Below are 48,248 nucleotides of genomic sequence, written 5' to 3'. Positions count from 1 at the left end.
GGGCGGGGGGGCCCCCGGCGCCCTCACCGCACCGCCCGCCCGTGCGGGTGCGGTGCGGTGAGGTGCGGTGAGGTGCGGTGCGGTGCGGTGAGGTGCGGTGCGGTGCGGTGCGGTGCGGTGCGCAACCCTTCGTGGCCCGCCGGTGTTCCGATCAATGCACAGGTACCGACGATCCGGCAGTACGGGGGACGAGCGGTGAGGACATCGGACATGCGCGAGGAATTGGGCGGCGAGTCCCGCTGGTGGGGCTCCGAACTCCTGGCCCGGCACCCCGGCGACGCCGTGTGGGCGCAGGCCGGCTATGAGGTGACCTACCAGCGGCTGCGCGCTCAGGTCGTCTCCGCGAGGCGTCTTTTCCAGGCGCACGGCATACGATCCGGCGCCACGACGGCGCTTCAGGGCGCGCAAAGCTTCACCCATCTGTGGTCGGTCTTCGCCCTGTGGTCGCTCGGCGCCCAAGTCATGCTCATGGGGCCGGAGATACGGGGCCGCGAGCTCGAACTGCTGCTGGACCGCTGTCGTCCGCAGTTCTACATCTCCTTCAGCGGCACCGGGCACGGCCGGCGCGCCTTCCACGACGAGTGCGAGACGTACGTTCGCCGGCTGAGAGACGGACGCGCTGCGGTGACCGATCACTGCCTCGTCCATTTCACTTCCGGATCCACCGGGTTCGCGAAGGCGGTCGCCCGCACCTCGCAGTCGCTGCTGCACGAACTCGACGCCTTCCGGAGGATAGGCGGCATGCCGGGGCCGGGCTCCCGGGTCCTGCTGCTGGGCCCGGTGTCCCACTCCTTCAACCTGGTGGGCGGACTGCTCCACCACATGGACGTGGGGGCCGTCACGGTCTTCCCGCCACTGGCCTCCCGGTCGAGCATGCTGCGGTCGGCGATACGTTCGGGGGCCGACACGCTCATGGGCGCTCCGGTGCACTTCGCCGCCCTTGCGCTCGGCGAGCGCTCGGTGCGGCTGCCCCGGCTGCGCCGTGCCGTCTCGGGCGGCGACCGGTTGGACGGGATGGCCCATGCCCGGTTCGCCGAGCGCTACGGGGTCCGTATAGGCCAGGCCTACGGGACGACGGAGACGGGCATCATCGCCGCCGATCCCACGGGGTGGTTCGGGCCGGACTCGGTGGGGATGGTGGCTCTGGGCGTACGGACCCGGATCGTCGACGGGGAACTTCAGGTCCGGATGGAGGCATCCCCGTATCTGGCCGAGGAGACGTCCCCGTTGCGCTTCCTCGCCGACGGAGCGGCGGACGGTGCGGGGTGGCTGTGCACACGCGACAGGGCGGAATTCGATCCGTCCAGCGGTGCCCTGCGCATCCTGGGCCGCTTCGACCCGCCGGCCGACCGACACCAGTTGACACGCGGCACGGACCACGTCCTGCTCTCCGCGCGGACCGCCTCACGCTCACTCACCCGCAATGGAGCGCCCTTGCCCTGACGCGGTGAATGCCCGGATCGTGCAACCACCCTCGTGTGAAGAGTGTTCACCTATCAGGCGAGTTCCTTCCACTTCTCACAAGGAGACGCGGCGTTGAGCCTCACCCTGGCGGGAAAGACCGCAGTTGTCACCGGCGCTGGCAGCGGCATCGGGCGGGCGACCGCCCAGGCGTTCGCCGACCGCGGCGCCAACGTCCTGGCGGTCGGCCGGTGCCGGGAGAAGCTCAGCGCCACGGCTCAGGGCCGCCCCGCCATCATCCCCTTGGCTGCCGACGTCACAGACAAGGCATCACCCGACAAGGTCATCGATACTGCTTTGGAAACCTTCGGGGGCATCAACGCCCTGGTACACGGTGCCGGGATGCTGCGGCGTACGCCGCTGGGCACCATCTCCGCAGACGAATTCGACCGCTTTATGGCAGTCAATCTGCGAGCCCCCCTGCTGCTGACGCAGGCCGCGTTGCAGCCCCTGGCCCGATCGGGCGGCACCATCATCAACATCAGCGCATCGTTCGGGCAGCGCGGCTGGCCCGAGCTGTCCTTGTACGGAGCGACCAAGGCCGGTCTCGATTTCTTCACCCGTGCCTGGGCTGGTGAACTCGCCGACTACGGCATCCGGGTCGTATCGGTGGCCCCGGGCCCCATTGAGACACCGATCCTGGAGAACAACGCGCTCGACGATTACGCCGTGGCGGCGATACACCGGCTCCAGGAACTTCTCCCGCTCTCCCGGGTAGGAACGGCCGAGGAGGTCGCCTGGTGGATCGTCAATTTCGCCGAGTCCTTCGCCGCATACACGACGGGCGTCGTCCTTCCCGTGGACGGCGGCTACAGCGCCGTCTAACTCAGGCACGACGAATTGAGAATGCTGGACTGGAGCTCCTGCATTACATCACTCGGCTCAATCCCGAGCTCGGAGACGAGACTCACGCGCAGCTTACTGAATACGTCGAGCGCGTGCGCCCGGTCGCCCGCCATGCTGAGTGCCCGCATGTACTGATAGTGAAGCCCTTCATGAAGGGGGTGCTCACATACGGAAACAGTGAGATCGGCGACGGCTTCGTAATACCGCCCCATTTCGATCTTCGCACTGGAAAGAGCCTCGATCACTCCGAGCTTCGACTCCTCCAACTGACGCCGATGAGCCTCGAGCGTTACGCCTGTGACCACGTCCACGAACGCGGGTCCGCGCCACGACGCGAGCGCACGGTCAAGAAGTAAGATTCCTTTTCCATAGTCGCCCTTCCGGATGGTGTCCCGCCCGTCGGCGACCATCTTCCGATAGCTCTCGTGATCGAATTTCGCGGATTTGTCGCTGAACAGATACCCGCCGGGCCTGGTCATCAGCAGTTCGCGCGCCACGGAACGCACCGACACACCGGTTATCCGCGACAACACCTTGCGCGCCTGGAATATGTACGTCTGAATGTTTCTCAGCGCACTGACCGGAGGGTCGTCACCCCACACCTCGCGAACGAGCGACGAAACGGGCACGACACCGCCGGCGTTGACCAGGAGAACTACGAGCACGGTCCGGGGCTTGGGGGCAAGCTCGACATGGACCGGCATGCCTTCGAGAGAGATCTGAAGAGGCCCCAGCACTCCTATGTGCATTACGACTCCACATATCTTGGGAAGACCGAACAAGCTACGCACTCGTGGCCGGAATCGTAGGAGCACAGGACGACACGGACGCCTGCCCCCGTCAACAGGCACTCAAGAAACCATACATCGCGGGTGCCCTCAGTCAAGATTCTGACCGAAAATCGCCCATACCGCACACGCCGGAGATCGACAACACTCTCCCATGCAACCGGATCGCGGACGGCGGTGTTTCTTGACTCCATGAAGGTCGTACCCACTAGAAGCCGTTGCCCAAAGTTCCGGCAACCGGCAGCGCGGCTTTACCCGGAGATAAAAGCGGAACCGCCAGCACTTTAATACCGTCGGCGCCCGCCCCCGCAGAGCGACCAACCGGGGTCAGGCGAGAATGCGCCATTCCGGCCGAGCACGGCCCAATGGCTCATGAACGCTACCCGTCCGAACTCACCGCGTGGCCGGACAGTCACACACAGTCCACTAACGCGAAAAGACGGGGCGACCGCACCTTTGCCGGCGGCCTTGGTCATGATGGGTGCATGAGAGCAATCACCTCATGATCCGCACGTTTCTGGCGGTCGTCGTCGCCTGGTATGTCCTCAAGGCGGCCGGGCGGCACGTCCCGTGTGCGCGGCGGCTCGTCGTGCGGTGCTCGCCATGGACCGTGAGGCTGCACACATGGGTGCTGTCGGCCCCGGCGACGTTCTGCTACATCGCCGTGTTCACCTGCTTCACCCTGGTGCAGAAGACGGCCCCACCCCGCCTCGTCGACATCATGACGGCAGTGGACAGCACCAACCTCGACCGGCTGCAGAAGAACGCGCCGAGCGTGCTGGCCACCAGCGCCTTCTGGGTCGCCAACCACGGCGAGGGGCTCGCCCTGTACGTCATCGGCTTCGCCACGGTGGTGGCCTGGGCCGAGCACCGTTACGGCACGCCCCGCATCGTCGTCATCGCGGTGTCGGGGCACATCTTCGGCTCCCTGATCACCGAGGAGCTGCTGCGGCACGCGATCCTCGTGGGTCGCGCTCCGGCCAAGCTGGCCTTCGCCACGGATGTGGGCGTCAGCTACATGCTCGTGGCCGGTCTCGCCGCCGCCGTACTGATCATGAGCGGCCGCACCCGCATCGTCGCCACGGTACTGCTGCTCGGCGTGCTGCTCACGCCTATGGTCGTCAGCCACAGCATCTGGGACCTCGGCCACGTCATCGCCGCGCTCTGCGGGCTGGTGACGGCCGTGCTGTGCCGACTGTCGGGGCCGCTGCGCAGACCGCCGCAGGAGCTGAGCGCGTGACGCAGCCTTGAGCCCGCGGGCTCGTGGGGGTTAGCTGGAGGTACCGGACGGTCACCGTTCCTGAAGATCCTCACCGGAGGTGGTGGAGATGAAGGCGGTCGTCTATGAAAAGCCCTTCGCCGTATCGGTGAAGGAGGTGGAAGATCCTCGCATCCAGCACCCCAACGATGTGCTGGTGCGCATCACGTCATCCGCGATCTGCGGCTCCGACCTGCACATGTACGAAGGCCGTACGGCGGCCCAGTCAGGCATCGTGTTCGGGCACGAGAACCTCGGTGTCATTGAGGAGGTCGGCTCCGGTGTGTCCTCGCTCAAGAAGGGCGACCGGGTCGTCATGCCGTTCAACGTGGCGTGCGGCTTCTGCAAGAACTGTCTCGCCGAGTACACCGCCTTCTGCCTGACCGTGAACCCGGGCTTCGCGGGCGGCGCCTACGGTTACGTCGCGATGGGCCCGTACCCCGGTGGCCAGGCAGAGCTGCTGCGCGTGCCGTACGCCGACTTCAACTGCCTGAAGCTGCCCCCGGGCGAGGAGTTCGAGACCGATTTCGTGCTGCTTGCCGACATCTTCCCGACCGGCTATCACGGTTGCGAGCTGGCGCAGGTGTCCCCAGGTGAGAGCGTCGCCGTCTACGGCGCAGGACCGGTGGGGCTGATGGCCGCCTACTCGGCGCTGCTGCGCGGTGCGTCCAAGGTGTTCTGCGTCGACCGGGTGCCCGAGCGGCTGGCCAAGGCGGAGCAGATCGGGGCCATTCCGATCGACTTCACCAAGGCCGACCCCGCGGAGCAGATTCGTGAGCAGACCGGCGGCGAAGGCACCGACAAGGGTGTCGATGCGGTCGGCTATCAGGCGCAGGCCCATGACGCCACCCACGAGGAGCCGGCAGTGGTCCTCAATACGCTGGTCGAGACGGTCCGGCCGACAGGCATGCTCGGTGTGCCCGGGCTCTACGTGCCCTCCGATCCCGGCGGCCCGGACGAGCACGCCAAGCACGGACAGCTGCTCGTCTCCATCGGCAAGATGTTCGAAAAGGGCCAGCGGATGGGCACCGGACAGTGCAACGTCAAGCGGTACAACCGCCAGCTGCGCGACCTGATCATCGCCGGGCGGGCCAAGCCGAGCTTCGTGGTCTCGCATGAACTCCCGCTCGATCAGGCACCCATGGCCTACCAGAAGTTCGACCAGCGGATCGAAGGCTTCACCAAGGTGGTGCTGCACCCCGTGCTCGCCGCCTGACGCCCCGCATCCGCGCGCCGTCCGGACCCGGCTCGTCCGGACGGCGTACTCCGGCGCACTGGGGCCGCTCACGTGTGGTTCCGTGCCTATCAGGAGCCCAGAACCCCAAGTATCACAACATATCCGGTGCGCCGTAGGCACCGGGCACACCACTGGTCACTCTCAGTCGTTAATCGTTAATCGTTAATCGTTACTGTCACACCATCGGCGAAAGCAGGGACCCATGGCTGATCGAAGGCGCGGCTCGGGACTGATCGGCGAGCTGTCGGCCGAGTTCGCCGGAACGATGGTGCTCATCCTCTTCGGCTGTGGCGTGGTGGCGCAGGTGATCGCGGGCGGCGCCCTGACCACCCCCAAAGGGGGGCTCGGGGCGCACGACTCCATTGCCTGGGCCTGGGGGCTCGGCGTCACCATGGGCGTCTACGTCGCGGGCCGGCTGAGCGGCGCCCATCTCAACCCGGCGGTGACCGTCACCCTGGCGGTCTTCAAGGGCTTCCCCTGGCGGAAGGCGGCTCCTTACGTGGTGGCCCAAACCGCCGGGGCCTTTGTCGCCGCGCTGCTGGTGCGCTGGGACTACACCGAGGTGCTGGCGAGGGCCGACCCCGGCCACACGTTCCGCACCCAGTTCGTCTTCTCCACCCTGCCGGGCAACGGCTCGCTCGTCGCGGGTGTGCACGAGTGGGGTGCCTTCCGCGACCAGGTCATCGGCACGGCGCTGCTGCTGTTGCTGATCTTCGCCGTCACCGACCCGCTCAACAACCTTCCTGGCGCCAATCTCGCCCCGTTCATCATCGGCCTGATCGTGGTGGCGATCGGCATGGCCTTCGGCGCCGACGCCGGCTACGCCATCAACCCCGCCCGCGACTTCGGGCCGCGGCTCGCCAGTTACCTCACCGGTTACGGGTCGGCCTGGCGGGATCAGTGGGGGAACTTCTACTTCTGGGTGCCGATCGCGGGGCCGCTGGTCGGCGGCCTGATCGGCGGCGGCTTCTACGAGTACTTCGTTCACCGCTTCCTTCCGGAGGCCGAGCCGACACCCGTCGGCCGGGTTCCGACGGGGGAATGAACTGGCGCATCACCCACGTACCACCCCCCGTATCGCCCAGGCGCATCAGCCACGTTCACCCACGTTCACCCATGAGAGGCAACGACCCATGGCGGACTTCGTCGGCGCGGTGGACCAGGGGACCACCAGCAGCCGCTTCATGATCTTCGACCACGACGGCAACGAGGTGGCCAAGCACCAGCTGGAGCACACCCAGTACCTGCCGCGTCCCGGCTGGGTCGAGCACGACCCGGTCGAGATCTGGGAACGGACCAACGTCGCAATCCAGAACGCCGTACGGGCTGCGGCAATCTCGGCCTCCGACCTCGCCGCCATCGGGATCACCAACCAGCGGGAGACCACTGTCGTGTGGGACCCGCGCTCGGGCCAGCCGTACTGCAACGCCATCGTCTGGCAGGACACCCGTACCGACGCGATCGCCGCCGCCCTCGAACGGGAGGGGCACGGCGACCTGATCCGCCGCCGCGCGGGCCTGCCGCCGGCCACGTACTTCTCCGGCGGCAAGATCAAGTGGATCCTGGAGAACGTTGCGGGGGTGCGCGAGGCCGCCGAGCAGGGCAATGCGCTCTTCGGCACCACCGACTCCTGGGTGCTGTGGAATCTCACCGGCGGCCCCAACGGCGGCATCCACGCCACCGATGTCACCAACGCAAGCCGCACCATGCTGATGGACTTGGAGACCCTGGACTGGGACGAGGAACTGTTGGGGATCTTCGGCATCCCGCGTGCGATGCTCCCGCGGATCCACTCCTCCGCCCACCCCGAGGCGTTCGGCACCTCCCGTACCACCCGCCCGCTGCGCACACCGGTCCCCATCACGGGGGTGCTCGGCGACCAGCAGGCTGCCACCGTCGGGCAGGTCTGCTTCACGCCAGGCGAGGCGAAGAACACCTACGGCACGGGCAACTTCCTGCTGCTCAACACCGGTACGCAGGCGGTGCGCTCCGAGCACGGCCTGATCACCACCGTCGCCTACAAGTTCGGCGACGCCCCGGCGGTCTACGCCCTGGAGGGTTCGATCGCCGTCACCGGCTCCGCGGTGCAGTGGCTGCGCGACCAGATGCACACCATCAGCGACGCCGCGGAGAGCGAGCGGCTCGCCGCGACCGTGGACAGCAGCGACGGCATCTATTTTGTGCCCGCCTTCTCGGGGCTGTTCGCGCCGTACTGGCGCTCCGACGCACGCGGCGCGATCGTCGGCCTGGCGCGCTATCACACCAACGGGCATCTTGCGCGGGCGACCCTGGAAGCCATCTGCTACCAGAGCCGTGACGTGGTCGAGGCGATGGAACAGGACTCCGGCGTCCATCTGGACGTGCTGAAGGTGGACGGCGGCATCACGGCCAACAACCTGTGCATGCAGACGCAGGCGGACGTCCTCGGCGTCCCCGTCAGCCGGCCGGTCGTCGCCGAGACGACGGCGCTGGGGGCCGCATACGCGGCAGGGCTCGCGACGGGCTTCTGGCGGGACACCGATGAACTGCGCACGCACTGGCACGAGTCCCGCCGCTGGGAGCCCCAGTGGAGCGACAAGCAGCGCGAAGCGGGCTACGAGGGCTGGAAGAAGGCCGTGCAGCGCACGCTGGACTGGGTCAAGGTCGACTGAGCACCACCTCGCTTCAGCAATGAGTCGAGGTCGCAGAGAAGTGCCGTGTCCCGCCGGTGCGGGGCACGGCAGCTGCTCGAGGGGTGCTCAGGCTCGGTGGGGATGGAAGTCCGGATGCTGGTGAGGGTGAGGGTGAGGGTGGGGGTGGGGCGGCCCGCCGTGCGGCTGCTCGATGACGAGGGACGTGATGTACGTCTTGAATGGCGGAAAGTGTTCGGAGGCCTCGATCAGGTAGACCCCATTGACGCAGCCTCGGGCGACCGCCGGGGTGTTGAAACGGCCGTTCCAGTCGCTGACCACCATTCGGCCCTCAAGGGTGTTCCCGTGGCGGCAGCCGGCGTCGAGGCTGGGGCTGTGCAGCGTGAAGTGCTGCAGCCGGGGAAGCTGATTGCCGGTGACGACGAACGAGATCTGGCCACCGAAGCTGGACTCGACTACATGGCGGGGAATGGCATAGATCCAGCCCGGGACGTCGCGCCATTGAGGGTCGACGCTCTGCAGTCCCGGAACGGCGTGATGGTCGGTCCGTCCCTGGTCCGGCACCGTGGCGGAGGCGGCGGGGACGACGGCGGCGAGCGTAGCTGTCGCGGAGAGTGCGGCGACCAGCGCGCCTTTTCGACGATTCATGTGTCTTCCTTGTCCGACGGAACGTTCGACTAGCTCACCGCCTGACGCGGTGCACAAGGGACGGCGGGACGCCGCCCCCGCATCCAGTCGTACGACCCCAGGGCCGCAGGCGCCTCTTGGGCGTCGCTTCCGGGTGATCACCTCCAAGGGGCACAGCTGGGCCATTCGGCCGACGCACCGTCATGACCGATCCTGCGACCGGTATCACCTGGTTGCGGCCTATATCTGGTAGCTCGTCAGAATTACTCCATATCGTCATATCTGACGGGACGTAGCCTGACGTCAGTCCGCAGGTGCGAGTGCCTGCCGCTGCGCCCGGGACGAGGAGATCGCACTGTGCACCGCACGCGCTTCGCGGCTGCCGCCCTGGTGGCAGCGGCATCCGCCATGAGCACCTCTGGCCAGGCGGCCCTGGCCGATCCGCCACCGGTCGACCCGACGCCGACCATCGACCAGCAGGTGGTCAGACCGGGCTCGACGGCCGATCTGACGGTGTTCTGCAGCCCGATGGGACAGCACTCCACCATGATTGCCAAATCGCCGGCGTTCGCGGGCGGTGCGGCAAAACTGCACCGTACGTACATCGTCGGAATGGCCTGGAAGTTCGAAGGCCGGGTCCGCATTGCCTTCGCCGACGACGAGTTCGCAGACCGAGGTCCGGGCGACCAGGGCTACGGCTACCCCGGCTACGACGGCCAGGGCCACGGCGGCCACGGCCCTCAGCACCACGGTCGCTTCGTCCGACAGCCGGTCATGGGCCACTGCCCGGGCGGCGGGGACTGGCGGACGATCATCACCGTCGACCGCCAGCGGCTCATTCCGCGGGACACCGGACGCGGGGCGAGGGCAAAGGTGCGACCGAGAGTCACTCACCCGGGCGGGCGTGTCACGGTGTGGGTCCACTGCCCCGGCTACGTCTTTCCCGGTCAGCGCGTCATCACGGCCGGGTCCCGGGCCTTCAGCCAGGGCAACGCCAGACTCTTCCACCTGCGCCGCAGTCCGGACTTCCGCGGCCAGGCCCGCATCGCCCGGCGCGGCATCGTGCGCCACCGGTGGGGCGTGTTCGGTGTCTGCCCCGACGGGGCAAAGTGGCACGCCACCTTCAGCGTCGTCCGCGGCCCGCGCCCCCGCCACCACCACGGTCACCGCCACGACCGTCCCGACGGCGGCGAGTACCCCGGAATGGGCCCGCAACTCGGCGCCGGCGGCACGAGCGGCCCCGCCAACTCCCCCGAGATCGCCGCGGGCGGCCTGCTCGCCGGCGCGGTGATCGGAGCGGGCTGGATGGTCATGCGCCGCTACCGGACGAGCCGCGCCCCCGGATACTGACCCCACGCCCCGGACTGCCCGCCGCGGCCCGGGGCCTGGTACAGACCAATTCCGGTCAATCTCCGTAGAAGCTGGTCACGGTCCGCCATCGAGAGGTAGCTTTTGGTTGCTGCCGCCACACCAGGAGCACAAGGCTCCCAGGGACATGCGGCACAAGGGGTGAAACTACCTTGCGCATCCGCCAGTTCACGGTGGCTGACGCCTGCACAGCGAATCCCAGGGAAGGTCTCGGAGAGCTCCGTGAGATCACGGGCCTGGAGATGTCCCAAGAGCCTGACCAGCTCGAGGAGTTCGAGTTCTTTCCTTTTACCAATAGTTGCCAGCTCATCTGGGAGGAACATGACCACCTCCTCATCGGAGTGAGTCCAGGGAACAGCTACTTCTCCGCCCAGCGACTCGGCGCACTCGCCCGCTGGGCGGCCCAGAGATTCACCCAAGTCGACTTCGTCCACGCCGACGTGCACCTCGACGAGATATACGAGGCGTTCGGCTACACCCCCGAGCACGCGCAGCGGCGAGCCGCCAAGGAGATAAGAACGGTTCGCCGGCGGATCACCGAAGGACTCGCATCGGCCGGGCTGCTCGGCCGCGGCATTCGCATGAGCGCCCTGTCGGAGTTCGCCGACAACCCCGTCTACACCGGACTGCGCCGACGGCTCGACCATCTGGTCGACGAGGACGAGGAGTTGCGGGAGGCGTGCGAGGCGATGGTGCAGCAGTTCCTCGCCCCGCGCCTGCAGGACAGCGGGCCCGCGACGGCCGAGCAACTCCGCTCCTGCCGCGCCTACATCGCGGCCGAGCTCCCCTTCTTCGTGGACACCCCGAGCATCCTCGGCGTGCCGTCATCGGTCTCCGCGTATCCCGTCGTCATGCCGCTCACCGAGGTGCTCTACCGCCGTGGCGGCGGACTTCGCGCGATGCGGAACCAGGCCTACGCCGTGCTCCGTTCGGAAAGGACGGTGAAGGATGACCACCGCCGAGCGGCATGACATCCGTCGGCCGTCGGAACGTCTTCCCGTCATGTGGTGATGTGCGATGACGCTACGGGGGCCGTGCAGTACATAGCGCCCCGGACGCCCGACCGGTGTCCGGGGCGCCTTCGCGTCGTGCCGCGTCGTGCCGAGTCGTCCCGCGTCACTCCTCGTCGTCCCGCTCTGTGCCGCGTCTCAGCGGTCGACGACGCGCAGTTCGAACCAGGTGGTCTTGCCGCGTGGGAGCAGATCGACACCCCAGCGGTCCGACAGCTTGTCGATGAGGAAGAGACCGCGGCCGCTGATGTCGAGCTCACGGACCGGTAGCAGACATGGCAGGCCGCGCGACGGGTCGCGCACCTCGACCCGGATCCAGCCGCGACGGCGCAGCATCCGCAGCCCGAAGGTGCGGGCCCCAGTGTGCCTGACAGCGTTGCCGACGAGCTCCGAGACCAGCAGTTCGCAGGTTTCGCCGAGGTGGGGAAGCTGCCACAGCCGCAGCACGGCGAGGGTGAGCCGGCGCGCGGTGGACGCGGACTCCGGCCGTGAGGTGAGCCGTATCTCGTCGACCGACGGATTGCCCAGCAGGTCCAGCGTGTTGGCATCCCGTTGGTCCTGCGGCGTGGGAATCCACGCCGCCGCGGTGGTGCCGAACCGCTGCGACTGTTCAAAGCCTCCCCGACCCGCCATGGATTCATCATGGCTGCCCAGACCCGTCTTCGGGCCCGAACCACGGGAATTGGCTGAGCGGAATGGGTAGTTCCAAGGAGGCGCCCATGCATATGCCTCGGGCAGTGCTGCCCCCATTACCCCCTTCCCGACCTGCGTGATCGCCCTCCGACAGGCCGTGACGAAGGGATCGGAACAAGACCGCCTTAACCCGCATTTAAGCTTGGCTTAAGGCGGCCTCGAGCCCTCGATGATCACTCAACCGTGTTGATGTGCATGGGGGTTGGTCAGACGAACTTGGCCTTGCCGGGGCCTTCCTCGACGAAGCTGCGCATGCCCGTCTCGCGGTCCTCAGTCGCGAAGAGCCCAGCGAACAGGGTGCGTTCGATCGTCAGTCCCGTCTCCAGATCGGTCTCCAGACCGCCGTCCACGGCCTCCTTGGCGGCGCGCAGCGCATAGGCGGGGCCCTGGGCGAGCTGGGCGGCCCAGGCGTGCGCCTGCTCGTAGACTTCGGCGTCCGGGACGACGCGGTCGACGAGACCGATCGACAGCGCCTCGTCCGCGCGCACCTGACGGCCCGTGAAGATCAGGTCCTTCGCCTTGGCGGGGCCCACGAGACGGGAGAGCCGCTGTGTGCCGCCCGCGCCGGGGATCAGGCCGAGCAGGATCTCCGGCTGGCCCAGCTTGGCGCGCTCGCCCGCAATGCGCACGTCGGCGCAGAGCGCCAGCTCGCAGCCCCCGCCGAGGGCGTAGCCGTTCACCGCGGCGACGACGGGCTTGGGGATGCGGGCGACGGCGGTGAAGGAGTCCTGCAGGGCGCGGGAGCGGTCGACCATGTCCTGGTATCCCATGGCCTGCATCTCCTTGATGTCCGCACCCGCCGCGAACACCTTCTCACCGCCCCATACGACGACGGCCCGTACGTCGTCGCGGCGGGCGGCCTCTTCCGCGACCTCACGCAGCCGGTCCTGGGTGGCGATGTCGAGCGCGTTCATCGGGGGACGGTCGAGCCGGATGGTGCCGACGCCATCGGCGGCCTCAAGGTGAACAGTCATGGCCGGACTCTACCGGCGGGGGTCGTCACTGCATGGCGCAGCCATTCTGTTGAGGGTGGTGGTGGGAGACGGGAGGCCGGTACGGCCCGACAGGTGGCGGGCCGTACCGGCGTTGGCGCAAGGGCGGGTCAGTCGCCCGCCACCCATTGCGACCAGGGCATGTTCCAGCCGTTGAAGCCGTTGTCGGGCTGCACCGTCCTGTCGGGCGAGTTGGAGACCACGACGACGTCGCCGATGAGCGAGTGGTCGAAGAACCACGCGGCCGGGGTGCCGGGGTCGCCGGCGCCCCGCACGTCCTGCATGCTCACGCAGCCGTGGCTGGTGTTGGCGGAGCCGAAGACGGACGGGTCGGCCCAGTAGTTGCCGTGGATGAAGGTGCCGGACTGCGTGAGGCGCATCGCGTGCGGCACGTCCTTGATGTCGTATTCGCCCCCGTACCCCACCGTGGTGCCGTTCATCTCCGTCACCACGTCCTTCTCGCTGATGACCATGGCCCCGTTGTAGGTGGTCTTTCCTGGCTGGCCGGCGGTTATCGGGATGGTCTTGATCGTCCTGCCGTCCTGGGTGACGCGCATCATGTGCGTGTTCGCGTCGACGTAACTGACCTGGTTGCGGCCGATGGAGAACGAGACGTCCTTGGACTGTATCCCGTAGACGCCGGGCGAGCCCTCGACGCCGTCCAGCCGCAGATGGAGCGTGACCTGGGTGCCGGGCGCCCAGTAGCTCTGCGGACGGAAGTCGAGGCGCTGGTCGCCGAACCAGTGCCCGACGACCGGGACGGACGGGCTGGAGGTGACCGTCAGCGCGTCCTCGACCGCCTTCTCGTCGGCGATCGGCTGGTTGAAGCTGAGCGACACCTCTTCGCCGACGCCGTAGGTGGCACCGGGGTCGACGTTGAAGTAGCCGACGAAGGTGTCCTTTGGCACGACGGTGGTGAAGGAGGCGTGCTTGGCCGACTCGCGCCCCTGGGAGTCCTTGGCAACCGCGTCGACGGTGTACTGGGTCGACACGCTCAGGTTGGTGTTCGGCGTCCAGCTCGTGCCGTTCGACGAGACGGTGCCCGCGACGACGTCCCCCTTGGAGTCCTTGACTTGGACCGAGGTCAGCTTCCCCTGCGAGACGCTGACCTTCAGCGCTCCGCTCGTCGCGACATCGGTGGCGCCGTCACCGGGCGTCACGTCCACCACGGCCTGGGATGCCTGCAGATCGCCCGACCCCGCTCCCGCGCCCGGCTGCGCCGCCGTACTGCCGCTCTTCGGCTGGCCGGAGCCGCCGCACGCGGTGGCCAGCAGCAGCACCACGCCGAGCACCAGCGCCAGCAGACCCCCCGTGGCGCCCGGCGCCGGGCGTATCGCCGGCATCGTCCGCCGTGCTGACGGCGTGTGGTGTCGCTTCACCTTGCTCTCCCCTCGCCCGACCGGACGTGACCTCGTCCCGGGTGCGTGTGCCACACGGGCCCTGGGGTGATCCTTCCCGGCACAGGTCGCCCTGATCCCCCGCATGTCCGTCGTGGTTGCCGCGGAGGGCAAGGACGCGTCCGACATGCTCGCCGATAGATAACCACACGAATGGCTCGCGGGGGGCAAAAGGAGTGTCACCGTTCCGTACCGGCCGCTCACGCGGCGGGCGGGCCCCGGAAGGCGCTCAGGAGGCGCCCGCGATCCACTGCGGCCAGGGCATGTTCCAGCCGCTGAGACCGTTGTCCGGGGCGACCGTCGGCCCGCCGCCGTTCGTCACCTCGACGGTGTCGCCGATGAGCGCGTTGTCGAAGTACCAGGCCGCGGGGGTGCGTCCGTCACCACCGCCCTTCACGTCCTGCAGCCCGATGCAGCCGTGGCTGGTGTTGTCATTGCCGAACACCGTGTCGTCGGACCAGTAATTGCCGTGCACGAAGGTGCCGGAGTCGGTGAGACGCAACGCATGCGGCACGTCCTGGATGTCGTAGACGCCGCCGAACCCCACCGTCTGGCCGTTCATGCGGGTCATCGGGTGCTTCTCGGAGATCACCATGACGCCGTCGTACGTGGGGTGGTCGCCACCGCCCGCGCTCACCGGCAGGACGCGCACCACCTGGTTGCCGTGGCGCACCGTCAGGGTGTGCGCCCTGGCATCGACGGTGGTGGTCTGTTCCCGTCCGACGACGAAGTTCACGTCCTCGTCCTGGACGCCGTACACCCCGGGCGCCCCCTCGACGCCGCGCAGCCGCAGGCTCAGCGTGACCCGTGTGCCCGGCGTCCAGTAGCGCTGCGGACGGAAGTCGAGGCGCCGGGCGCCGAACCAGTGCGGGGCGGCCAGGACCGCCGGGCGCGCCGTGACGGTGATCGCGTGCTGTACGGCGGCCCGGTCGGTGAGCGGCCGGCTGAACTCGATGGAGATGATCATTCCGGTGCCGACGGTCTGGTCCTGCCCGGTGTTGTAGCGCCCGGTGAAGTGATCGCGCAGCGTGGTGAAGGCCGCGCGGGCGACGGCTGTGCGTCCGTCCGCGTCCACCGCGAGCGCCTCGGCGGTGTAACGGGTGCCGCGCGCCAGCGGGGCCAGCGGGCGCCACGAGCGCCCGTCCCGCGCGATGCGGCCCGGCACCGGCCGCCCGGCGGGATCCGTCACCCGGATGCCACGCAGCGCACCGCGGTCGACGGCGACGGAGAACGGGGACGACGCGACGTCCGCCCCGGGCAAGGCGGCGATCGTGATCCGAGCGCGGGAGACGCCGATACCGTCGTCGCCCGCGCCCACGCCGAAGGCCGTCACCGCGGCGATCCCGGCCACCACCAACGCGCCCGCCACCGCCATGCGCCGGCTGATGCGCAGCCGGCGCGCCCACTGCGCCACCGAAGTCCTCACCACCGGTCAACGACATCGGCTGCCCTGGGGAAACTCCCTGGCCCTTGGGCATGGGGCACCTCCCCCGGCCCTTCGGGCATGGGGGACCCCTGTGACTACCGGCATCGAACCGGGAAGGACATCAAGGAGAACGGGACCCGCGCGCGGCAACGGGACGCCGCGCGGGGCCCTGGAGAGCCGCGGGAGGCTGACACGTGTCGAGCGCACCCGAGCGGGAGCAGACCGACGCCCCTACCCACGCCCCGGCCGGCGGCAACGAGCACCGGACAGCGCCGCCCCCTTCCGCCCAGGGCAGCAACGGGCAGGCGGGCGGCGCGCAGGCCGTGCCGCGCACGCGGCCGGTCTGGCCGGGCAGCCCACAGCCGCTCGGCGCCCGGTTCCACCTCGGGCCGGACGCCACGCCGGGGACGAACTTCGCGCTGTGGGCGGCCGGCGCGGAGGCCGTCGAGCTGTGCCTGTTCGACCCGGACGGCACCGAGACGCGGGTCGAGCTGACCGAGCTCACCCATGAGGTCTGGCACGGATTCGTCCCTGGCGTGATGCCGGGCCACGCCTACGGCTACCGCGTGCACGGCCGCTGGGACCCATGGACCGGCGGCCGCTGGAATCCGGCGAAGCTGCTGCTCGACCCGTACGCACGCGCCGTGGACGGCGAGTTCGCCCTGCCGCCGCACGTTTACGGGCATGCCCGCGACTGGCCGGAGCGGCCGGTCGCCGACACCGTCCGCGACAACCGTGACTCGGCCCCGTTCGTCCCCAAGGGCGTCGTCGTCCAGGACGACGACGACTGGTCCGACGACCGGCGCCCCAAGACGCCCTGGTCCGACTCGGTCATCTACGAGCTGCACGTACGCGGCTTCACCATGCGTCACCCCGGCATCCCCCCTCAGCTGCGCGGCACCTACGCCGGGCTCGCCCACCCGGCGGCCATCGCTCATCTGGAGCGCCTCGGCGTCACCGCCGTCGAGCTGCTTCCGGTGCACCAGTTCGCGCACGAGGACCATCTGCTGCGGCGGAGCCTGCGCAACTACTGGGGCTACAACTCGATCGGCTACTTCGCGCCGCACGCCGCGTACTCCGCCTCCGGCACCCGCGGCGAGCAGGTCGGCGAATTCAAGCGCATGGTGCGGGCGCTGCACGCGGCAGGCATCGAGGTCATCCTCGACGTCGTCTACAACCACACCGCCGAGGGCAACGAGCTCGGGCCGACCCTGTCGCTGCGCGGCATCGACAACCGTGCCTACTACCGGCTCCAGCAGGACGCCCGCCGCTATGCCGACTACACCGGCTGCGGCAACACCCTCCATGTCGTGCGGCCGCACGTGCTGCGCCTGATCACCGACAGCCTGCGGTACTGGGTGACGGAGATGGGCGTCGACGGCTTCCGCTTCGACCTGGCGGCGGCGCTTGCGCGGCCGATGCGTGCCACCGACGATCCGGACATGCTCTCGCCGTTCCTCGCCGTCGTCGCCCAGGACCCGGTGCTGCGGCGCGTGAAGCTGATCGCCGAGCCGTGGGACGTCGGCTCCGGCGGGTATCAGGTGGGGGCCTTCCCGCCACTGTGGACGGAGTGGAACGACCGCTACCGCGACGCGGTCCGTGACTTCTGGCGCGGCGCCAGCCCCGGTCTGGCCGACCTCGGCTACCGGCTGTCCGGGTCGAGCGACCTGTACGCGTGGGGCGGGCGCCGCCCGTACGCATCGGTCAACTTCGTCACCGCGCACGACGGGTTCACCCTGCGCGACCTCGTCAGCTACGAGTGCAAGCACAACGAGGCCAACGGCGAGGAGAACCAGGACGGCACCAACGACAACCGTTCGTGGAACTGCGGTTGCGAGGGCGAAACCGATGATCCGGGCATCAACGCGTTGCGCCGCCGCCAACTGCGCAATCTGCTGGCGACGCTGCTGCTGTCGACGGGGGTGCCGATGCTGTGCGCCGGCGACGAGATGGGCCGTACGCAGGGCGGCAACAACAATGCGTACTGCCAGGACAACGAGACGAGCTGGGTCGACTGGTCGCTGCTCGACGATCCCGAGGACGACTCGTGGCGTGAGCTGTTCGAGCTCGTGTGCCGGCTGATCGCGCTGCGCCGCCGCCATCCGGTGCTGCGGCGGCGGGTGTTCTTCTCCGGGCGGCCGCAGAGGCCCGGCGGGTTGCGGGATCTGGCATGGTTCACGCCCGAGGGCCGGGAGATGACGGAGGGCGACTGGTTCAGCGCCGCCACCACACTTGGCATGTATCTGTCCGGCCGGGACATCGCACAGGGCGATCCGCTCGGGCGGCGGATCACCGACGACAGCTTTCTGGTCATCCTCCATGCCGCCGCCGAGCCGGTCGGCTTCGTCCTCCCCGGGCCGCCGTGGGCGCACCGCTACGAGGTCCTCGTCGACACCTCAGGAGGGGAGCATGCGCCCGTGGTGCTTGCGGCGGGTGCGGCGGTCACGGTTGCGGAGCGCTCGGTGCTGCTGCTGCGGGCGGTCTCCCCGAGGTCGCCCGGACGGGCCTAAAACCAGGTGAGCATTGTCAGTGGTCGCCCGTAGTCTCTCGAACTGTGGCCGAGACAACGTTGACATCAACCGAGGAACGGCCCGCGGGGGACAGATCCGCGGTGCGGTCGCTGGTCAGGCTGTGGCCGTACGTCAGGCCGGTGGGGCTTCGGCTCTTCGGCTCCGCGTGCGTGGCGGTGGTCGCGTCGTGCCTGTCGTTGCTGATCCCGCTGGTGCTGAAGTGGATCGTGGACGGGCCGGTCGCGCGCCGGGATCCTTCCGGGGTGTGGCTCGGCGGCGGGCTGGTGCTGCTGCTCGGGCTGCTGGAGGCGGGCCTGTTCGGGGTGCGGCGGTGGCTGGTGGCACGGCCGATGGCAGGGCTCGAAGCACGGATGCGAGCGGACCTGTACCGGCATCTGCAGCGGCTTCCGGTCGCCTTCCACGATCGGTGGGGATCGGGTCAGTTGCTCTCGCGCGGCACCAACGACCTGCAGATCGTCAGGATGTTCCTGACGTTCCCGCTGGTCTTCCTCGCCGTCAACTCCACGACGATCCTCGTCGGCTTCGGGATCCTGTTGAGCCAGCAGTGGACGCTCGGCCTGGTGCTGCTGGTGCCTGCGGTCCCGCTGGTGGTCATGTGTGCGTACTTCGAGGCGCGGTACTCGCTCGCGGCGCGCCGCGCCCAGGACCAGATCGGCGATCTGACCACACTGGTCGAGGAGTCGGTGCTCGGCATCCGCATCATCAAGGCGTTCGGGCGCCACCGCAGCCAGGCGCGCGCCTTCCGCCGCCAGTCGCACGAACTGCGCGGCACCGAACTTCGCAAGGCCTGGCTGCTCGCCGACATCTGGGCGCTGATCACCGGGCTGCCGGACATGGCGCTCGGTGCGGCGCTCTTCGTCGGCTGTGTGCAGGTCGCCCACGGCTCGCTGTCGGCGGGCACTCTCGTCGCCTTCCTCTCCACCGCGCTGGCCCTGCGCTGGCCGATCGAGTCGATCGGCTGGCTGCTGTCGATCAGCAACGAGTCGGCGACCGCGTCGGACCGCTACTTCGAGGTGATGGACGCGGCCGAGCCGCCCGAGACCGGGAACGACGAGGAGGAGACCTCCGGCTCCGGCGGGATCCGCTTCAGCGGCGTCAGATTCCGCTACCCGGATGCTCCGCCGCACTCGCCCGACCTGCTCACCGGCGTCGACCTGCACATCCGCACCGGCGAGACGATGGCGCTCGTCGGCGCCACCGGCTCCGGAAAGACCTCGCTGACCGCGCTTATCCCAAGGCTGTACGAGGCGACAGGCGGCCGCATCACCCTCGACGGCGCGGATACGGCCGGGATGACCCGCGCCCGGCTGCGGGCCCTGGTCTCGACCGCGTTCGAGGAGCCGACTCTGTTCTCGGCGAGCGTGCGCGAGAACGTGCTGATGGGCGCGGAGGAGGCGAGCGATGCGGATCTGCTGCGCGCCCTGGAGATCGCCCAGTGCGGCTTCGTGCACGAGCTGCCACAGGGCGTGGAGACCCAGGTGGGCGAGCAGGGGCTGAGCCTGTCCGGCGGACAGCGGCAACGGCTCGCGCTGGCCCGGGCGGTGGTAGGGCGCCCGCGCTTTCTCGTCCTCGACGACCCGCTGTCGGCGCTCGACGTGCACACGGAGGCCTTGGTGGAGGCGGCGCTTCGGCAGGTGCTCGCCACCACCACCGCCCTCGTCGTCGCCCACCGGCCGTCGACCGTGATGCTCGCCGACCGGGTGGCGCTGCTCGCCGACGGCCGGATCGCGGCGGTCGGCACCCACCGCGAACTGCTGGGCATCAGCGCCGAGTACCGATGGCTGATGTCGGGATCCGACGGGGCACACCGCGCGCCCGCCGATGCCGAAGGGAGTACGGCCCGATGACCTCCGTCACGCAACCGCCCACCGACCAGGCCGACGACGAACGCGGCGCGGCGGCGGACGACCCCTACGACCGCGATCTGCTGCCGTCGCCGCGCGGCGCCTCCCGCGCGCTGCTGCGCGAGCTCGCCGGTCCGCACAGGGCACGGGTGTGGTTCGCCGCGGTGGTGCTGGTGATCCAGCAGGCCGCCGTGCAGGCCGGGCCGCTGATCGTGGCGATGGCGATCGACCGGGCCATCCCGGCGCTCGGCAGGCACGACAGCGGCCCGCTGTTCGCCGTGGCCGGCGGATACGTGGGCGCGGCGATCGTCGCGGGGGTACTGCAGCGCACCTTCATCCGCGTCGCAGGCATCGTCAGCCAGGATGTGCTGCTCGAACTGCGCGGCAGGATCTTCCGCCATGCCCAGGCGCTGGGCCTGGACTTCCACGAGCGCTACACCTCGGGCCGGATCATCGCCCGCGCCACCTCCGACGTGGAGGCGATCCGCGAGCTGCTCACCGAGGGGCTGCAGGAGCTGCTCAATGTCGGCCTGTCGGTGCTGTTCATCGCGGGTGTGCTGGTCTATCTCGACTGGGGGCTCGGGCTGTTCGCGCTGGCGACGGCGATTCCGCTGGTGGTCTCCGTCCAGCGCTTCCGGCGCCGCTCCAAACGTGCCTACACCGCCCGGTCCGCTGCGATGGCCGCGGTCATCGTCCGCTTCACCGAGACCATGAACGGCATCCGGCCGGTTCAGGCGTTCCGCAGGGAGAGCGCCAACGACGAGGCGTTCAATGCGCTCAACCGCGTCCACCGGCGGGCCAACGGTGACGCGATACTGGAGATGGGCCGGTTCACCGTCAGCTCCTGGCTGATCGCCAACACATCGGTAACGCTTGTGGTGCTCTGGGGCGCCTACCGCGTGGCGTCCGGCTCGCTCGAACTCGGGGTGCTCGCCGCCTTCGTGCTGTATCTGCGGCGGCTGTACGCGCCGATCGACCCGCTGGGGATGTTCCTCAACTCCTGGCAGTCTGCGGCCGCTTCGCTCGACAAGATCGCGGGGCTGCTCGCCCAGAGCCCCTCGGTTCCGGAGCCGTCCGCGCCGCGTGCGCTCCCGCAGCGCGAAGCGGGGCGGCCCGGGAGGGCGGTTGCCTTCGAGGGGGTGCGCTTCGCCTACCGTACGGGCGGTGAGGTGCTGCCGCGCTTCGACCTGACGCTGCCTGCGGGGCAGACCATCGCCGTCGTCGGGGCGACGGGTGCGGGCAAGTCCACGCTCGCCAAGCTGCTCGCCCGCTTCTACGACCCGACGGGCGGCCGGGTCACGCTCGACGGTGTGGACCTGCGTGAGCTCGCCGGGCCCGAGCTGCGGCGGGGTGTCGTGATGGTGACTCAGGAATCGTTCCTCTTCTCGGGGACGGTGGCGGAGAACATCGCGCTCGGCAACCCGGACGCGACCCCCGACGAGATCGAGGGGGCGGCGAAAGCTATCGGCGCCCACGACTTCATCGCCGCGCTTCCGGACGGCTATGACACTGACGTACGCAAGCGGGGCGGCCGGATCTCGGCCGGTCAGCGGCAGTTGGTGGCGTTCGCCCGCGCGCTGCTCGCCGATCCCGGCGTGCTCATCCTCGACGAGGCGACCTCATCGCTCGACGTGCCCGGTGAGCGGGCGGTGCAGCGCGCGATGCGCACGGTTCTGCGCGGCCGCACCGCTGTGATCATCGCGCACCGCCTGTCGACGGTCGAGATCGCCGACCGGGTGCTGGTGATGGAGTCCGGCCGGATCGTCGAGGACGGCTCCCCGGCCGAACTCATCGGCGGCGACGGCCGGTTCGCCGGCCTCCACCAGGCCTGGGAGGACAGCCTGGTGTGACCGGTGCCGGTGCGAGCCGCCGAGCCCTGTCCTACACCGCGTCGGGTCCGCTCTCCCTCGTTCGGATCCGTACAACGTTGTCCACCGGCACCGTCCACACCACTCCGCCCCCCGTGCCGCGGGCCCCGGCCGAGCGGATCACACGGACGAGGTCGGCGGCGTCGAAGTCGAGGGTGAGGACGTCGAGGCGGAGCAGCGGGGTCACATCGACGCGGTATCGAGCGCCGCGGTAGACCTCGGTCCGCGCCGTGTATCCGTCGTAGCCCTGCACCTCGCTGACGGTCAGGCCTCGCACACCGAAGGACTGCAGGGCCTTGACGACGTCGGGCACCCGGTGCGGGGGGAGTACCGCGGTGACCAGCCTCATCGGGGCCCGCTCAGGCCGTTGAGCCGGGGTCGCCGGAGCGCCTGGCCGCTTCCACCCGCTCGCCCGGCGAGCCTGTGGCCGTGACGGCCGTGGCGCCCGCCGGTTTCGCCTCGGCTGCGGCGCCGACGCCGACGGCGACCGCGGTCTCCGTCGGGTAGGCCTCCTCGTCATGGATGGCGAGGTCGCCGGACTCCAGTACCTCGTCCGGGGCCCGCAGCTTCATGAACAGGCCGAGGAACTTGAGGATGAGGAAGGTCATGACGGCGGACCAGACGATCACCGTGGCAGCGGCCCCGGCCTGCTTCCACAGCTGCTGGGGGTTGCCGTCGAGCCAGCCGCTGGCGGACACGGCGATCGACTTGCCGTCCTTGCCGTAGTAGACGGCCATCGCGGAGGAGGCGAAGACACCTACGAGCAGACCACCGGAGAGCCCCGCGATACCGTGGGTGTAGATCACGCCGAGGGCGTCGTCCACCCGGTTGAACGGCCAGACCTTGGAGAGCTTGTTCCACGCGAACCAGACGATCGTCGAGGAGATCAGGCCGATGAAGATCGCCCCGTAGCCGGTGACGAACCCGGCTGCCGGGGTGATGGCGACCAGACCCGTGATCATGCCGTTGATGGCGCCGAGGAAGGTGGGCTTGCGCTGTGGTCCGGCGAGCATGTCCCAGATCAGCCAGGTCAGCAGGGCGACGGCGGTGGCGAGGTTGGTGTTGAGCACAGCGGCCGCGGCGTTCTGGCCACCGAAGTACATGTCGCCGCCGTTGAAGCCGTTCCAGCCGAGCCACAGGATGCCGGCGCCGACAGCGATCATCGGCAGGTTGTTGGGCACGGCGTGCGAACGGTCGCGGGCTAGCCGAGGCCCGATCACCGCTGCCGCGACGAACCCGGAGACGCCGGCGGACAGGTGGATCACATAACCGCCGGAGTAGTCGAGGGCGCCCTTCTGCGCCCACCAGCCGCCGCCCCACAGCAGGAAGGCGTCGACGCTGTAGACAATCGTCGACCACAGGGGGACGAAAAGCAGCCACACCTTGAAACTCATCCGGCCGATCACGCTGCCGAGGAAGAGCAGCGGCGTGATCGCGGCGAAGACGAACTGGAAGTAGGCAAGCGTGGTCTGCGGAAAGCGGAAGGCCGGCATGCCGCTGCTGAGCAGAGGGATGTTCGCCTGCTGCATCTCGGCGTGCGACCCGGTGATCGGACCCGGCTTTCCGATGAAGGACCCGAATATCCCCCACCAGCTGCTGGGAGCCCAGGACTGTCCGAATCCCATCTTGAATTCCCACAGCACCCAGCACACGAGCACGAGGGAGAAGGCGGTGAACGCCATGAGCATGGTGTTCACCACCCATTTGCGCTGGACAAGACCCCCGTAGAGCACCGCGATGCCCGGAAGACTCATCAGTCCCACGAGAGTGGCAGCGACCAGCTGCCATGTATTGTCACCAGAGTTGAGCCAGCTCGGATAAGGGATCACCGTCGATCATCTCCCTCGGGAGAAGCGGTGCCGCTCTTGCGGCGTGACGCACCGCAGAGTCGTCCTTGATCGGTTTCCGAGTGGTTCCGGTCACATTGCGGGCGCGCAAATTGTTCCTCACCGCCGCTGTCTCAGGCCTGCGGAGGCGGCGGAGGCGGCGGAGGCGGCGCGCGTCATTGCGCACCGCCTCCACGCTCCCCGCCCGAGCGCCCCCTACCCCTACCGCAGCAGCCCGGCCGTCATCCCGGCGGTCTCCGCCGGCACCGCGATCAGGCCCAGCTCCGCGGGGGACGCGAGCAGCGGATGAGCGGGCAGCACCCGCACCGTGTAGCCGAACGGCCCGGTGCGGTCGAGGGAGAGTGGCCCCTCGTACAGCCAGCGGCCGTCCAGATCGGGCCGGCCGGCCGGTTTGAGCGAGACGACCGCCGGATCGGCAATGCTGTCGGACTCGTCGACGCGCCCGGCGACCACCTGGACGTCCACGTCGCGCGGATCCAGGTCGCCGAGGGTGACCTGCACCCGCAGTGCGAGCGAGGAGCCCAGCTCCGGTGTGCCGCCGACCGATCCCGTCTCCACATGGTCGATGGCGACGCGCCCCCACTGGCGGCGCACCTCCGCCTTCCAGTCCGCGAGCTCCCGGGCGGCCTGCGGGTCGACCGAGCGGTGGGCGCGCGCGGCGGGCGCGTAGAGCTCCTCCACGTACTCGCGCACCATCCGTCCTGCCAGCACCTTGGGACCCAGGGTGACCAGGGTGTGGCGGACCATCTCGATCCAGCGTTCCGGCAGGCCGCGCTCGCCGACGTCGTAGAAGCGCGGCGCGACCTGGTTCTCGATCAGGTCGTAGAGCGCCGCGGCCTCGATGTCGTCGCGGCGGTCCGGATCACTGCCGGAGTAGCCGTCCGCGGTCGGGATGGACCAGCCGTTGTCGCCGTCGAACCACTCGTCCCACCAGCCGTCGAGCACCGACAGGTTGAGGCAGCCGTTGAGCGCCGCCTTCATCCCCGAGGTGCCGCACGCTTCGAGCGGCCGCAGCGGGTTGTTCAGCCAGACGTCGCATCCGGGGTAGAGCCGCTGCGCCATGGCCATGCCGTAGTCGGGCAGGAAGACGATCCGGTGGCGCACCTTCGGGTCGTCGGCGAACCGCACCAGCTCCTGGATCAGCCGCTTGCCGCCGTCGTCGGCCGGGTGCGCCTTGCCCGCCACCACGATCTGCACCGGCCGCTCCGGATGGAGCAGCAGTCCGGTGAGGCGCTCGGGATCGCGCAGCATCAGCGTCAGCCGCTTGTACGAGGGCACGCGGCGGGCGAAGCCGATGGTGAGCACGTCCGGGTCGAGCACCTGATCGGTCCAGCCGAGTTCGACGAGCCCGGCGCCGCGCTGCCGCCACGACGCGCGCAGCCTGGTGCGCACCTCCTCGACGAGCTGCTCGCGCAGCGTCCTGCGCAGCTCCCAGATCGCCGAGTCGGGGATGTCGGCGACCGCCTCCCAGCGGGCGGCGCCGCCGACGGCGAGCGCGTCCTCGGTGCGCTGGACGCCGATCTGGCGGGTGCCGAGCCGCATCACCTCGGGCGCGACCCAGGTGGGTGCGTGGACGCCGTTGGTGATCGAGGTGATGGGCACCTCCTCCGGGTCGAACCCGGGCCACAGGCCTGCGAACATCTTGCGGCTGACCGCCCCGTGCAGGATGCTGACGCCGTTGGCCCGCTGGGCGAGGCGCAGTCCCATCACGGCCATGTTGAACACCTGTGGGTCGCCGCCGGTGTAGGTCTCCGTGCCGAGGTCGAGCACCCGGGCGACGTCGACGCCCGGCAGCTCGCCGTCGTCGTCGCCGAAGTGACGGGCGACGAGTTCCCGGTCGAAGCGGTCGATGCCGGCGGGGACGGGGGTGTGGGTGGTGAAGACGGTTCCGGCGCGGACGGATTCGAGTGCGGCGTCGAACCCGAGCCCCCCGCCCGAGCCGCTGGGCACACTGATCAGTTCCCGGATCCGCTCCAGGCCGAGGAAGCCGGCATGTCCCTCGTTGGTGTGGAACACCTCGGGTGCGGGGTGTCCGGTGATCCTGCAGTATGCGCGGACCGCTCGGACACCGCCGATGCCCAGCAGCATCTCCTGCAGCAGGCGGTGCCCGCTCCCGCCGCCGTAGAGCCGGTCGGTGACCTCGCGTTCGCTCTGGTTGTTCTCCTCCACGTCCGAGTCGAGGAGCAGCAGCGGGACCCGTCCGACCTGTGCCTTCCAGATGTGCGCCCGCAGCGAGCGTCCGCCGGGGAGCGAGAGGACGACGGGCGCGGGCACGCCGCTGTCCTCGCGCAGCAGCGTCAGCGGCAGTTCATGCGGGTCGAGGACGGGATAGTGCTCCTGCTGCCAGCCCTCGCGCGAGAGCGTCTGGCGGAAGTACCCGTGCCGGTACAGCAGCCCCACGCCGAGCAGCGGGACGCCGAGGTCGCTCGCCGCCTTGAGGTGGTCGCCGGCGAGGATGCCGAGACCGCCGGAGTACTGGGGCAGGGCCGCGGTGATGCCGAACTCGGGTGAGAAGTAGGCGATTGCGGAGGGCAGTTCGGCGCCGTCCCCTTGAGCCGCCTGGTACCAACGGGGATTGGTGAGGTAATCGGTCAGGTCCTCTGCGACGGCGCCGAGCCGCCGCAGGAACCTGCGGTCCCGGGCGAGCGCGTCGAGCCGCTCCGCGGGGACCGCACCGAGCAGCCGCACCGGGTCACCGCCCGCCGCCTGCCAGCCGCCGGGGTCGACGGACTGGAGCAGCTCACGGGTTTCCGGGTGCCAGGACCATCGCAAATTCTGTGCCAGCTCGCGGAGCGGCACCAGAGGTTCGGGGAGAACTGTACGGACAGTGAAACGACGGATAGCCTTCACGCTCTCGACGGTAGCGGCGCGCGGCCACGCATTTCGCCCCTGTGCCCCGCAATAGCCGTCCCCAAGCCTCGATCCGGCCAGGATTCCCCCGAACGACCTAACGGCCCCCCACTTTCGCGGCTACTCATCCGTATCTGACGTCCCACATTCCTACGCGCGAGTACGCCCTGCCCAAACAGGTTGCGGCGCGGTAAGCCTGGGGAAGGCTCCTCGCAGCCACGCCCCCGACCATGCCACAGCCCACACCAGCGCATCCTCCCACGCAGCCTCCCCCATCGCCCACCACCACCCTCAAACGAGCGCTTCGCGCAACGTCCACTTGAGTGAACGCGAACTGGAGCGGCCATGCACGCCCGTACACAATCGAGGGAGCAGATAGAAAAGGCACAGGGGGCACCGAGACCACGCAACGACGCAAGCCCAGGTGAGCCAATGATCGGTCGCATCCCTGTCCTGGACGTCCGCCCGCTGGTTGAGTGCGGACGCCGCCCCGCCAAGGCCGTGGTGGGCGAACCTTTCGACGTCACGGCGACCGTCTTCCGCGAGGGGCACGACGCGGTCGCCGCCAATGTGGTGCTCCGTGACCCCGCGGGTCGCAGCGGTCCGTGGACACCGATGCGGGAACTGGCGCCCGGCACCGACCGCTGGGGCGCCGAGGTGACGGCGACGTCGGAGGGCCGCTGGACGTACAGCGTCGAGGCCTGGTCCGATCCGCTGGCCACCTGGCGGCACACCGCGTCCATCAAGATCCCGGCCGGCATCGACACCGGTCTCGTGCTCGCCGAGGGAGCCGCTCTGCTGGAGCGCGCGGCGGCCGGCGTGCCCAAGAAGGACGGCCGGGCCGTGGTGCTCGAAGCCCTCGACACACTGCAAGACAAGGAGCTCGCACCGGCGGTGCGGCTCGCCGCCGCGCTGACGCCGGAGGTCACCGGGGTACTCGCGTGCTTCCCGTTGCGGGACCTGGTCACCTCCTCCCGCCCGCTGCCGCTGCTGGTGGAGCGTCAGCGAGCCCTGTTCGGCTCCTGGTACGAGTTCTTCCCGCGCTCCGAGGGCGCGGTGACCGAGGAGGGCGCCCCGCCGCGCTCCGGCACCTTCCGTACCGCTGCCGAGCGGCTCCCGTCGATCGCGGCGATGGGGTTCGACGTGGTGTATCTGCCGCCGATTCACCCGATCGGCGCCTCGTACCGCAAGGGCCGCAACAACGCGCTCTCCGCGGGGCCCTACGACGTGGGCTCGACGTGGGCCATCGGCTCCGCCGAGGGCGGGCACGACGCCATCCACCCCGATCTGGGCACCATCGAGGACTTCGACGCGTTCGTCGCCCGCGCCCACGAGCTGCGGCTCGAAGTGGCGCTCGACTTCGCGCTGCAGTGCTCCCCTGACCACCCCTGGGTGGACAAGCACCCTGAATGGTTCGTGCACCGGGCGGACGGCTCCATCGCGCACGCCGAGAACCCGCCGAAGAAGTACCAGGACATCTACCCGCTCGCCTTCGACACCGACATGCCGGGGCTCGTCGCCGAGACGCTACGCGTGCTGCGCCACTGGATGAGCCACGGCGTGCGGATCTTCCGGGTGGATAATCCGCACACAAAGCCGGTGGTCTTCTGGGAGAAGGTGCTCGGCGAGATCCAGCGCACCGACCCCGACGTGATCTTCCTCGCCGAGGCCTTCACCCGCCCGGCGATGATGCACACCCTTGCCTCGATCGGTTTCCAGCAGTCGTACACCTATTTCACCTGGCGCAACACCAAGGACGAACTCACCGACTACCTGGAGGAGTTGGCGGGTGAGGCCGCCGCTTACATGCGGCCCAATCTCTTCGTCAACACCCCCGACATCCTGCACGCCTATCTGCAGCACGGCGGCCGCCCGGCGTTCGAGGCGCGGGCCGTCCTCGCCGCCACACTGTCACCCACATGGGGGATGTACTCGGGCTTCGAGCTGTGTGAGAACACCCCCGTACGAGAGGGCAGTGAGGAGTACCTCAACTCGGAGAAGTACGAGCTGCGCCCCCGCGACTGGGCCAGGGCCGAGGCCGAGGGTCGCTCCATCGCCCCGTTGATCACCCGGCTCAACCGGCTGCGCCGCCGTCATCCTGCCCTGCAACACCTGCGTAACCTGCGGTTTCACCACAGTGACAACGACTCGGTCGTCGTCTACTCCAAGCGGGTGCGGACCGCCGGGGGAACGGGCACAGAACCCGACACCTACGACACCGTACTCGTCGTGGTCAACCTCGACACGCGCGATACCCGCGAAGCGACCATCTCGTTGAACATGCCGGAACTCGGCCTCGACTGGCACGACTCCATCCCGGTGCGCGACGAGCTCACCGGCGAGACCTACCACTGGGGCAGGGACAACTATGTGCGCCTTGAGCCGGGCGTCACGCCCGCGCACGTGCTGTCCCTGCGACCGTCCTCACCGATCGGAGGGTCACCCAATTGATCGTCAACGAGCCCGTCCATGACCTCTTCGAGGACACCCCGGCCAAGGACCGCGATCCCGACTGGTTCAAACGTGCAGTCTTCTACGAGGTGCTCGTCCGTTCCTTCCAGGACAGCAACGGCGACGGCATCGGCGACCTGAAGGGCCTCACCGCCAAGCTCGACTATCTGCAATGGCTCGGGGTGGACTGCCTGTGGCTGCCACCCTTCTTCTCCTCGCCGCTGCGGGACGGCGGCTACGACGTCTCCGACTACACCGCCGTCCTCCCGGATTTCGGCGACCTCGCCGATTTCGTCGAGTTCGTGGACGCAGCCCACCAGCGCGGCATGCGGGTGATCATCGACTTCGTCATGAACCACACCAGCGATCAGCACCCGTGGTTCCAGGCCTCCCGCAGCGACCCGGACGGGCCGTACGGCGACTACTACGTGTGGGCCGACGACGACAAGCAATACCAGGACGCCCGCATCATCTTCGTCGACACCGAGGCCTCCAACTGGACGTACGACCCGGTACGCAAGCAGTACTACTGGCACCGCTTCTTCTCCCACCAGCCGGATCTCAACTACGAGAACCCGCGCGTCCAGGAGGAGGTGATCGCGGCGCTGCGGTTCTGGCTCGACCTGGGCATCGACGGCTTCCGGCTCGACGCCGTCCCGTACCTGTACGCCGAGGAGGGCACCAACTGCGAGAACCTGCCGGCCAGCCACGCCTTCCTCAAGCGGGTCCGCGCCGAGATCGACGCCCACTACCCCGACACCGTGCTGCTCGCCGAGGCCAACCAGTGGCCCGAGGATGTCGTCGACTATTTCGGCTCGTTCCCGAGCGGCGGCGACGAGTGCCACATGGCCTTCCACTTCCCGGTGATGCCGCGGATCTTCATGGCGGTGCGCCGCGAGTCCCGCTACCCCGTCTCGGAAATCCTCGCCAAGACGCCGGCGATCCCCTCCGGCTGCCAGTGGGGCATCTTCCTGCGCAACCATGACGAGTTGACGCTGGAGATGGTGACGGACGAAGAGCGCGACTACATGTACGCGGAGTACGCCAAGGATCCGCGGATGCGCGCCAACATCGGCATCCGGCGCCGACTCGCCCCGCTGCTCGACAACGACCGCAACCAGATCGAGCTGTTCACCGCGCTGCTGCTCTCCCTGCCCGGCTCCCCGATCCTCTACTACGGCGACGAGATCGGCATGGGCGACAACATCTGGCTCGGCGACCGCGATGCGGTGCGCACGCCGATGCAGTGGACGCCGGACCGCAACGCCGGGTTCTCGTCCTGCGATCCCGGCCGGCTCTACCTGCCCACGATCATGGACCCGGTCTACGGCTACCAAGTCACCAACGTGGAAGCCCAGATGAGCAGCCCCAGCTCGCTGCTGCACTGGACCCGCCGGATGATCGAGATCCGCAAGCAGAATCCGGCCTTCGGCCTCGGCTCTTTCACCGAGCTGCCCTCCAGCAACCCGGCGGTGCTGGCGTTCCTGCGCGAGGTATCGGTGCCGGGGCGCGGGGACGACCTGGTGCTGTGCGTGAACAACTTCTCGCGCTTCCCGCAGCCCACCGAGCTGGATCTGCACCGCTGGGCCGGCCGCCATCCGGTCGAACTCATCGGCGGGGTCCGCTTCCCGGCGATCGGCGAACTGCCGTATCTGCTCACCCTCGCAGGTCACGGCTTCTACTGGTTCCGGCTGCGCCGCGACCCGGCGTAGCGCGGATACGGCTGTGAGCGACGTACGCGCGGCAGACGGGCCGCACCCGGCCGCGATAGCCGCATCTTCGCCGCGCAGACGGAGAAGCGAACGAAAAAGGCGGGGTGTACGTCCCGGCGCGGGCACGGCAGTTTCGCGCCGTGGGGCGCGGGCAGGCTCACCGGTGCCGTCACCGGCGCCCTGCTCGCGCCGCCCCGTGCACCTCTCGACGTGAGTGCAGATGCCATCACCGCATTGGACGGGCGCGCGCCCCCCGAGGAAGGGACGTCATGTCGGACACCTCGTGGCTTCGTCCCATCACCACCGTGACGTCAGCCGCCCGCGCGTCGGCCCCGGAGGCGTCCGGGCTGCTGCGGTCGCTCACGCCGCTGCTGCGGGAATGGCTGCCGCGGCAGCGGTGGTTCGCCGGGAAGGGCAGGCCGATCACCGGATTCGGCCTGGTCTGCGCGACGGAACTGCTGCCGGCCGACGGGGGCGCCGACGCGCCCGCGCTGCTCCATCTGCTGCTCGACGTGCACCAGCCCGACTGCCCGCCCGACTGCTACCAACTCCTCGTCGGCACCCGGGAGCTGCTGCCCCCCGCACTCGCGTCCGCGCTGATCGGACGTGCAGTGGGCGGCCGTCTCGACGGGCTCACCCTCTACGAGGGACTACACGACCCGCGCCTTGCGACGCTCCTGCTGGAGCGGATGCGCACCTCGGGATCGGACGGGCATCTGCGGTTCTCGGCGGAGCCGGACGCCGTGATCCCGTCAGGGCTTGCGCCCCGGCTGTCGGTGGCCGAGCAGTCCAACTCGTCGGTCATTTATGGAGATACGTTCATCCTCAAGCTGTTCCGGCGCATCTCGCCCGGCTGCAACCCGGACCTGGAGCTCTCGCTCGCCCTCGCACGGGTGGGCTCGGCCCGCGTGGCCGCGCCCGTGGCATGGTTCGAGGCGACCGGGCTGCATGAGGAGCCCGCGACCCTCGGCGTGTTGCAGCGCTACCTGCCCGGCTCGTCCGACGGCTGGGAGCTCGCGCTGCGCGCTGTCGACGGTGCGGTGGCCGGCGCGGACTTCACCGATCACGCACGGGCGCTCGGACGCGCCACTGCCGAGGTGCACACGGCGCTCGCCGACGCGCTGCCGACGACGCTGCTGCGCCGCCCGCAGATCCAGCGGCTCGCCACCTCCATGGCCGAGCGCCTCGATGCCACGGTGGCCGCCGTGCCGGCGCTCGCCCCGTACCGGACGGGCCTGCTCGACGCCTTCCGCGACCTCGTGACGTTCGGCTCGGACGGAGGGACGGTGCGGGCCCAGCGCATCCACGGCGATCTCCATCTGGGCCAGGCGCTGTGGACGCCGGCGCAGGGCTGGGTGCTCATCGACTTCGAGGGGGAGCCGGCGCGGCCGCTCACGGAGCGGCGGCGCCCGCACTCCCCCGTCCAGGACGTCGCGGGCATGCTGCGGTCGTTCGACTATGCGGCACGGCACCGCGATCCGGCATCGCCGTACGCCGCGGAGTGGGCCGATCGCCATCGCGCCGCCTTCGTCGCGGGCTACGCCGAACGGTCGGGCAGTGACCCGAACGACTCACCTGTGCTGCTGCGTGCCTACGAAACCGACAAAGCTGTGTACGAAGTCGTCTACGAGGCCCGTCACCGACCCGACTGGCTGCCCATCCCCATGGCCGCAATCGAACGGCTGTGCCGACCCGCGGCCCCCTTCGCCCGCCTCTCGAGGAGGACCCGACCGTGAACCCGCGCGATCCCTCGCACTCGGCACCCAGGGAGGCGGCGGCCCGTACACCCGTACCCGATCCTCCGTTCGCTTCTCCGCCCACCGGCGTACCGGACACATTCCTCCCGTCTGTCGTGCCGGGACCGCCGTTCGCCTCGGAGGCCGTGGCCCGCGGTTATGACGCAACCCACCGGGCACCCGCGTCGGGAACCGCGCCGCGGCCGGTGCAGGCGGCGCGGGCCGCCCAGGTGGACCGCCCGGTGCCGCCGTCCGTCGGTCCCGGCCCGGAACCCGGCGAGCCGCAGCCGTGGTCGCCACCGGCCGCCGGACCCGTCCCGCCCGTCGCGAGCGGGCCCGGTGAGAGTGCCTGCGCACTGCTGAGCCCCGAGGGGCACCGGCTGCTCCTCGACGGCGCCCACCACGACCCGCACGCGCTGCTGGGCGCGCACCCCGTCTCCGGGGGTGTCGCGCTCCGCGTGCTGCGCCCGTACGCCCGCTCGGTGTCCGTCGTCACCAAGGAGCTGCGCGCGGAGCTCCACGGCGACCGCGAGGGCCTGTTCACGGGTGTGCTGCCGCTGCGGGAGATCCCCGAGTACCGGCTGGTGGTGGAGTACGACGACGGCGAGCACGAGGTCGACGACCCCTACCGGCTGCTGCCGTCGCTCGGCGACCTCGATCTGCACCTGATCCGCGAGGGCCGCCACGAGCAGCTGTGGACGGCGCTCGGCGCGCATCCGATGACGCATCAGGGCGTGACGGGCACCCGGTTCACGGTGTGGGCGCCGAACGCGCGCGGGGTGCGGGTGGTCGGCGACTTCAACTGCTGGGACGGGACCGGCCACCCGATGCGCTCGCTCGGCTCGTCCGGGGTGTGGGAGCTGTTCCTCCCGGGCATCGGCGAGGGCACGCTCTACAAGTTCGAGATCATCCGTTCGGACGGCGGCCGGCAGATCAAGGCCGACCCCATGGCCCGCCGCACCGAGGTACCGCCCGCGACCGCGTCCATCGTCACCGCCTCTCATCACCAGTGGCAGGACGACGAGTGGATGGTGCACCGCGCCGACACACCCGTCCACCGGGCGCCGTTCTCCGTCTACGAGGTGCACCTGCCGTCGTGGCGGCCGGGCCTGACCTACCGGGAGCTCGCAGAGCAGCTTCCCGCCTACGTCAAGGACCTCGGATTCACCCATGTGGAGCTGATGCCGGTCGCCGAGCACCCGTTCGGCGGCTCGTGGGGCTACCAGGTCACCTCGTACTACGCGCCCACCGCCCACCTCGGCACGCCCGACGACTTCCGGCACCTGGTCGACGCGCTGCACCGGGCCGGGATCGGCGTGCTGATGGACTGGGTGCCTGCGCACTTCCCCAAGGACGACTGGGCGCTCGCCCGCTTCGACGGGCCGCCGCTGTACGAGCACGCCGACCCCGCGCGGGCCGAGCACCCGGACTGGGGCACCCTGGAGTTCGACTTCGGCCGCACGGAGGTGCGCAACTTCCTCGTCGCCAACGCCGTCTACTGGTGCAGCGAGTTCCACATCGACGGTCTGCGGGTGGACGCCGTCGCCTCGATGCTGTACCTCGACTACTCGCGCGAGCACGGCCAGTGGAGCCCGAACCGGCACGGCGGCCGGGAGAACCTGGAGGCGGTGGAGTTCCTGCAGGAGATGAACGCCACCGTCTACCGCCGCTGTCCGGGGGTGGTCACCATCGCCGAGGAGTCGACGGCGTGGGACGGGGTCACCCGGCCCACCCACCACACCGGCCCGACCGGCTTCGGCGGCCTCGGCTTCGGCCTGAAGTGGAACATGGGCTGGATGCACGACACCCTGGAGTACCTCTCCCACGAACCGATTCACCGCAAGTACCACCACGGCGAGATGACCTTCGCGATGGTGTACGCGTACTCCGAGAACTACGTGCTGCCCATCTCGCACGACGAGGTCGTGCACGGCAAGGGCGCGCTGGTCTCCAAGCCGCCGGGCGACTGGTGGCAGCGGCGCGCCACCCACCGCGCCTATCTCGCCTTCATGTGGGCGCACCCGGGCAAGCAACTGCTCTTCATGGGACAGGAGTTCGCCCAGGGGGCGGAGTGGTCGCACGACCACGGCCCCGACTGGTGGCTGCTGGACGAGACGTACTCGGCGGCCGGTGACCACCGCGGTGTGCGGGACCTGGTCCGCGAGCTCAACCGGCAGTATGCCGCGACACCGGCGCTGTGGCAGCTGGACACCGACCCGGCCGGTTTCGCGTGGATCGACTCCGGCGCCGCCGACGACAACGTCTTCTCCTTCGTCCGGTACGACGCCGAGGGGCAGCCGCTGGTGTCGGTGAGCAACTTCTCGCCCGTCGTCCGGCACGGCTACCGCATCGGGCTGCCCGACGGCGCAGCGGCGTGGCAGGAGGTTCTCAACACCGATGGTCCAGACTACGGTGGCAGCGGTGTGGCCGATCGCGAGCCGCTGAAGGCCGAACCCGTCGCATGGAACGGCCGTTCGGTCAGCGTAGAGTTGACCTTGCCGCCGCTGGCGACGGTGTGGCTGCGCCCGGCGGCCGCCGAGTGACGCTTATCGGCGGACAATTGGCGTCCGATTTGTACGTTCATCCGAAGTCGATGGCCGGATCCGGCCACCGGTTCATCGGATCCCACCATAGGTTACGCAAGGTAACTGACCGTACCCTGGCGCGGTGCCACCGCCCTTCGATCCTGCTGCCGCAAGGCGACATCGCCAACAACTTGGAATGTCGCACGCCCATGTCTCCCATGGAATATGGGCCTCGTACGGACTCCAGATCCCGCCCGAGACCGTCCTGGCCTGGGAGCGGGGCGCGGCCCTGCCCGACGAGCGCGAACTGACCGCGCTGGCCGCCGCGTTGTGGTGCTCGGCGAGCGACCTGCTCGGCGAGCCGACCACCTTGCGCGAGTTCCGCTGGGCCCGCAGCATGGCCGTCGTCGACCTGGCGAGGGCGGTCGGCATGCAGCCCGGCGAGTACGAGCGGATGGAGAAGCGCAACCGCTGGACCGGCAACGACCGCCAGACCGCTGCCCTGCGCTATGCCCTCGGCCTCACCGTCCCCCAGCTGATTCACCTCACCGGGCGCGAGGAGAAGCTCGCCGGCTACCTGTGCTCGGCGGCGGAGACCCGCTGGCAGGCATACGTCCGCCCGGTCTGCGCCCTCGTCCCGCTCCCCCGCGAGCAGCTCGAGGAGGCGCTCGCCCGGCTGCACTCCGAGTACCAGGCGATGATGGTCTCCTCGCTGAGCTGGAGCGCGTCCGCGCCCAAGGAGGACAAGAGCGCCCCCTACCGCGCCGCGATCCTCGACCATTTCTGGGCCTTCCTGCCAGCGGCCCACGAAACGCCGTGACGGTCGTTCCGGTGCATTCTCATGACCGTAAAGAACACAAGGGTGACCGACGGCCCTCGCGGCCTCAAGCTGTGGCGGGTAACACACACGACCCCGTGGTGAGAGGTCCCCGACATGAGACAGCTACTCGGCGGGCGCGAGGCCAGGCCCCCTCGCCGCCGGCTCACAGCAGACCAGCGCAACTCGTTCATCGCGGCCCAGCTCGGCTGGACGATGGACGCATTCGACTTCTTCATCGTCGTTTTCGTATACGGCGAGATCAGCAAGAGCCTTCACGTCTCGCTGGAGACGGTGGTCTTCCTGAGCACGGCCACCTTGCTGATGCGACCGCTGGGTGCGCTGCTGTTCGGGCTGTGGGCCGACCGTGCGGGCCGCCGACTGCCGCTCATGGTCGATGTCTGTTTCTACTCGGTGGTCGGTTTCCTGTGCGCCTTCGCCCCCAACTTCACCGTGCTGCTGGTACTGCGGCTGCTGTACGGGATCGGGATGGGCGGCGAGTGGGGCCTCGGCGCGGCCCTGGCCATGGAGAAGATCCCGGCCGAGCGGCGGGGATTCTTCTCCGGCCTGCTGCAAGAGGGCTACTCCTTCGGATACCTGCTGGCCGCACTCGCCTATCTGCTGGTCCACTCCGAGCTGCACCTCTCGTGGCGCTGGCTGTTCGGGCTGAGCGTCGTCCCGGCCCTGATCAGCCTCATCGTGCGCTCCCGGGTGAAGGAGTCCGAAGCCTGGGAGAACACCCGCGAGTCCATGCGGGTCACGCGGACCTCGATGCGTGATGTGCTGCTGAACGGGAAGGTGGTCCGGCGGTTCGCCTATCTCGTCGTGCTGATGACCGCGTTCAACTGGATGAGTCACGGCACCCAGGACGTCTTCCCGACCTTCCTGAAGGCCACCGACCAGGGCGGCGCCCACCTGTCGGCGACGACGGCGAGCTGGATCGCGGTGATCTACAACATCGGCGCCATCATCGGCGGACTGATCGCGGGTGCGCTCTCCGAGCGCTACGGACGCCGGTACATGATCGTCTTCTGTGCGCTGCTCGGTCTGCCGGTCGTGCCGCTGTTCGCCTACTCGCACACCGCTGGCATGCTCGCCCTCGGTTCGTTCCTGATGCAGCTCATGGTGCAGGGGGCGTGGGGTGTCATCCCGGCCCACCTCACAGAGCTGTCACCGGACGCCATCCGCGGCTTCTACCCGGGCGTGACGTACCAGCTCGGCAACTGCCTGGCCGCCTTCAACCTGCCGATCCAGGTGGCGCTGGCGAAATCCCACGGCTATCCCTTCGCGCTCGCCGCGACCATCGTGCCGGTGTTGGTCATCGTCGCCGTGCTGACCCTCGCCGGCAAGGAGGCCAAGGGCATCTCGTTCGGGTCCGAGCCGGCTGCCCCGGAACGCACCGCCGCGTACTCCTGACCGCCCCGGGTGTGCCCCGGGCGGCCCGGGGGCACACCCTCGTGCACAGTGCACACTGGAAGGCATGCACCTACCATGGCCTCGCCGCGGGCGGGGCCTGCCTCTCCCGTCCAGGCGTCCCCGCAGCCTGGCCGGTCAGCTGCTCGCCATGCAGATCGCGGTGATCGCGGCCGTGCTGCTGGGCTGTGCAGCCGTGGCATACGTCTTCGCCCAGAACGAGGCGGACGACACCGCGCGCCAGCAGGTCGTCAGCGAGGCGCGCACCATCGCGGACACGCCGACCGTCCGCCGGGCGGTCGGCGGCCGGAATCCCACCGCCGTCCTCCAGCCGTACGCCGAGCAGGTGCGCCGCGACACCGGCGTCTCGTTCATCACGATCATGAGCCCGAGCGGGATACGGTTCACCCACCCCAACCCTGCGGAGATCGGCCGACACTTCCTCGGGCACCGCGCCGAGGCGCTGGCCGGGCACACGTTCACCGAGACCTACCGGGGCACCCTGGGCCGCTCCATCCGGGTCGTCACACCGGTGTGGGACACGCACGGCAAGGTCAGCGCGCTGGTGAGCGTGGGCATCACCGTGCACAGCATCGACAGCCACCTGCGCGACCAGTTGCTCACCCTGTTCGGGCTCGCGCTCGCCGCGCTGGCCGTCACCGGCACCGGCACGTACCTCATCGGATCGCGGCTGCGCCGCCACACCCACGGCATGGGCGCGGAGGAGCTGAGCCGGCTGTACGACTACCACCAGGCGACCCTGCACGCGGTGCGGGAAGGCCTGCTCCTGCTCGACGCGCAGCGGCGCATCGCCCTGTGCAACGACGCGGCGCGTGAGCTGCTCTCGCTGCCGTCCGACGCCGTCGGACGATACGCCGCCGAGCTCCGGCTGCCACCGTCGCTCACCGGCGCGCTGCTCGCCGCGGAGCCGAGGGTCGACGAGGTGCATCTCACCGACGAGCGGGTGGTGGTGGTCAACACCCAGCCAGTCGAGGGCGGCGAACAACGCGGCACCGTGGTGACGCTGCGCGACCACACCGAACTGCAGGCGCTCACCGGCGAGCTGGACAACCAGCGCGGTTTCACCGAGGCGCTGCGCTCACAGGCCCACGAGGCCGCCAACCGGCTGCACACCGTGGTCTCCCTCATCGAGCTCGGACGCGCGGACGAGGCGGTCGAATTCGCCACCGCCGAGCTGGAGTTGGCCCAGGCACTCACCGACCGGGTGGTCGCCGCGGTGGCCGAACCGGTGCTCGCCGCGCTGCTGCTCGGCAAGGCCGCGGAGGCCAACGAGCGCGGCGTCGACTTCCGCATCACACCCGACAGCCGCATCGACGACCGGATGCTGCCGCCTGCGCTGAGCGCCCGCGATCTGGTCACCGTCCTCGGCAATCTGATCGACAACGCCCTGGACGCGGCGATCGAGGCTGCCGGCTCCCCAGGCTCGCCGCGCCCGTACGTCGAGGTGACGGCCCGGGTCGACGACGGGCGGTTGCTGCTGCGCGTGGCCGATTCCGGGCGCGGAGTGGAACCCGAGGAGTTGCGGGAAGTGTTCCGGCGCGGCTGGAGCACCAAGCAGGCCGCCGACGACCGGGGCCGCGGGATCGGCCTCGCCCTCGTCGAGCAGGCCGCCCGCCGCGGTGGGGGTACGGTGCACGTCGACCGGGAGGTGGGTGCGGTGTTCACGGTGACCTTGCCGGTGGCGGAGAGGGCGCGGGCGTGAGTGAGCGGATCCAGGTGCTGATCGTCGAGGACGACCCCGTGGCGGCGGACGCCCACCGGATGTACGTCGAGCGGCTCAGCGGCTTCGCCGTCGCCGGGATCGCGCACTCCGGTGCCGAGGCGTTGCGCTTCGTCGAGCGCCACCCCGTCGATCTGGTCCTGCTCGACCTGCACCTCCCGGACGGCCACGGCCTGCAGGTGGTGCGGTCGATGCGCGCGGCCGGGCACGCCGCGGACGTGATCGCGGTGACCTCCGCACGCGATCTGGACGTGGTCCGGCAGGCCGTGTCGGTCGGCGTGGTGCAGTACCTGCTGAAGCCCTTCACCTTTCCGGCGCTGCGCGACCGGATGGAGCGGTGGACGCGGTTCCGCGACGAGCTGGCGGGCGGCGAGGCCGCCGGGCAGGACGAGGTGGACCGCGCCCTGTCGGTGCTGCGCAGCCGCGATTCGGCCACGGTGCTGCCCAAGGGGCTGAGCGCGTCGACGCTGGAGGCGGTGACGGCCACACTGCGGCAGTCGCCTGAGGGGGTGTCGGCGGGCCAGGCCGCCGAGGCGGTCGGCGTCTCGCGGATCACGGCGCGCCGCTATCTCGAGCACCTGGTGAACACCGGCCGTGCGCACAGAGCACCGCAGTACGGGCAGGTGGGCCGCCCGGAGCTGAACTACCGGTGGGCACCGGACAACTGACGCACCGTTCACACACAGCAGGCCCGGCAACCTGGCATCAGGCCGACTTCGTCGGCGGGCCGACGTTTACAACGTTGTCATCAATCCGGCGGATCCCCGTGCACGGGCATTGACCCTGCGTAAATCGGCCACCTACGGTCGCGTGCATCCAGCAGCCACCCTTTCCCGGGAGGACGTGCATCATGCGCCCTGCGAGGATCATCGTCGCCGCCTCCGCCCTGGCCCTGGCAGCCACCGCGTTGAGCGCCTGCTCCAGCACGAGCAGCGACCCGAACACCATCAAGATCGCCTACGAGCGCATCCCCGACAACAGCGTCCGGGTGATGGACGACTACCTGGCCCTGGTCAAGAGCAAGTTCGAGAAGGAGTACCCGGGCAAGCACGTCGACCTCATACCGGTCACCGCGGCCGAGAACGACTACTACACCAAGATCGAGCAGATGATGCGCTCCCCGCGCACCGCGCCCGACCTCGTCTACGAGGACACCTTCCTCATCAACTCCGACATCAAGGCGGGGTATCTCAAGCCGCTGGACAGCTATGTGAACTCCTGGTCCGACTGGAGCCGGTTCCTCGCCACCGCGAAGTCCTCCGTCACCGCCCAGGACGGCAAGGTCTACGGGGTGCCGGACGGCACAGACACCCGCGGACTGTGGTTCAACAAGACCATCTTCGCCAGGGCCGGGCTGCCCTCGACCTGGCAGCCGAAGGACTGGAACGACATCCTCACCGCCGCCCGCACCATCAAGGCGAAGGTGCCCGGTGTCATCCCGCTCAACGTCTACACCGGCAAGTCGCCCGGTGAGGCCTCGGTGATGCAGGGCTTCGAGATGCTCGCCTACGGCACCGGCTCCGACCCGCTCTACAACCCGCAGACGAAGAAGTGGGTGCCCGCGGGCCAGGGCTTCACCGACGCGCTCGACTTCATGCACACCGTCTATTCGCAGAAGCTCGGCCCGGACATCTCCGATGCCGACGATCCCAACGTCCAGGCCGTCGTCGGCACCGAATGGCTCCCGGAGGGCAAGGTCGCCATCGACCTCGACGGCTCATGGATGGGCAACAACTGGCTGCCGACCGGCGGCAAGCCGTGGCCTCAGTGGAGCCAGGTGCTCGGCACCGCGGCGATGCCGACCGAGTACGGGCAGGCGCCGGGCGCTGTGAGCATGTCGGGCGGCTGGGCCTGGGCGATCCCGGCGAAGTCGCAACGCGCCGATCTCGCCTTCCAGTTCGTCAAGACGCTGCAGACCGAGCAGAACGCGGCGACCTACGACATCCGGTCGGCGAACATCGCCGTCCGCAAGGACGTCGCAGCGGACCACAACTATCTGACATCGATGCCAGGCATCGACTTCTTCACCAAGCTGGTGCAGTACACCCACTACCGGCCGGCACTGCCCGTCTATCCGCAGGTGTCGACGGCCATCGGCCAGGCGATGGAGTCCGTGGTCACCGGCCAGTCGTCGACGGCCGACGCCGTCAAGGCGTACGACCAGCAACTGGCCTCCATCACCGCGGGAGACGGCCAGTGACGGCGGTGACGACGGCAACGGCGCCGGCGGCCTCCGCCCGGCTGCGCCGCACGACGCTGCGCGGGCTGCCGGTCGTCCCGTCCGTCGTCCTGCTCCTGCTGTTCCTCGCTGGCCCCATCGCGTACTGCATCTACATCGCCTTCACCGACATGCAGCTGACCGGTGCCTCCGGAACGCACTTCGTGGGGCTCGCCAACTTCCGGCACGCCTTCGCCGATCCCGGCTTCCGCAACGCCGTCGTGCTCACCCTCGTCTTCACCTTCCTGTCGTCGATCGTCGGCCAGAACACGCTGGGTCTGGGCCTGGCGACGGTGATGCGCAGGGCGTCGCGCCCAGTGCGCACCCTCACCGGCTCGGTGGTGATCGCCGCCTGGGTGGTGCCGGAGATCGTCGCGGGCTTTCTGCTGTACACGTTCTTCCGGCAGGAGGGCAGCCTCGACGCCATCCTGGGATGGCTCCGTCTGCCGCGCGAGAACTGGCTGTACACGCTGCCGATCCTCGCCGTCTCGCTCGCCAACGTCTGGCGCGGCACGGCGTTCTCGATGCTGGTCTACTCGGCGGCGCTCGGCGAGATCCCGCAGGACGTCACCGAGCAGGCGGAGGTCGACGGTGCGAGCGGATGGCAGCGGATGTGGCACGTGACGCTGCCGATGATCCGCCGCTCGATCGGCACGAATCTGATGCTCAACACCCTGCAGACGTTGTCGGTGTTCGGCCTGCTGTGGGTGATGACGCGCGGCGGACCCGGCAACCGCAGCCAGACGCTGCCGCTGTTCATGTACGAGAAGGCCTTCCAGGACAGCCTCATCGGCTACGGCACTGCGGTGGCATTGCTGCTGCTGGTCGTCGGCGCCTTCTTCTCGGTGATCTACCTGCGCCTGATGAGGGCCGAGGTATGACGGCAACGAACCTCCCCTTCGCGAAGGCGGCAGGCACAGCGCCGCGGCCGACGGCGAGCCGGAGCGCGAAATTGCGCACGCGACGCCTCCGCACCCGGCTGGCGGCGGACACGGCGCTGCTGGTGGTGGCGGTCTGCTTCGCCCTGCCGCTGTTGTGGCTGCTGCTGTCCTCGTTCAACGGGCACGCCACGATGCGCACCCAGCTCCCGCACCCGTTCACGCTGGGCAACTTCGCGGCGATCCTCAACGCCGGCACCACCTTCACGCCGATGCTCAACAGCCTGGTGCTGTGCGGCGGTGCGACGGCGGTGACGGTGGTCGCGGCGGCGCTCGCCGCGTATCCGCTCAGCCGCTACCGCTCGAGGCTGAACCGCCCGTTCATGCTGACGATTCTCTTCTCCACCTCACTGCCGATCACGGCGATCATGGTGCCGGTCTACGGCCTGTTCGTGCAGGTCAATCTGATCGACACCATGTGGGGCACCATGCTCTTCCTGGCCACCACGCAACTGCCGATCGCCATCTGGCTGATGAAGAACTTCATGGACGGCGTGCCGATCACGCTGGAGGAGGCGGCCTGGACGGACGGCGCCTCTTCGATGCAGGCGCTGCGCAAGGTGGTGCTGCCGCTGATGGGTCCCGGGGTGATGGTGGTGACGATCTTCACCTTCATTGCATGCTGGGGGAACTTCTTCGTCCCGTTCATGCTGCTGATCTCCCCCGACCAGCTTCCGGCGTCGGTGAGCCTGTACACCTTTTTCGGCTCGTACGGCACGGTGGCCTACGGGCAGCTCGCTGCGTTCTCGATGCTCTACACGACGCCCGTGATCGTGCTGTACGTGCTGATCTCCCGGAAGCTGGGCGGAGGGTTCGCGCTGGGCGGAGCTCTCAAGGGGTGAGGGCTGCGGGATTGAGCTGCCGGACGTCGTGGGCGGCGGTGTCGCGGGGCTGCTGGACCCCCGCGGTGCCGCCGGAGACCTCTAGCGCCTCTTCAGAACACCGACTCCGCCTCGTCCATGCGGTCCGGCGGGACGTGTTTGAGCTCGCTGATGGCGTCCTTCAGCGCGACCATCTCGATCGCCGTCCCGCGCAGTGCCGTCATATGACCGAAGGCGCCCTTGTGGGTGGCCTCGACCGCGTGCCAGCCGAAGCGCGTGGCGAGGACCCGGTCGTACGCGGTCGGGACGCCGCCGCGCTGGACGTGGCCGAGGATGACCGGCCGCGCCTCCTTGCCGAGGCGCTTCTCCAGCTCGGCCGCGAGCCGGTTGCCGATGCCGATGAAACGCTCGTGGCCGTAGGGATCGATCTCGCCGTGGCCGTACGTCATGGCTCCCTGGGCCGGGTGGGCGCCCTCGGCCGCACAGACCACCGCGAACTTCTTGCCGCGCGCGAAGCGTTCCTCGACCATCGCGCAGATGTCGGCCGGGTCGAAGGGGCGCTCGGGCACGACGATGCCGTGTGCGCCGCCCGCCATCCCCGACTCCAGTGCGATCCAGCCGGTATGACGGCCCATCACTTCGACCACCATCACCCGCTGGTGGGATTCGGCGGTGGTCTTCAGCCGGTCGATGGCCTCGGTGGCGACCGTCACCGCGGTGTCGAAGCCGAAGGTGCGGTCGGTTGCGGAGATGTCGTTGTCGATCGTCTTCGGCACGCCGACGACGGGCATGCCGGCGTCCGAGAGCATCCGCGCGGCCGTCAGCGTCCCCTCGCCGCCGATCGGGATCAGCGCGTCGATCGCATACGTCGCACACAGCTGCCCGGCATTGTCCGCGGCCTCGCGCAGCCGGGCCCGCTCCAGCCTCGCCGAGCCGAGGATGGTCCCGCCGCGGGCCAGGATCCCGCTCACCGAATTGAGGTCGAGCGGGCGGTAGCGGCCTTCGAGCAGCCCCTTGAAGCCGTCCTCGAAGCCGATGATCTCGTCGTTGTGCTCGGCGATGCCCCGGTGCACGATCGACCGGATCACGGCGTTGAGCCCGGGGCAGTCGCCTCCGGCGGTGAGGATCCCGATGCGCATCGCGATCTGCCTCCCCAGGTGGTACCCCTGCTGCAGCCGATTGCAGCCGGTACCTCTATGAGACCTCTCGAAGGCCGCTACCGGGCACCTGGAAGCGCCTGGAAGCGCTGGGAGGGCCTAGAAGCACTCTGCGGCGAAGCCCCCACGCCCGCATCCGCAGCCCCTGTCGCGCCCCAGGCGGACGGGACCCCGACGGGCGTCGCCCAGGCGGGCGCGCTAGCGTCAAGGGGGGACATAACAGGCGCGAAGCAGGATCAGGACGGAGAACGCGCGTGACGCGCAGCGTGTACATAACGGGCATAGGCCGCGGGGACGGACGGCAGGTCGTCGAGCTGGGGGTCATGGAGCTAGTGACCCGCCAGGTGGACCGGGTGGGGGTGTTCCGGCCTCTGATGCACGACGGCCCTGACCGGATGTTCGATCTTCTGCGCTCACGCTACCGGCTCTCCCAGGACCCGGCCACCGTGTACGGGATGCGCTACGAGGAAGCCGCCTCCCTCCAGGCCGAGCAGGGCACCGACGAGCTGGTCTCCCGCCTCGTCGACCGCTTCCACGCGGTGGCCCGCGACTACGAGGTCGTCCTCGTCCTCGGCTCCGACTACGCCGACACCCAGCTGCCCGCCGAGCTGTCGCTCAACGCCCGGCTCGCCAACGAGTTCGGCGCCTCCGTGCTCCCGGTGGTCGGCGGCATGCACCAGGGCGCCGAGTCGGTGGCGGCCGAGGTGCGCAACGCCCACCACGCCTTCACCGCGCAGGGCTGCGACGTCCTCGCCATGATCGCCAACCGGGTCGCCCCGGACGCAGCGAAGGAGGCGGCAGAGCAACTCGCCCACCGGCTGCCCGTGCCCGTCTACGTCCTGCCCGAGGAGGCGTCGCTGTCGGCACCGACGGTCGCCCAGGTCGTCCAGGCGCTCGGCGCCGAGGTGCTGCTCGGCGACGACGCGGGGCTCGCCCGCAACGTCCTCGGCTTCGTCTTCGGCGGCGCGATGCTGCCGGTCTTCCTGCCCGCGCTGACGCCCGGCTGCCTCGTCGTGACGCCCGGTGACCGCGCCGACCTGATCATCGGAGCGCTCGCCGCCCACTCCGCGGGCTCGCCCGCCATCGCCGGCGTCCTGCTCACCCTCGACGAGCGGCCCGGGACCGACATCGTCGCGCTCGCCCAGCGGCTCGCCCCCGGCACGCCGGTGATCTCGGTGCCGGGCGGGTCGTTCCCGACCGCGGCGGAGCTGTTCACCCTGGAGGGCAAGCTCACCGCCGCGACCCCGCGCAAGGCGGAGACCGCGCTCGGCCTGTTCGAGCTGCATGTCGACACCGCCGAGCTCACCGGCCGGCTCTCGGTCGTCCGCAGCGAACGCGTCACCCCGATGATGTTCGAGCATGAGCTGATCGAGCGGGCCCGATCGGGCCGTCGCCACGTCGTGCTCCCCGAGGGCACCGAGGAGCGCATCCTGCGCGCCGCCGAGGTGCTGCTGCGCCGCAACGTCTGCGACCTGACCCTCCTCGGCGACGAGTCCGTCATCCGCAAGCGCGTCGCGGACCTGGGCATCAACCTCGGCCTGGACACCGAGGATCACCGCGGGAGCGCGGTCGCCCGGATCATCGATCCGCAGACCTCGCAGCTTCGGGAGAACTTCGCCGAGCTGTACGCGAGGCTGCGCGCCCACAAGGGCATGACGGTCGAGCTCGCCCACGACGTCGTCGCCGACGTGTCGTACTTCGGCACGCTGATGGTGCATGAGGGACTCGCCGACGGCATGGTCTCCGGCGCGGTCCACTCCACCGCGGCGACCATCCGCCCCGCCTTCGAGGTGATCAAGACCTCGCCGGGGGCGGCGATCGTCTCGTCGGTCTTCTTCATGTGCCTCGCCGACAAGGTGCTCGTCTACGGCGACTGCGCGGTCAACCCGGACCCGGACGCCGAGCAACTCGCCGACATCGCCATCCAGTCCGCCGAGACGGCCGCCCAGTTCGGGGTCGAGCCGCGGGTGGCGATGCTGTCGTACTCCACTGGGACCTCCGGCTCCGGCGCGGATGTCGACAAGGTGCGCAAGGCCACGGACATCGTCCGTGAGCGCCGCCCCGACCTGCTCGTCGACGGGCCGATCCAGTACGACGCGGCGGTGGACGCCAACGTCGCGGCGACCAAGCTGCCCGGCTCGAAGGTCGCGGGCCGCGCCACCGTGTTGATCTTCCCCGACCTCAACACCGGCAACAACACCTACAAGGCCGTGCAGCGTTCGGCCGGCGCGATCGCCGTCGGCCCGGTCCTGCAGGGCCTGCGCAAGCCGGTCAACGACCTGTCCCGCGGCGCGCTGGTGCAGGACATCGTCAACACCGTGGCCATCACCGCCATCCAGGCCCAGGGCGAGTCCCGGGTCTGATGAACGCGCCGATGAACGCACAGATCAACGTCAACGCAGCGAAGGAAACCCCGACCCCCGTGACCGCATCCCGCGTCCTCGTCCTCAACTCCGGCTCCTCGTCGGTGAAGTACCAGCTGCTCGACATGGCCCACCCGTCGCCCACCTCCCGCCCGTCGCCCGCCACCGCGATCAAAGGAGCTACGCGCCACGGTGACAACTCCGGCACCCGCCTGGCCTCCGGCATCGTCGAGCGGATCGGGGAGGAGGGCGGGGTCGCCGATCACGCCGCCGCGCTGAAGCAGGTCGCCGACGAGCTGGCGTCGCAGGGGCTCGGCCTCGACTCGCCGCAGCTGGCCGTCGTCGGCCACCGCGTGGTGCACGGCGGTACCCGCTTCACCGGGCCGACGCTGATCACCGACGAGGTCGTCGCCGAGATCGAGAAGCTCGTGCCGCTCGCGCCGCTGCACAACCCGGCCAACGTCACCGGTATCAAGGTCGCCCGCGACCTCCGTCCCGACCTGCCGCAGGTCGCCGTCTTCGACACCGCCTTCCACGCGACGATGCCGGAGGCGGCGGCGCGCTACGCGATCGACCGTGCCACGGCCGACCGGCACGGCGTGCGGCGCTACGGCTTCCACGGCACCTCGCACGCATACGTCTCGCGTGCGACGGCGGCGCTGCTCGGCAAGGATCCGTCCGAGGTCAACGTCATCGTGCTGCACCTGGGCAACGGCGCCTCCGCCTGCGCGATCGAGGCGGGCCGTTGCGTCGACACCTCGATGGGCCTCACCCCGCTCGAGGGCCTGGTGATGGGCACCCGCTCCGGCGACATCGACCCCGCGGTGATCTTCCATCTCGCCCGGGTCGGCGGCATGCCGGTCGAGGAGATCGACACCCTGCTCAACAAGCGCAGCGGTCTGCTCGGACTGTGCGGCGACAACGACTTCCGCGAGATCGGCCGGCGGATGGCCGAGGGCGACGCGGAGGCGCAGCTCGCCTTCGACATCTACATCCACCGGCTGCGCAAGTACGTCGGCGCGTATGCGGCGGTGCTCGGGCGGGTCGACGCCATAGCCTTCACCGCGGGCGTCGGCGAGAATTCACCCGCTGTTCGCGAGGCCGCTCTGCGCGGTCTGGAACCGCTGGGCATCGAGATCGACGCGGTGCGCAATGCCTTGCGCGCCGGCAATGCGCGGCTTGTTTCCGCAGACGGCAGCCGGGTCGCGGTCGCCGTCGTGCCCACCAACGAGGAACTGGAGATCGCGCGGGGGGCCTACTCGCTCGTCAGGGCATAATTCCGGGCCGAAACAAATCATCGATAGGATCGTCCACATGCGCCGAGCCAAAATCGTCTGCACCCTGGGTCCCGCCGTCGACTCCTACGACCAGCTCAAAGCACTGGTCGAGGCCGGAATGAACGTGGCCCGCTTCAACTTCAGCCACGGCACGCACGCCGAGCACGAGGAGCGTTACCACCGGGTCCGCAAGGTCTCCGACGAGACCGGCCGCGCGGTGGGCGTCCTCGCCGACCTGCAGGGCCCGAAGATCCGCCTGGAGACCTTCGCGGACGGCCCGGTCGAGCTCGTGGCGGGTGACGAGTTCACCATCACCACCGAGGACGTGCCCGGCGACCGCTCCATCTGCGGTACGACGTACAAGGGCCTGCCCGGCGATGTCCGCAAGGGCGACCCGGTCCTGATC

The 48,248-nt window shown here is 69.5% G+C and carries 35 protein-coding genes and 2 pseudogenes (1 of these 37 running past the window's edge); 26 read left to right on the top strand and 11 right to left on the bottom strand.

Going from position 1 to position 48,248, the window contains the following annotated elements:
* Nucleotides 1-23 precede the first annotated feature (23 nt).
* Nucleotides 24-212 (bottom strand): hypothetical protein, encoded by a 189-nt coding sequence (locus NGB36_RS07765; RefSeq protein WP_255919377.1) that lies wholly within the window; start codon nt 210-212, stop codon nt 24-26.
* Here NGB36_RS07765 and NGB36_RS07760 point away from each other — a divergent pair.
* Together NGB36_RS07760 and NGB36_RS07755 are read left to right on the top strand one after the other, a co-directional pair.
* Nucleotides 211-1,443 (top strand): class I adenylate-forming enzyme family protein, encoded by a 1,233-nt coding sequence (locus tag NGB36_RS07760; RefSeq protein ID WP_255919376.1) that lies wholly within the window; start codon nt 211-213, stop codon nt 1,441-1,443. The two genes, NGB36_RS07765 and NGB36_RS07760, sit on opposite strands and share 2 nt — an antisense overlap.
* Nucleotides 1,444-1,536: 93 nt before the next feature.
* Nucleotides 1,537-2,286: an SDR family NAD(P)-dependent oxidoreductase gene (locus NGB36_RS07755; protein ID WP_255919375.1), complete on the top strand. Its 750-nt coding sequence runs from the start codon at nt 1,537-1,539 to the stop codon at nt 2,284-2,286.
* Here the strand turns inward: NGB36_RS07755 and NGB36_RS07750 are convergent.
* On the bottom strand, nt 2,283-3,011 hold the full coding sequence (locus NGB36_RS07750; protein ID WP_255919374.1) for an AfsR/SARP family transcriptional regulator: 729 nt from the start codon (nt 3,009-3,011) through the stop codon (nt 2,283-2,285). The two genes, NGB36_RS07755 and NGB36_RS07750, sit on opposite strands and share 4 nt — an antisense overlap.
* Before the next feature lie 586 nt (nt 3,012-3,597).
* Between NGB36_RS07750 and NGB36_RS07745 the strand changes: the two genes are divergently transcribed.
* The 4 genes from NGB36_RS07745 (at nt 3,598) to glpK (ending at nt 8,241) form a co-directional block, all read left to right on the top strand.
* Complete coding sequence (locus NGB36_RS07745) at nt 3,598-4,335, top strand: rhomboid-like protein (RefSeq protein ID WP_255919373.1); 738 nt, start codon at nt 3,598-3,600, stop codon at nt 4,333-4,335.
* Nucleotides 4,336-4,423: 88 nt separating this feature from the next.
* The gene (locus tag NGB36_RS07740) at nt 4,424-5,569 is read left to right on the top strand and encodes a glutathione-independent formaldehyde dehydrogenase (protein WP_255919372.1); all 1,146 of its coding nucleotides are present in this window, start codon (nt 4,424-4,426) and stop codon (nt 5,567-5,569) included.
* A 223-nt stretch (nt 5,570-5,792) separates the two neighbouring features.
* A complete protein-coding gene (locus NGB36_RS07735; RefSeq protein WP_255919371.1) occupies nt 5,793-6,635 on the top strand; it encodes an MIP/aquaporin family protein in 843 nt (280 codons plus the stop codon).
* An 88-nt stretch (nt 6,636-6,723) separates the two neighbouring features.
* Entirely contained in the window at nt 6,724-8,241 is a 1,518-nt protein-coding gene (glpK, locus tag NGB36_RS07730; protein ID WP_255919370.1) for a glycerol kinase GlpK, read from the top strand.
* Between the two features lie 87 nt (nt 8,242-8,328).
* Here glpK and NGB36_RS07725 read toward each other — a convergent pair whose 3' ends face one another.
* A complete protein-coding gene (locus NGB36_RS07725; protein WP_255919369.1) occupies nt 8,329-8,868 on the bottom strand; it encodes a hypothetical protein in 540 nt (179 codons plus the stop codon).
* A gap of 336 nt (nt 8,869-9,204) precedes the next feature.
* Between NGB36_RS07725 and NGB36_RS07720 the strand changes: the two genes are divergently transcribed.
* Together NGB36_RS07720 and NGB36_RS07715 are read left to right on the top strand one after the other, a co-directional pair.
* Nucleotides 9,205-10,197 (top strand): hypothetical protein, encoded by a 993-nt coding sequence (locus NGB36_RS07720; protein WP_255919368.1) that lies wholly within the window; start codon nt 9,205-9,207, stop codon nt 10,195-10,197.
* Nucleotides 10,198-10,457: 260 nt separating this feature from the next.
* Complete coding sequence (locus tag NGB36_RS07715) at nt 10,458-11,186, top strand: tRNA-dependent cyclodipeptide synthase (protein ID WP_255919367.1); 729 nt, start codon at nt 10,458-10,460, stop codon at nt 11,184-11,186.
* 177 nt (nt 11,187-11,363) lie between these two features.
* Here the strand turns inward: NGB36_RS07715 and NGB36_RS07710 are convergent, their stop codons facing one another.
* The 4 genes from NGB36_RS07710 to NGB36_RS07695 form a co-directional block, all read right to left on the bottom strand.
* Nucleotides 11,364-11,858, bottom strand: a complete 495-nt coding sequence (locus NGB36_RS07710; RefSeq protein WP_255919366.1) for an ATP-binding protein — start codon at nt 11,856-11,858, stop codon at nt 11,364-11,366.
* A gap of 266 nt (nt 11,859-12,124) precedes the next feature.
* Entirely contained in the window at nt 12,125-12,892 is a 768-nt protein-coding gene (locus NGB36_RS07705; RefSeq protein ID WP_255919365.1) for an enoyl-CoA hydratase/isomerase family protein, read from the bottom strand.
* Nucleotides 12,893-13,020: 128 nt separating this feature from the next.
* A complete protein-coding gene (locus tag NGB36_RS07700; protein ID WP_255919407.1) occupies nt 13,021-14,253 on the bottom strand; it encodes a L,D-transpeptidase in 1,233 nt (410 codons plus the stop codon).
* A 283-nt stretch (nt 14,254-14,536) separates the two neighbouring features.
* Complete coding sequence (locus tag NGB36_RS07695) at nt 14,537-15,736, bottom strand: L,D-transpeptidase (RefSeq protein WP_255919364.1); 1,200 nt, start codon at nt 15,734-15,736, stop codon at nt 14,537-14,539.
* Between the two features lie 320 nt (nt 15,737-16,056).
* On the opposite strand from NGB36_RS07695, the gene glgX reads away from it, so the two are divergent.
* The 3 genes from glgX (at nt 16,057) to NGB36_RS07680 (ending at nt 21,958) form a co-directional block, all read left to right on the top strand.
* Complete coding sequence (gene glgX / locus NGB36_RS07690; RefSeq protein ID WP_255919406.1) at nt 16,057-18,243, top strand: glycogen debranching protein GlgX; 2,187 nt, start codon at nt 16,057-16,059, stop codon at nt 18,241-18,243.
* A gap of 101 nt (nt 18,244-18,344) precedes the next feature.
* Nucleotides 18,345-20,111, top strand: coding sequence for an ABC transporter ATP-binding protein (locus NGB36_RS07685; RefSeq protein WP_255919405.1), 1,767 nt, complete (start codon nt 18,345-18,347; stop codon nt 20,109-20,111).
* The gene (locus tag NGB36_RS07680) at nt 20,108-21,958 is read left to right on the top strand and encodes an ABC transporter ATP-binding protein (protein ID WP_255919363.1); all 1,851 of its coding nucleotides are present in this window, start codon (nt 20,108-20,110) and stop codon (nt 21,956-21,958) included. Before NGB36_RS07685 ends, NGB36_RS07680 begins: the two co-directional genes overlap by 4 nt.
* A gap of 31 nt (nt 21,959-21,989) precedes the next feature.
* On the opposite strand, the gene NGB36_RS07675 is transcribed toward NGB36_RS07680, so the two are convergent.
* The 3 genes from NGB36_RS07675 to glgP all read right to left on the bottom strand — a co-directional run bounded on the left by NGB36_RS07675 (nt 21,990) and on the right by glgP (nt 26,673).
* Nucleotides 21,990-22,325 (bottom strand): P-II family nitrogen regulator, encoded by a 336-nt coding sequence (locus NGB36_RS07675; protein ID WP_255919362.1) that lies wholly within the window; start codon nt 22,323-22,325, stop codon nt 21,990-21,992.
* Nucleotides 22,326-22,335: 10 nt separating this feature from the next.
* Entirely contained in the window at nt 22,336-23,805 is a 1,470-nt protein-coding gene (locus NGB36_RS07670; protein WP_255919361.1) for an ammonium transporter, read from the bottom strand.
* A 219-nt stretch (nt 23,806-24,024) separates the two neighbouring features.
* Nucleotides 24,025-26,673, bottom strand: coding sequence for an alpha-glucan family phosphorylase (glgP, locus tag NGB36_RS07665; RefSeq protein WP_255919360.1), 2,649 nt, complete (start codon nt 26,671-26,673; stop codon nt 24,025-24,027).
* Between the two features lie 432 nt (nt 26,674-27,105).
* Here glgP and NGB36_RS07660 point away from each other — a divergent pair, with 432 nt between their 5' ends.
* The 12 genes and pseudogenes from NGB36_RS07660 (at nt 27,106) to NGB36_RS07610 (ending at nt 43,066) form a co-directional block, all read left to right on the top strand.
* Nucleotides 27,106-29,124, top strand: coding sequence for an alpha-1,4-glucan--maltose-1-phosphate maltosyltransferase (locus NGB36_RS07660; protein ID WP_255919359.1), 2,019 nt, complete (start codon nt 27,106-27,108; stop codon nt 29,122-29,124).
* On the top strand, nt 29,121-30,836 hold the full coding sequence (treS, locus tag NGB36_RS07655; protein ID WP_255919358.1) for a maltose alpha-D-glucosyltransferase: 1,716 nt from the start codon (nt 29,121-29,123) through the stop codon (nt 30,834-30,836). Before NGB36_RS07660 ends, treS begins: the two co-directional genes overlap by 4 nt.
* Nucleotides 30,837-31,105: 269 nt before the next feature.
* Nucleotides 31,106-32,572, top strand: coding sequence for a maltokinase N-terminal cap-like domain-containing protein (locus NGB36_RS07650; RefSeq protein ID WP_255919357.1), 1,467 nt, complete (start codon nt 31,106-31,108; stop codon nt 32,570-32,572).
* A 356-nt stretch (nt 32,573-32,928) separates the two neighbouring features.
* Nucleotides 32,929-35,115 (top strand): 1,4-alpha-glucan branching enzyme, encoded by a 2,187-nt coding sequence (gene glgB / locus NGB36_RS07645; RefSeq protein WP_255919404.1) that lies wholly within the window; start codon nt 32,929-32,931, stop codon nt 35,113-35,115.
* Nucleotides 35,116-35,293: 178 nt separating this feature from the next.
* Nucleotides 35,294-35,917 carry an XRE family transcriptional regulator gene (locus NGB36_RS07640; protein ID WP_255919356.1) on the top strand — a complete coding sequence of 208 codons (624 nt, stop codon included), beginning with the start codon at nt 35,294-35,296 and terminating at the stop codon, nt 35,915-35,917.
* A 114-nt stretch (nt 35,918-36,031) separates the two neighbouring features.
* Nucleotides 36,032-37,330 carry an MFS transporter gene (locus NGB36_RS07635; protein ID WP_255919355.1) on the top strand — a complete coding sequence of 433 codons (1,299 nt, stop codon included), beginning with the start codon at nt 36,032-36,034 and terminating at the stop codon, nt 37,328-37,330.
* Between the two features lie 64 nt (nt 37,331-37,394).
* Nucleotides 37,395-38,348: pseudogene (locus NGB36_RS33705) on the top strand (sensor histidine kinase); the annotation flags it as partial.
* Between the two features lie 387 nt (nt 38,349-38,735).
* A pseudogene (locus tag NGB36_RS33700) lies at nt 38,736-39,050 on the top strand (sensor histidine kinase); the annotation flags it as partial.
* Entirely contained in the window at nt 39,047-39,736 is a 690-nt protein-coding gene (locus NGB36_RS07625) for a response regulator (RefSeq protein ID WP_255919353.1), read from the top strand. The pseudogene NGB36_RS33700 and the gene NGB36_RS07625, both read left to right, overlap by 4 nt.
* Nucleotides 39,737-39,918: 182 nt before the next feature.
* The gene (locus tag NGB36_RS07620) at nt 39,919-41,268 is read left to right on the top strand and encodes an extracellular solute-binding protein (protein ID WP_255919352.1); all 1,350 of its coding nucleotides are present in this window, start codon (nt 39,919-39,921) and stop codon (nt 41,266-41,268) included.
* A 5-nt stretch (nt 41,269-41,273) separates the two neighbouring features.
* Nucleotides 41,274-42,167 carry a carbohydrate ABC transporter permease gene (locus NGB36_RS07615; protein WP_255919351.1) on the top strand — a complete coding sequence of 298 codons (894 nt, stop codon included), beginning with the start codon at nt 41,274-41,276 and terminating at the stop codon, nt 42,165-42,167.
* A complete protein-coding gene (locus tag NGB36_RS07610; protein ID WP_255919350.1) occupies nt 42,164-43,066 on the top strand; it encodes a carbohydrate ABC transporter permease in 903 nt (300 codons plus the stop codon). The genes NGB36_RS07615 and NGB36_RS07610 overlap by 4 nt, the downstream gene beginning before the upstream one ends.
* Nucleotides 43,067-43,158: 92 nt before the next feature.
* Here NGB36_RS07610 and NGB36_RS07605 read toward each other — a convergent pair whose 3' ends face one another.
* Nucleotides 43,159-44,184, bottom strand: a complete 1,026-nt coding sequence (locus NGB36_RS07605; RefSeq protein WP_255919349.1) for an ATP-dependent 6-phosphofructokinase — start codon at nt 44,182-44,184, stop codon at nt 43,159-43,161.
* A 272-nt stretch (nt 44,185-44,456) separates the two neighbouring features.
* Between NGB36_RS07605 and pta the strand changes: the two genes are divergently transcribed.
* The 3 genes in view from pta to pyk are tightly spaced (at most 37 nt apart) and all read left to right on the top strand, a layout consistent with a single transcriptional unit that may run on beyond the window.
* On the top strand, nt 44,457-46,565 hold the full coding sequence (gene pta / locus NGB36_RS07600) for a phosphate acetyltransferase (protein ID WP_255919348.1): 2,109 nt from the start codon (nt 44,457-44,459) through the stop codon (nt 46,563-46,565).
* Between the two features lie 11 nt (nt 46,566-46,576).
* A complete protein-coding gene (locus NGB36_RS07595) occupies nt 46,577-47,842 on the top strand; it encodes an acetate kinase (RefSeq protein ID WP_255919347.1) in 1,266 nt (421 codons plus the stop codon).
* A gap of 37 nt (nt 47,843-47,879) precedes the next feature.
* Nucleotides 47,880-48,248 carry the beginning of a pyruvate kinase gene (gene pyk, locus NGB36_RS07590; RefSeq protein ID WP_255919346.1) on the top strand. 1,062 nt of this gene lie beyond the right edge of the window, so only the first 369 of its 1,431 coding nucleotides appear in the window; its start codon is at nt 47,880-47,882; the stop codon falls past the right edge of the window.

Source organism: Streptomyces humicola (assembly GCF_024436035.1).
Classification (GTDB): domain Bacteria; phylum Actinomycetota; class Actinomycetes; order Streptomycetales; family Streptomycetaceae; genus Streptantibioticus_B; species Streptantibioticus_B humicola.
The sequence above is the reverse complement of the archived record's forward strand: the minus strand, read 5'-3'. Positions and strand labels throughout refer to the sequence as shown.

Excerpts from the sequence above, each read along its gene's own strand:
- NGB36_RS07745 (WP_255919373.1), top strand. The coding sequence starts at position 3,598 with ATGATCCGCACGTTTCTGGCGGTCGTCGTCGCCTGGTATGTCCTCAAG.
- NGB36_RS07705 (WP_255919365.1), bottom strand. The coding sequence starts at position 12,892 with ATGACTGTTCACCTTGAGGCCGCCGATGGCGTCGGCACCATCCGGCTC.
- NGB36_RS07675 (WP_255919362.1), bottom strand. The coding sequence starts at position 22,325 with ATGAGGCTGGTCACCGCGGTACTCCCCCCGCACCGGGTGCCCGACGTC.
- NGB36_RS07610 (WP_255919350.1), top strand. The coding sequence starts at position 42,164 with ATGACGGCAACGAACCTCCCCTTCGCGAAGGCGGCAGGCACAGCGCCG.
- NGB36_RS07680 (WP_255919363.1), top strand. The coding sequence starts at position 20,108 with ATGACCTCCGTCACGCAACCGCCCACCGACCAGGCCGACGACGAACGC.
- NGB36_RS07635 (WP_255919355.1), top strand. The coding sequence starts at position 36,032 with ATGAGACAGCTACTCGGCGGGCGCGAGGCCAGGCCCCCTCGCCGCCGG.
- NGB36_RS07660 (WP_255919359.1), top strand. The coding sequence starts at position 27,106 with ATGATCGGTCGCATCCCTGTCCTGGACGTCCGCCCGCTGGTTGAGTGC.
- glpK (WP_255919370.1), top strand. The coding sequence starts at position 6,724 with ATGGCGGACTTCGTCGGCGCGGTGGACCAGGGGACCACCAGCAGCCGC.
- NGB36_RS07640 (WP_255919356.1), top strand. The coding sequence starts at position 35,294 with ATGTCGCACGCCCATGTCTCCCATGGAATATGGGCCTCGTACGGACTC.
- NGB36_RS07740 (WP_255919372.1), top strand. The coding sequence starts at position 4,424 with ATGAAGGCGGTCGTCTATGAAAAGCCCTTCGCCGTATCGGTGAAGGAG.
- NGB36_RS07760 (WP_255919376.1), top strand. The coding sequence starts at position 211 with ATGCGCGAGGAATTGGGCGGCGAGTCCCGCTGGTGGGGCTCCGAACTC.
- NGB36_RS07725 (WP_255919369.1), bottom strand. The coding sequence starts at position 8,868 with ATGAATCGTCGAAAAGGCGCGCTGGTCGCCGCACTCTCCGCGACAGCT.
- NGB36_RS07620 (WP_255919352.1), top strand. The coding sequence starts at position 39,919 with ATGCGCCCTGCGAGGATCATCGTCGCCGCCTCCGCCCTGGCCCTGGCA.
- NGB36_RS07650 (WP_255919357.1), top strand. The coding sequence starts at position 31,106 with ATGTCGGACACCTCGTGGCTTCGTCCCATCACCACCGTGACGTCAGCC.
- NGB36_RS07750 (WP_255919374.1), bottom strand. The coding sequence starts at position 3,011 with ATGCCGGTCCATGTCGAGCTTGCCCCCAAGCCCCGGACCGTGCTCGTA.
- NGB36_RS07710 (WP_255919366.1), bottom strand. The coding sequence starts at position 11,858 with ATGGCGGGTCGGGGAGGCTTTGAACAGTCGCAGCGGTTCGGCACCACC.
- NGB36_RS07595 (WP_255919347.1), top strand. The coding sequence starts at position 46,577 with ATGAACGCACAGATCAACGTCAACGCAGCGAAGGAAACCCCGACCCCC.
- NGB36_RS07700 (WP_255919407.1), bottom strand. The coding sequence starts at position 14,253 with ATGCCGGCGATACGCCCGGCGCCGGGCGCCACGGGGGGTCTGCTGGCG.
- NGB36_RS07715 (WP_255919367.1), top strand. The coding sequence starts at position 10,458 with ATGTCCCAAGAGCCTGACCAGCTCGAGGAGTTCGAGTTCTTTCCTTTT.
- NGB36_RS07605 (WP_255919349.1), bottom strand. The coding sequence starts at position 44,184 with ATGCGCATCGGGATCCTCACCGCCGGAGGCGACTGCCCCGGGCTCAAC.
- NGB36_RS07765 (WP_255919377.1), bottom strand. The coding sequence starts at position 212 with ATGTCCGATGTCCTCACCGCTCGTCCCCCGTACTGCCGGATCGTCGGT.
- NGB36_RS07735 (WP_255919371.1), top strand. The coding sequence starts at position 5,793 with ATGGCTGATCGAAGGCGCGGCTCGGGACTGATCGGCGAGCTGTCGGCC.